Annotated in this window: 67 protein-coding genes and 2 pseudogenes; 50 read left to right on the forward strand and 19 right to left on the reverse strand. The window is 69.5% G+C overall.

Annotated features, from left to right (window positions below; all coding sequences use genetic code 11):
• Positions 1-236: 236 nt before the first annotated feature.
• On the reverse strand, positions 237-422 hold the full coding sequence (locus tag ABEB00_RS30060) for a hypothetical protein (RefSeq protein ID WP_345623718.1): 186 nt from the start codon (positions 420-422) through the stop codon (positions 237-239).
• A 258-nt stretch (positions 423-680) separates the two neighbouring features.
• Here ABEB00_RS30060 and ABEB00_RS30065 point away from each other — a divergent pair, with 258 nt between their 5' ends.
• Positions 681-1,727 carry a hypothetical protein gene (locus tag ABEB00_RS30065; protein WP_345623720.1) on the forward strand — a complete coding sequence of 349 codons (1,047 nt, stop codon included), beginning with the start codon at positions 681-683 and terminating at the stop codon, positions 1,725-1,727.
• A gap of 35 nt (positions 1,728-1,762) precedes the next feature.
• Here the strand turns inward: ABEB00_RS30065 and ABEB00_RS30070 are convergent, their stop codons facing one another.
• The 5 genes and pseudogenes from ABEB00_RS30070 to ABEB00_RS30090 all read right to left on the reverse strand — a co-directional run.
• Positions 1,763-2,086 (reverse strand): hypothetical protein, encoded by a 324-nt coding sequence (locus ABEB00_RS30070; RefSeq protein WP_425586593.1) that lies wholly within the window; start codon positions 2,084-2,086, stop codon positions 1,763-1,765.
• Between the two features lie 116 nt (positions 2,087-2,202).
• On the reverse strand, positions 2,203-2,493 hold the full coding sequence (locus tag ABEB00_RS30075) for a hypothetical protein (protein ID WP_345623722.1): 291 nt from the start codon (positions 2,491-2,493) through the stop codon (positions 2,203-2,205).
• Between the two features lie 94 nt (positions 2,494-2,587).
• Positions 2,588-3,193 carry a phage tail tube protein gene (locus ABEB00_RS30080; RefSeq protein WP_345623723.1) on the reverse strand — a complete coding sequence of 202 codons (606 nt, stop codon included), beginning with the start codon at positions 3,191-3,193 and terminating at the stop codon, positions 2,588-2,590.
• A gap of 190 nt (positions 3,194-3,383) precedes the next feature.
• Positions 3,384-3,800 carry a hypothetical protein gene (locus ABEB00_RS30085; protein ID WP_345623724.1) on the reverse strand — a complete coding sequence of 139 codons (417 nt, stop codon included), beginning with the start codon at positions 3,798-3,800 and terminating at the stop codon, positions 3,384-3,386.
• A 687-nt stretch (positions 3,801-4,487) separates the two neighbouring features.
• Positions 4,488-4,895: pseudogene (locus ABEB00_RS30090) on the reverse strand (helix-turn-helix domain-containing protein); the annotation flags it as partial.
• A gap of 338 nt (positions 4,896-5,233) precedes the next feature.
• Between ABEB00_RS30090 and ABEB00_RS30095 the strand changes: the two are divergent.
• The 6 genes from ABEB00_RS30095 (at position 5,234) to ABEB00_RS30120 (ending at position 12,584) form a co-directional block, all read left to right on the forward strand.
• The gene (locus tag ABEB00_RS30095) at positions 5,234-5,896 is read left to right on the forward strand and encodes a hypothetical protein (RefSeq protein ID WP_345623726.1); all 663 of its coding nucleotides are present in this window, start codon (positions 5,234-5,236) and stop codon (positions 5,894-5,896) included.
• A complete protein-coding gene (locus tag ABEB00_RS30100) occupies positions 5,893-6,120 on the forward strand; it encodes a MerR family transcriptional regulator (protein WP_345623727.1) in 228 nt (75 codons plus the stop codon). Before ABEB00_RS30095 ends, ABEB00_RS30100 begins: the two co-directional genes overlap by 4 nt.
• Before the next feature lie 250 nt (positions 6,121-6,370).
• Positions 6,371-7,561, forward strand: a complete 1,191-nt coding sequence (locus ABEB00_RS30105; protein WP_345623729.1) for a cellulase family glycosylhydrolase — start codon at positions 6,371-6,373, stop codon at positions 7,559-7,561.
• Positions 7,562-7,654: 93 nt separating this feature from the next.
• Complete coding sequence (locus ABEB00_RS30110; RefSeq protein ID WP_345623730.1) at positions 7,655-9,040, forward strand: lipopolysaccharide biosynthesis protein; 1,386 nt, start codon at positions 7,655-7,657, stop codon at positions 9,038-9,040.
• Positions 9,037-10,197, forward strand: a complete 1,161-nt coding sequence (locus tag ABEB00_RS30115) for a glycosyltransferase family 4 protein (protein ID WP_345623732.1) — start codon at positions 9,037-9,039, stop codon at positions 10,195-10,197. The genes ABEB00_RS30110 and ABEB00_RS30115 overlap by 4 nt, the downstream gene beginning before the upstream one ends.
• Positions 10,194-12,584: a glycosyltransferase gene (locus ABEB00_RS30120; RefSeq protein ID WP_345623734.1), complete on the forward strand. Its 2,391-nt coding sequence runs from the start codon at positions 10,194-10,196 to the stop codon at positions 12,582-12,584. The genes ABEB00_RS30115 and ABEB00_RS30120 overlap by 4 nt, the downstream gene beginning before the upstream one ends.
• Before the next feature lie 49 nt (positions 12,585-12,633).
• Here the strand turns inward: ABEB00_RS30120 and ABEB00_RS30125 are convergent, their stop codons facing one another.
• Genes ABEB00_RS30125 through ABEB00_RS30145 form a run of 5 tightly spaced genes read right to left on the reverse strand, consistent with a single transcriptional unit; the run spans position 12,634 to position 18,728 of the window.
• Positions 12,634-13,779: a glycosyltransferase family 4 protein gene (locus tag ABEB00_RS30125; protein ID WP_345623736.1), complete on the reverse strand. Its 1,146-nt coding sequence runs from the start codon at positions 13,777-13,779 to the stop codon at positions 12,634-12,636.
• Positions 13,776-16,208, reverse strand: coding sequence for a DUF2206 domain-containing protein (locus tag ABEB00_RS30130; protein ID WP_345623737.1), 2,433 nt, complete (start codon positions 16,206-16,208; stop codon positions 13,776-13,778). The genes ABEB00_RS30125 and ABEB00_RS30130 overlap by 4 nt, the downstream gene beginning before the upstream one ends.
• Positions 16,205-17,302 (reverse strand): glycosyltransferase family 4 protein, encoded by a 1,098-nt coding sequence (locus tag ABEB00_RS30135; RefSeq protein ID WP_345623739.1) that lies wholly within the window; start codon positions 17,300-17,302, stop codon positions 16,205-16,207. Before ABEB00_RS30135 ends, ABEB00_RS30130 begins: the two co-directional genes overlap by 4 nt.
• A 41-nt stretch (positions 17,303-17,343) precedes the next feature.
• Entirely contained in the window at positions 17,344-17,868 is a 525-nt protein-coding gene (locus ABEB00_RS30140) for a hypothetical protein (protein ID WP_345623740.1), read from the reverse strand.
• Between the two features lie 26 nt (positions 17,869-17,894).
• Complete coding sequence (locus ABEB00_RS30145; protein ID WP_345623742.1) at positions 17,895-18,728, reverse strand: glycosyltransferase family 2 protein; 834 nt, start codon at positions 18,726-18,728, stop codon at positions 17,895-17,897.
• Between the two features lie 296 nt (positions 18,729-19,024).
• Between ABEB00_RS30145 and ABEB00_RS30150 the strand changes: the two genes are divergently transcribed.
• From ABEB00_RS30150 to tuf, 5 genes are all read left to right on the forward strand, one after another.
• Positions 19,025-19,663 (forward strand): DUF1707 and DUF4190 domain-containing protein, encoded by a 639-nt coding sequence (locus ABEB00_RS30150; protein WP_425586594.1) that lies wholly within the window; start codon positions 19,025-19,027, stop codon positions 19,661-19,663.
• 318 nt (positions 19,664-19,981) lie between these two features.
• The gene (rpsL, locus tag ABEB00_RS30155) at positions 19,982-20,353 is read left to right on the forward strand and encodes a 30S ribosomal protein S12 (protein ID WP_003948652.1); all 372 of its coding nucleotides are present in this window, start codon (positions 19,982-19,984) and stop codon (positions 20,351-20,353) included.
• Between the two features lie 2 nt (positions 20,354-20,355).
• Positions 20,356-20,826, forward strand: a complete 471-nt coding sequence (rpsG, locus tag ABEB00_RS30160; RefSeq protein ID WP_031045724.1) for a 30S ribosomal protein S7 — start codon at positions 20,356-20,358, stop codon at positions 20,824-20,826.
• A gap of 39 nt (positions 20,827-20,865) precedes the next feature.
• Positions 20,866-22,992 (forward strand): elongation factor G, encoded by a 2,127-nt coding sequence (fusA, locus tag ABEB00_RS30165; RefSeq protein ID WP_345623743.1) that lies wholly within the window; start codon positions 20,866-20,868, stop codon positions 22,990-22,992.
• Between the two features lie 157 nt (positions 22,993-23,149).
• A complete protein-coding gene (gene tuf / locus ABEB00_RS30170; protein WP_345623744.1) occupies positions 23,150-24,343 on the forward strand; it encodes an elongation factor Tu in 1,194 nt (397 codons plus the stop codon).
• A 175-nt stretch (positions 24,344-24,518) separates the two neighbouring features.
• Here tuf and ABEB00_RS30175 read toward each other — a convergent pair whose 3' ends face one another.
• On the reverse strand, positions 24,519-24,722 hold the full coding sequence (locus ABEB00_RS30175; RefSeq protein ID WP_345623745.1) for a hypothetical protein: 204 nt from the start codon (positions 24,720-24,722) through the stop codon (positions 24,519-24,521).
• Positions 24,723-24,787: 65 nt separating this feature from the next.
• Entirely contained in the window at positions 24,788-25,351 is a 564-nt protein-coding gene (locus ABEB00_RS30180; RefSeq protein WP_345623747.1) for a CGNR zinc finger domain-containing protein, read from the reverse strand.
• Positions 25,352-25,432: 81 nt separating this feature from the next.
• Here ABEB00_RS30180 and ABEB00_RS30185 point away from each other — a divergent pair, with 81 nt between their 5' ends.
• Positions 25,433-26,632 (forward strand): epoxide hydrolase family protein, encoded by a 1,200-nt coding sequence (locus tag ABEB00_RS30185; protein ID WP_345623749.1) that lies wholly within the window; start codon positions 25,433-25,435, stop codon positions 26,630-26,632.
• A gap of 40 nt (positions 26,633-26,672) precedes the next feature.
• Positions 26,673-27,113 (forward strand): GNAT family N-acetyltransferase, encoded by a 441-nt coding sequence (locus ABEB00_RS30190; RefSeq protein WP_345623752.1) that lies wholly within the window; start codon positions 26,673-26,675, stop codon positions 27,111-27,113.
• A 34-nt stretch (positions 27,114-27,147) separates the two neighbouring features.
• On the opposite strand, the pseudogene ABEB00_RS30195 reads toward ABEB00_RS30190, so the two are convergent.
• The 4 genes and pseudogenes from ABEB00_RS30195 to ABEB00_RS30210 all read right to left on the reverse strand — a co-directional run bounded on the left by ABEB00_RS30195 (position 27,148) and on the right by ABEB00_RS30210 (position 30,110).
• Positions 27,148-28,026, reverse strand: a pseudogene (locus tag ABEB00_RS30195) (IS5 family transposase).
• A 44-nt stretch (positions 28,027-28,070) separates the two neighbouring features.
• Positions 28,071-28,454 (reverse strand): hypothetical protein, encoded by a 384-nt coding sequence (locus ABEB00_RS30200; RefSeq protein ID WP_345623753.1) that lies wholly within the window; start codon positions 28,452-28,454, stop codon positions 28,071-28,073.
• A gap of 102 nt (positions 28,455-28,556) precedes the next feature.
• Complete coding sequence (locus ABEB00_RS30205) at positions 28,557-29,426, reverse strand: helix-turn-helix domain-containing protein (protein ID WP_345623754.1); 870 nt, start codon at positions 29,424-29,426, stop codon at positions 28,557-28,559.
• Between the two features lie 213 nt (positions 29,427-29,639).
• A complete protein-coding gene (locus tag ABEB00_RS30210; protein WP_345623756.1) occupies positions 29,640-30,110 on the reverse strand; it encodes an ATP-binding protein in 471 nt (156 codons plus the stop codon).
• A gap of 134 nt (positions 30,111-30,244) precedes the next feature.
• Between ABEB00_RS30210 and ABEB00_RS30215 the strand changes: the two genes are divergently transcribed.
• From ABEB00_RS30215 to ABEB00_RS30225, 3 genes are read left to right on the forward strand one after another with little or no spacing between them, the layout of a single operon-like run.
• Positions 30,245-31,084, forward strand: coding sequence for a helix-turn-helix domain-containing protein (locus ABEB00_RS30215; RefSeq protein ID WP_345623757.1), 840 nt, complete (start codon positions 30,245-30,247; stop codon positions 31,082-31,084).
• A complete protein-coding gene (locus tag ABEB00_RS30220) occupies positions 31,081-31,263 on the forward strand; it encodes a DUF397 domain-containing protein (protein ID WP_345623758.1) in 183 nt (60 codons plus the stop codon). The genes ABEB00_RS30215 and ABEB00_RS30220 overlap by 4 nt, the downstream gene beginning before the upstream one ends.
• A gap of 13 nt (positions 31,264-31,276) precedes the next feature.
• Entirely contained in the window at positions 31,277-31,459 is a 183-nt protein-coding gene (locus ABEB00_RS30225; RefSeq protein WP_345623760.1) for a DUF397 domain-containing protein, read from the forward strand.
• On the opposite strand, the gene ABEB00_RS30230 is transcribed toward ABEB00_RS30225, so the two are convergent.
• Positions 31,456-31,905 carry a hypothetical protein gene (locus ABEB00_RS30230; protein ID WP_425586595.1) on the reverse strand — a complete coding sequence of 150 codons (450 nt, stop codon included), beginning with the start codon at positions 31,903-31,905 and terminating at the stop codon, positions 31,456-31,458. The genes ABEB00_RS30225 and ABEB00_RS30230 overlap by 4 nt on opposite strands.
• 146 nt (positions 31,906-32,051) lie before the next feature.
• Here ABEB00_RS30230 and ABEB00_RS30235 point away from each other — a divergent pair, with 146 nt between their 5' ends.
• The 32 genes from ABEB00_RS30235 (at position 32,052) to truA (ending at position 51,163) form a co-directional block, all read left to right on the forward strand.
• Positions 32,052-33,227, forward strand: a complete 1,176-nt coding sequence (locus ABEB00_RS30235) for an acyltransferase family protein (protein WP_345623764.1) — start codon at positions 32,052-32,054, stop codon at positions 33,225-33,227.
• 434 nt (positions 33,228-33,661) lie between these two features.
• A complete protein-coding gene (gene rpsJ, locus ABEB00_RS30240; protein WP_003948644.1) occupies positions 33,662-33,970 on the forward strand; it encodes a 30S ribosomal protein S10 in 309 nt (102 codons plus the stop codon).
• Between the two features lie 17 nt (positions 33,971-33,987).
• Positions 33,988-34,632: a 50S ribosomal protein L3 gene (gene rplC / locus ABEB00_RS30245; protein ID WP_345623765.1), complete on the forward strand. Its 645-nt coding sequence runs from the start codon at positions 33,988-33,990 to the stop codon at positions 34,630-34,632.
• 9 nt (positions 34,633-34,641) lie between these two features.
• Positions 34,642-35,307: a 50S ribosomal protein L4 gene (gene rplD, locus ABEB00_RS30250; protein WP_345623766.1), complete on the forward strand. Its 666-nt coding sequence runs from the start codon at positions 34,642-34,644 to the stop codon at positions 35,305-35,307.
• The gene (gene rplW / locus ABEB00_RS30255) at positions 35,307-35,726 is read left to right on the forward strand and encodes a 50S ribosomal protein L23 (RefSeq protein ID WP_345623768.1); all 420 of its coding nucleotides are present in this window, start codon (positions 35,307-35,309) and stop codon (positions 35,724-35,726) included. The genes rplD and rplW overlap by 1 nt, the downstream gene beginning before the upstream one ends.
• A 40-nt stretch (positions 35,727-35,766) precedes the next feature.
• Positions 35,767-36,603, forward strand: a complete 837-nt coding sequence (rplB, locus tag ABEB00_RS30260) for a 50S ribosomal protein L2 (protein WP_345623769.1) — start codon at positions 35,767-35,769, stop codon at positions 36,601-36,603.
• A 12-nt stretch (positions 36,604-36,615) separates the two neighbouring features.
• On the forward strand, positions 36,616-36,897 hold the full coding sequence (gene rpsS / locus ABEB00_RS30265) for a 30S ribosomal protein S19 (RefSeq protein WP_003974263.1): 282 nt from the start codon (positions 36,616-36,618) through the stop codon (positions 36,895-36,897).
• 42 nt (positions 36,898-36,939) lie between these two features.
• Positions 36,940-37,287, forward strand: coding sequence for a 50S ribosomal protein L22 (rplV, locus tag ABEB00_RS30270; protein WP_026290933.1), 348 nt, complete (start codon positions 36,940-36,942; stop codon positions 37,285-37,287).
• Entirely contained in the window at positions 37,287-38,135 is an 849-nt protein-coding gene (gene rpsC / locus ABEB00_RS30275) for a 30S ribosomal protein S3 (protein WP_345623770.1), read from the forward strand. The genes rplV and rpsC overlap by 1 nt, the downstream gene beginning before the upstream one ends.
• Before the next feature lie 5 nt (positions 38,136-38,140).
• On the forward strand, positions 38,141-38,560 hold the full coding sequence (rplP, locus tag ABEB00_RS30280) for a 50S ribosomal protein L16 (RefSeq protein WP_345623771.1): 420 nt from the start codon (positions 38,141-38,143) through the stop codon (positions 38,558-38,560).
• Entirely contained in the window at positions 38,560-38,784 is a 225-nt protein-coding gene (rpmC, locus tag ABEB00_RS30285) for a 50S ribosomal protein L29 (protein WP_010036720.1), read from the forward strand. Before rplP ends, rpmC begins: the two co-directional genes overlap by 1 nt.
• Positions 38,784-39,098, forward strand: a complete 315-nt coding sequence (gene rpsQ, locus ABEB00_RS30290; RefSeq protein WP_345623772.1) for a 30S ribosomal protein S17 — start codon at positions 38,784-38,786, stop codon at positions 39,096-39,098. The genes rpmC and rpsQ overlap by 1 nt, the downstream gene beginning before the upstream one ends.
• 125 nt (positions 39,099-39,223) lie before the next feature.
• Positions 39,224-39,592 (forward strand): 50S ribosomal protein L14, encoded by a 369-nt coding sequence (rplN, locus tag ABEB00_RS30295; RefSeq protein ID WP_003974257.1) that lies wholly within the window; start codon positions 39,224-39,226, stop codon positions 39,590-39,592.
• A gap of 2 nt (positions 39,593-39,594) precedes the next feature.
• Positions 39,595-39,918, forward strand: a complete 324-nt coding sequence (rplX, locus tag ABEB00_RS30300) for a 50S ribosomal protein L24 (RefSeq protein ID WP_127832083.1) — start codon at positions 39,595-39,597, stop codon at positions 39,916-39,918.
• Positions 39,918-40,475, forward strand: coding sequence for a 50S ribosomal protein L5 (gene rplE / locus ABEB00_RS30305; protein WP_007384074.1), 558 nt, complete (start codon positions 39,918-39,920; stop codon positions 40,473-40,475). Before rplX ends, rplE begins: the two co-directional genes overlap by 1 nt.
• 5 nt (positions 40,476-40,480) lie before the next feature.
• Positions 40,481-40,666, forward strand: coding sequence for a type Z 30S ribosomal protein S14 (locus tag ABEB00_RS30310; protein WP_003948630.1), 186 nt, complete (start codon positions 40,481-40,483; stop codon positions 40,664-40,666).
• Positions 40,667-40,900: 234 nt separating this feature from the next.
• Positions 40,901-41,299: a 30S ribosomal protein S8 gene (gene rpsH, locus ABEB00_RS30315; RefSeq protein ID WP_320777749.1), complete on the forward strand. Its 399-nt coding sequence runs from the start codon at positions 40,901-40,903 to the stop codon at positions 41,297-41,299.
• A 24-nt stretch (positions 41,300-41,323) separates the two neighbouring features.
• Complete coding sequence (gene rplF / locus ABEB00_RS30320) at positions 41,324-41,863, forward strand: 50S ribosomal protein L6 (protein WP_345623776.1); 540 nt, start codon at positions 41,324-41,326, stop codon at positions 41,861-41,863.
• 3 nt (positions 41,864-41,866) lie between these two features.
• Positions 41,867-42,250 carry a 50S ribosomal protein L18 gene (gene rplR / locus ABEB00_RS30325; protein WP_345623779.1) on the forward strand — a complete coding sequence of 128 codons (384 nt, stop codon included), beginning with the start codon at positions 41,867-41,869 and terminating at the stop codon, positions 42,248-42,250.
• A 69-nt stretch (positions 42,251-42,319) separates the two neighbouring features.
• Positions 42,320-42,925 carry a 30S ribosomal protein S5 gene (gene rpsE / locus ABEB00_RS30330; RefSeq protein WP_007494753.1) on the forward strand — a complete coding sequence of 202 codons (606 nt, stop codon included), beginning with the start codon at positions 42,320-42,322 and terminating at the stop codon, positions 42,923-42,925.
• 2 nt (positions 42,926-42,927) lie between these two features.
• Positions 42,928-43,110: a 50S ribosomal protein L30 gene (gene rpmD, locus ABEB00_RS30335; RefSeq protein WP_006140898.1), complete on the forward strand. Its 183-nt coding sequence runs from the start codon at positions 42,928-42,930 to the stop codon at positions 43,108-43,110.
• Positions 43,111-43,112: 2 nt separating this feature from the next.
• The gene (gene rplO, locus ABEB00_RS30340; RefSeq protein WP_345623780.1) at positions 43,113-43,568 is read left to right on the forward strand and encodes a 50S ribosomal protein L15; all 456 of its coding nucleotides are present in this window, start codon (positions 43,113-43,115) and stop codon (positions 43,566-43,568) included.
• Between the two features lie 242 nt (positions 43,569-43,810).
• Positions 43,811-45,124 carry a preprotein translocase subunit SecY gene (gene secY / locus ABEB00_RS30345; RefSeq protein WP_345623781.1) on the forward strand — a complete coding sequence of 438 codons (1,314 nt, stop codon included), beginning with the start codon at positions 43,811-43,813 and terminating at the stop codon, positions 45,122-45,124.
• Positions 45,124-45,795, forward strand: a complete 672-nt coding sequence (locus ABEB00_RS30350) for an adenylate kinase (RefSeq protein WP_345623782.1) — start codon at positions 45,124-45,126, stop codon at positions 45,793-45,795. Before secY ends, ABEB00_RS30350 begins: the two co-directional genes overlap by 1 nt.
• 126 nt (positions 45,796-45,921) lie before the next feature.
• Positions 45,922-46,758 carry a type I methionyl aminopeptidase gene (gene map, locus ABEB00_RS30355; RefSeq protein WP_345623783.1) on the forward strand — a complete coding sequence of 279 codons (837 nt, stop codon included), beginning with the start codon at positions 45,922-45,924 and terminating at the stop codon, positions 46,756-46,758.
• Between the two features lie 148 nt (positions 46,759-46,906).
• Positions 46,907-47,128: a translation initiation factor IF-1 gene (gene infA / locus ABEB00_RS30360; protein WP_003948620.1), complete on the forward strand. Its 222-nt coding sequence runs from the start codon at positions 46,907-46,909 to the stop codon at positions 47,126-47,128.
• 68 nt (positions 47,129-47,196) lie between these two features.
• Positions 47,197-47,310 (forward strand): 50S ribosomal protein L36, encoded by a 114-nt coding sequence (rpmJ, locus tag ABEB00_RS30365; protein ID WP_003974245.1) that lies wholly within the window; start codon positions 47,197-47,199, stop codon positions 47,308-47,310.
• Between the two features lie 195 nt (positions 47,311-47,505).
• Complete coding sequence (gene rpsM / locus ABEB00_RS30370; protein WP_345623784.1) at positions 47,506-47,886, forward strand: 30S ribosomal protein S13; 381 nt, start codon at positions 47,506-47,508, stop codon at positions 47,884-47,886.
• A 66-nt stretch (positions 47,887-47,952) separates the two neighbouring features.
• Positions 47,953-48,357, forward strand: coding sequence for a 30S ribosomal protein S11 (rpsK, locus tag ABEB00_RS30375; RefSeq protein ID WP_003948617.1), 405 nt, complete (start codon positions 47,953-47,955; stop codon positions 48,355-48,357).
• 114 nt (positions 48,358-48,471) lie between these two features.
• Positions 48,472-49,494, forward strand: coding sequence for a DNA-directed RNA polymerase subunit alpha (locus ABEB00_RS30380; RefSeq protein ID WP_345623785.1), 1,023 nt, complete (start codon positions 48,472-48,474; stop codon positions 49,492-49,494).
• 155 nt (positions 49,495-49,649) lie between these two features.
• Positions 49,650-50,180: a 50S ribosomal protein L17 gene (gene rplQ, locus ABEB00_RS30385; protein WP_345623786.1), complete on the forward strand. Its 531-nt coding sequence runs from the start codon at positions 49,650-49,652 to the stop codon at positions 50,178-50,180.
• 89 nt (positions 50,181-50,269) lie between these two features.
• Complete coding sequence (gene truA / locus ABEB00_RS30390; RefSeq protein ID WP_345623787.1) at positions 50,270-51,163, forward strand: tRNA pseudouridine(38-40) synthase TruA; 894 nt, start codon at positions 50,270-50,272, stop codon at positions 51,161-51,163.
• 93 nt (positions 51,164-51,256) lie between these two features.
• Here truA and ABEB00_RS30395 read toward each other — a convergent pair whose 3' ends face one another.
• Positions 51,257-52,153, reverse strand: a complete 897-nt coding sequence (locus tag ABEB00_RS30395) for a hypothetical protein (RefSeq protein ID WP_345623788.1) — start codon at positions 52,151-52,153, stop codon at positions 51,257-51,259.
• Between the two features lie 74 nt (positions 52,154-52,227).
• On the opposite strand from ABEB00_RS30395, the gene ABEB00_RS30400 reads away from it, so the two are divergent.
• Positions 52,228-53,442 carry a glycosyltransferase family 87 protein gene (locus ABEB00_RS30400; RefSeq protein WP_345623789.1) on the forward strand — a complete coding sequence of 405 codons (1,215 nt, stop codon included), beginning with the start codon at positions 52,228-52,230 and terminating at the stop codon, positions 53,440-53,442.
• The last annotated feature ends 54 nt before the right edge of the window (positions 53,443-53,496 follow it).

The raw sequence follows: 53,496 nt of genomic DNA on the forward strand, positions 1-53,496 counted from the left end.
TGTTCTGCCACGTCTATGGCCGGGCGAAGACGGCGTCGCAGTTCATCCCGGGCTGGCCCTACTCCTTAGACCGTCAAACGCCCCGAAAGCCTCAAGGCCATCGGCAAGCCCGGAAGATCTTGGTAGATAAAGAACAAGCTGAGTCCATGTACGGAAGCGGGTGATCAGAGGCTGCACTCCGATCACCCGCGTGTTCTCGAAGCGCTCTGGCCTTCAGGGGTGTCGTGGACGGGGGTTCACCGCGCCTCCGCCAGCGCGTCCGACCACCCCGCCGCGTAGGCGCGTGACTCCCGGGCGAGCAGTTCCTCGTACACCCGGTCGAGCAGGGTTTCGCTGTCGGGGGCCGGGGTGCGCAGGAGATGGGCGAGACGGGCGTAGGTGTCGATCGACTGCTTGGGGGAGTTGCTCGTGCCAGTCGCCATGTCGGCCTGCTTTCCGGTCTGTCCGCTGGGCTGTGGTGCTGCTGACGCTCCTGAGACGTTCGAGGCGCCTGTTCGAACTAGTGTACGAGTAATCTCTCGGTGTCGTTCTGTGTTTGTCGAGAACGCTGCGTGGTTTCGCTGGCCGGACCTGCGGTGATGTGGGCTGCGCCGCAGAGCTTCGACAGGTTGGTGGAGTAAGATCCGGCCGTTCTCCCGTCGGGTAAGGGAACACATGAACCACCGCATCCGTTAACGGTCGTGAGGGCTCGTCAGACGACGGTGAGCGGCGACGGGTGGCCGTACACGCGCTGGGGACGCGGAGAGACATGGGGCGAGGGCAAGGCCAACGGGGTGGACGGCGTCGCGAGCAACGCGCGGAATGATCAAGCGGTCGACTGGCTGGAACAGTCCCCCGATCTTCCCCATCTCATCGCCCGCGTCTCCGAACTCGTCCTCCGCCTCGGCCACGACCCCGAGGAACTGGTGACGCTGCCGCGCGCCGAACTCGACCGCCGTGAGACCTCCGCCTACAGCGCCGGCTGGGCCGACGTCGTGGCCGAGCAGCTCCCGGCGATCCGCCGGGCCTACGAGGAACGGATCACCGCCGCCTACCTCCGGGGTCAGGAGGACGCCCGCGCCGGCCGCCGGCCCCGCCGCGCCCGATGGGCGGAGGGCGAGCCCGGCGGAGAGGTCATCCAGCTTCCGTACGTTCCTCTGCTGCACGCTCCGGCCGAGATGACGCGCGTGGAGGAGCGGGGGGAGCGGGAGCGATCGGTCGCGGACGGGACGGCGGGGACCGGAGGTGGGAATGGGGCCGGGAACGGGGCCGGGTCTCGGAACGGTGATTTTCAGCCGATGGCGGACCGGCCCGGCAGCGATGGTGAATGCGACGGCGACGGGCGTGGCCGGCACGATCACGGCGCCCGGGAGGAACACGACGGACGTGACCGGTACAGGCGTCCGTCCGGCGAGCCCCCGGGTGGCTTCCTTCTCTCCGCCCGCGAGGTGCGGGAGAGACGTCCGGCGGCCCCGGAGCAGCGGCCGGTGATCCGCCGCAACGGCCGCCCCAGCGTGCCCCCGCTGGAGCGGCCCGGCGACACGGGAGCCGTCGGGCGGGACAGAGGACGCCGTACGGAGACCGCGGAACGCGGAGTGCCGGGACCGTCGGCCGACATGTCCGGGGCCGGGGACGACGCGGCCCACCGGTTGTCGGACCGCGCGCGGGCCCTCGCCGAGGAGTTCGAGGGACGGGCGACGAGCGGCCGGCGCCATGAGGGACAGCCGGAGGCGCCGGACCCCCGATGAGGGCGAGCGGCCGGCGCTCCGGCTGCGGCTGCGGATCAGGCGAAGAAGCGGGCCAGTTGGACCGGAGACGGCGCCTGGGCCTCTGTCCGCGCTTCGGCCTCGACTTCGGCTTGGGCGTCGGCTTCACCCGGGTCCGGGTTCGGGTCCGTGTCCTGCGACCCGTCCCCCGGACGCGGCACCGGGACCGGGGGTTCCGGCTGGTCGCCCTCCTCCGAGTTGACCGACGCGAACATCCAGTTGGCTGCCGCGAGATGGTCCACCACGGCCGCCAGCAGATGGTCCGTCACCGACCAGTCGGCGGCCTCACCGTGCAGGTCGCGGTTGAGGGCGCTGTCCCGCGGCAGGTGCTTGATGAGCACCGCGAGCCGCCGCGCGGAGAGGCGCTCGCGGTGCCAGTCGAGCAGATCGGTGCCGTAATAGCGGAGCAGGTCCGCTTCGAGGGCCTCGGCGTGTTCGTCGACGAACCCGACGAGGCTCAGCCTTCCCCCAGGCCGAGCCCGGTCTCCTTGCCGTACGCCTCCAGGATGGCGGCGATGTCCTGCATGGTGACCTCGTACTGCTCGAAGCGGACGAACTGCTGCTCGCCCATGAGCAGGCGGAGCAGCCCGTCCACGTCGTTGTCGTCGAGCTTGCGCAGCGCCTTCGCGGTCGCGCGGGACAGTTCCGTGGGCAGGGTGAAACTCTCGCCGTCGAGCTCGAACGACCAGGTACGGCCGAGGGCTTCGAGGCGCTGGGCACGGGCGGCGTTGACGTCGAAACGGGACACAGAGGCTCCTTTGCTTATGGGTGAGGTGCTTATGGGGGAGGAGAGGGAAGGACGGGCGGGCGGGGCGGGGTCGGCCGTCCCGCCCGCCGGTGGATCAGACGGTGGCGTACGCGCTGTCCTTCATCACGAAGCTGGCCAGGGGCGAGCCGTCCGGCGCGGCCATGGCGGTGAACGTGATGCCGAGCTGCGCCGGCGCCTTGCGGGCCAGCTTGATGTCGTCGGCCGCGGTGACCTGGCCGCGCGGGATACCGAACCGGTACGTCACCGTGGTGCTGCCCGACCGGTCGGTGAACTCCAGGCCCAGCGCGTGGGGGTCGGCGTACGGACGGTCCGCGATGTCGTACTTGTAGACGCCGGTGGAGTTGGTGCCGCTCGCGTCGGCGACGGTGCCGCCGCCCATGAAGAACGGCAGCGTCTCGTCGTTGAACTGGAGCAGCGAGAACTTCAGCGTCAGGTCCCGGTCGGAGTAGACGAAGTGCACCGGGCTGACGACCTGCCAGACGTCGACCGGCTCCAGCTTGTCCTTCTTGCTGAAGGTGACGCCGTCGCCGGAGGTGTAGCCGAGGTCCTTCCAGGCGGTGCCCCAGTCGCCGTCGGCGTCGGTGTCGGTGAACGTCTCCGGAATGGCCGTCCCGGCGGCGGCGATGTAGAGGCGTCCGGCGCCGGCGATACGGATTTCGGAAGTGTTGGTGCCTGCCATGCTCGGTTCTCCTTGTCGAGAAATTCTCAGATGGGGGGAATGAGTGGTGCGGGGGTGTGTCCGGAAGCCGCCGTGCGACGGCGTCCGGACACGACGAAGGCCCCGCCAGGTGACGGGGCCTTCGGGCTAGTGGGGCGCCCCTTTTGGATCGGGGCGCGGGGAGTGGTGCGGGAGGGGTCGGCGGGGGCGGTCAGTAGACGTCGACCGCGACCTTGAGCACGCACACGTAGCGGTTGGCCGCCGCATACAGGTAGTCGGGCATCCAGCGCGGGCCGTCCTGTTCGACGACGTCGGTGATGACGTTCGTGCCGAAGGCGCGGCCGGCCGCGGCGAGCAGCGCGCGTCGGCCCGCGTTGGCCAGGGTGTGCGCGGTGGCCTTGTCCGGGCCGTACACCTCCAGCTCGATCAGCGGCTCGTCGACGTGGAGTTCGCCGACCCAGGCGCCGCCGCGCCGGTTGACCAGTACGGCGGCGGCCGTGCCGTCGAAGTCGGCGGGCGGTTCGACCGCGACGAGCGCGGTGGCCAGGCCCGGGTCGTCCTCCAGGATCTCGACGACCAGTCGCTCTACTTCGATGAAGGCGTTCGGGGGCGGGACGGGTGTGGTCATTTCCGGTTCACCTCGGGGCGGCGGGGCGCACGGGGCGCCGGGCGGGATGCGGATGCGCGATGCGGTGTGCGGTACGGGGCCGCGGGGGCGCCGGGCGGGCGCCGCGCGGAGGGGGAGGAGGCGCGGCGCCGCGGCCCGGCGGGAGCGGCGGGATCGCTTGCCGACCCTGCGGACACAGCTCCGCCGCTGCACCAACTGTGACACGTATCGTGCGCGCGCGCAACTAGTGAGGTGCGGGAAGGGGAGTGGGAGGTATCCGCAGGCCGTCAGAAGCACGAAAAGGCGCCCCACGATCCCGTGGACGCCTGTGCGGTGTGTGGTCGTGCGGTCGCGCGGTGGTGCGCCAAGAAGGGGTGAGGGTCGGTCGGGGGAGAAGGGTGTGGTGGGGGAGAGGGATGTTCAGCCGGAGGCGAGGGCCGTCTCGTCGGTCGCCCCATCAGGCGCAGTCGACCCATGGGCCACAACCGTCTCGTCGGCCAATCGGTCGGTCAACCCATCGGTCGGCCCGCTCGCGCCGTACCTCCCCGTCCCCGTCCCCGACCCCGCGCCCGCCCCCGATCGGCGTCGGCGCGGTTCACCGCCGCCGGCTCCGGGCCTCGCCGTCCCGGACCCCGCCCCGGCCGCCGCCCCCGCCGCGCGTCGCCCGGTGTCCGCCCCCCGGCCCCGGCCCCGGTCCCCCTCACCCTCCGCGGGCAGGAACTGTTCCACCACCCGCACGAACATCTCCCGCCGGTCCGCCGGCACCCCCAGCAGGTCGGCGACCTCCTCCAGCGTCGGCCGGGGCGCGGCGTCCGAGGTGGCGGGGCCGGAGGCCAGGTGGGTGCGCGGATCGGCCAGTTCCTCCGCCGTCAGCCGGCCGGAGCGGATCAGCATGTCCCGGACCGGCACGCCCAGGACCCGCGCCAGCCGCCGGGTCGTCTCCAGGTCCGGCATGCTCTGCCGCTGGAGCAGCCGGGTGACGGCGGCCCGGTGCACCCCGGCCTCGTCGGCGACGCGGGACTTGCCGCCGCCGCGCGGGCTGTCGATGTCGTAGCCGCGGTCGCGCATCAGGTCCTCGACCCACGCGGCGAAGGCGTCCAGTTCGGGGGTGTTCATCTCGGTCTCGCTCTCGATCGGGGGTGGCCGAAGTTTAGCGTGCTTGCGCACGCGGAATTACGTGCTTTCGGGCAAGCAATGAGGAGATTCCGTGTCTCTCGTGCCCGTCGGGGACTGAACTATTCGTTGCGGGCGCGCACGCAATCTGTCAGGGTGTGGAGCCGGTCGCCGGTGAAGCCGGTGCGCGAGCGGTCCGCCGCCACGCACCCACCCCCGGCGCCGCCGCCGTCGTACCTCGCAGTACGAGGTGCGTCGCAGTACCTCGCAGTACCTCGCAGTACGAGGTGCGTCGCAGTACCTCGCAGTACCTCGTCCTACCTACTGACACGGAGGTTCCGTTGCCTGAACGGCCGACCGAGCAAGCGGCGTTGTGGATCGGGACGCTGGTACAGCAGTTCCCGGAACTGGCGGAGGAACTGGTCCCCGGCCGCGGTGCCGCACCGGACCGCCGTCCGGACCGGCAGCCGCCGCCCGGCCTCGATGCCCGCCGGCGCGAGGAGCGTGAGGAGGCGCTGCTCCTGGAGCAGCGCCACGGGCTCAGCGTTCCCGGACACGGCGCCGCCCCGCTGCGCCTGCACGTCTCCGACGCGATACGCGACATCACCGACGGGGTGGTCGAACTGGAGGAGGCCGTCCGGGACCGCCTCGGTCTGCCCCGGGCGCGGCGCGTCTCCGTGCCCGAACGGCTCCGGCGGGTCGCGGCGCTCCTGGACGACATCGCCGCCGACGCCGTACTCGCCGCGCACGTACGCGACGAGACCCGCCGCATGGCACGCCGGTGCGCCCGTGCGCTCGGCGACAGTGAGAGCGTCGTCCGAGTCTCCGGCCGCTGTCCGTGGTGCGACTCGGTGTCGCTGCGGGCCTTCCCCGACCGGCGGGCCGTGCTGTGCGTCAACCCGGCCTGCCGGTGCACGGACCCCGACTGCGGGTGCCGGGACGACCCGGCGTACCGCCACACCTGGGACGAAGGGGAGTGGGAGCGGACGGGGACGGGCAGTTGAGCGCGCGTCCCGGGCCGGTGTCGGCCGGCCCGACCCTCATCCCCGGACCCCTCGCCGCCCGGGAGGTCGGCGTCGCCCCCGCCACCATCCGCAAATGGGTCCAGCTCGGCCACCTCACGGCGGCGGGCCGGGCGGGCCGCGCCCAGCTCTTCCGGCTGGAGGACGTCTTCGCGGCGGAGCGGGCGGTGCGGGGGCGGGACCGGGACCGGGCGCGGGACCGGTAGCGGTAAGGGAGTGAGAAAGCGGGGTCGCGCGGCGGGTGAGGGTGCCTGTCGCCCCGCGTCCTCCTGGCGCCGCGCCGGACCGGGCGGTGGCCGAAACCCGCACGGGTCGCCATGGCCGCCATGGCCGTCACGGGACTGATCATTCCGAACAGCGGCCCCGGCGGTTTCCGTTAAGGTGCACCGCATGTCCACAAGATTCGAACAAGGTGAGGATTCCGAGAGATCCGGACAACTCACCTCTCGGCGTGGGGTGTTACGGGCGCTGGCCGCCGTCCCCGCCGTCGTCGCGATGGCCGGATGCGCCACGGGTACGGACCCCGCGCCGGGCGGCGCCACCGGTACGGTCGCGGCGCCCTACGAACTGCCCTCGGCGGCCGGCCGGACCGAGGGCAAGCGGACGAAACCACTCGATTTCGGCCTCGCCTACAGTGACACCCTGCCGTGGATGAGCGACGCGGACCTCGCTCGGGCGCTCGACGACGCCGTCGAGCTGGGTACCACCTGGATCCGCGCCGACCTGGCCTGGACGAACATCCAGCCCGACAGTCCGACGCAGTACCTGTGGGAGCGGTTCGACCGCGTCGCCGCGGCCGCTCGGGAGCGGGACCTGAGCGTGCTCGCGACCCTCGGCTACACCCCCCAGTGGTCGCGCGACCACGCGTGCATGACCCGGCACTCGACCTGCCCGCCCGCGGACAACGCCCGCTTCGCCCAGTTCGCCACGGAGGCGGTCACCCGGTACGCGGCGATGGGTGTGCACGCCTGGCAGATCTGGAACGAGCCCAACATCAGCGGCTTCTGGCCCGGCGGCCCCGACCCCGAGCGCTACACCGACATGCTCGCGCAAGTCTCGGGGGCCGTCCGGGCAGCCGACTCCGAAGCCTTCGTCCTGCTGGGCGGGCTCGCCAACGCCGACACCGAGGGCGGCGGCAAGCGACAGTCCGCGGCCGACTTCCTCGACCGGTCCCTGAAGCTGGGGGCCGGTGAGCACATCGACGGCATCAGCTTCCACCCGTTCTGGCGCACCCTGCTGCCCAGCACCAAGACCGGGGACAGCCCCTACGAGCGGGTGGACGGGGCGCGCAAGAGCCTGACCGCGGTACTGAAGGCGTACGAGCAGACCGGCCTGGAGATCTGGCTCACCGAGGCCGGCTCGCCCACCCACGGCCGGGGCGTCGCCGCCGACAGCGAGCAGCCCGGCCAGGACCTCACCCATGCCACCGACGACTTCCAGGCACGGATCACCGCCGACGCGGTGCGGGCGGCGGACGCGCTCGGCGCGGTCACCAAAGTGTTCTGGTACAGCCATCGCGACACCAAGCCGCCGGAGGCCAACGCCGCCGGCAGTCACTACTTCGGACTCATCGAGTACACCGGCGAGCACAAGCCGTCGTTCGACGCCTATCGTGACGCCATCGCGGACCACCGCGCCCAGAACTGACGGCCGCTGAGCCGGGCGGGGGGGAAATCCGCCCCGGCCAGTCGCCGATACCGTCATCACCACCTGGGGGGAAAGTGAACCACGCACTTCGGCGTGGACGGGGCAGCCGTGCCGATACCTAGACGCCACGGCAAGGCACACTCCGTCTACCGCAACTCGTTCTTCGTACTGGTCACCACGGCCACCACCGCCGCGCTCGGCTTCCTGTTCTGGGTGGTCGTCGCGCGCTTCTACACCCCGGTCCAGGTCGGCATCGCCACCTCGCTCATCTCCGCGATGAGCCTGATCTCGTACCTGAGCCAGTTCGGCCTCAACAGCACCCTCGTCCGCTTCCCCGCCGCCACGCCCGCCCGCAACGCCCAGCTCACCCTGGCGCTGTGCGCGGTCGCCGGGGCCGGCGGACTGCTGGCGCTCGGCTATCTGGCGGGCCTGCCCCTCTACGGCGAGAAACTGCTGTTCGTGCGGGACAACCCGCTCGCGGTCACCGGGTTCGTCCTGCTGTGCGCCTGCGCCGCACTCAACCAACTGGCCAAGTCGGTCTTCACCGGGGCGCGCGCTCCCGAGCTGAACGTCCTGTCGGACGGACTGGCACAAGGCGTGGTCAAGCTCGCCCTGCCGGCCTTCCTCACCGGCCTCGGCATGTACGGGATCGTCGGGTCCACCGGTGCCGGCTTCGCCGCCGCCGTGGTGTGCGCGATGTTCCTCATGCGGCGCCGCCTCGGCTTCCGCTTCGCACCCCGGGTGGGCGGCACCCGGCTGCGCGAGCAGTTCGGCTACTCCCTGGCCAGCTACGCCTCCGGGCTGCTGAACCTGGTACCGCAGCTCGTCCTGCCGCTGATCGTGCTGCACCACCTCGGCGCGGCGGCGACCGGCTACTTCTACGTGGCCTTCCAGATCGCCGCCCTGCTCAACGCGATCGCCTTCTCCGTCGGCGAGGCGCTGTTCGCCGAGGGCTCCCACGACCCCGGCCAACTGCCCGTACTGCTGCGCCGCACCGCTGTGATCATCGCCGCCGCCCAGACCCCGGCCGCCGCCGCGATCGCCGCGGGCAGCGGGCTCGTCCTGTGGGTGTTCGGACCGGGATACGCCGACGCCGCCGGGCCCCTGCTGGTCGCCTTCGCCCTCGGCTCGCTCGCGGTCGCGCTCTCCTCCTGGGCGAACTTCGCCCTGAAGGTCACCCGGCAACTGCGCCAGCTCATCGTCAACAACGCCGTGTTCGCCCTGGTGACGCTCACCCTGGCACTGCTGTGGGCGGACCGCGGACTGGTCTGGATCGGCTGGGCCTGGGGCCTGGGCAACCTCGCCTCCGGCCTGGTCGCCGTGACCGCACTGCTGCGCGGGCGCCGCGGCCGGCCGTCGCCACCCGGCGAGGCCGCCCCGGCCGGCACCTCCGTGCCCGACGGGCCGAGAGCGCCCGTCGCGACGGTCCCCACCCCCGTCGAACGGCCCCACCACCCCGACCCCCGGACGCGCTCGTGAAACTCCTGCACGTCATCAACATCGGTCACGAGGCGGGCGGCGCCGAGCGCAGCGTGCGTCTCATCCAGCAGGGCATGACCGCCCGCGGCCACCAGGTGCGTACCGTCGCCACCACCCTCGACTCCGAGGGCCGTGAACTCTTCGCCGACGACCTCGTCCCCGCGATCACGGGCGGCGCGGCCCAGCGGCTGCTCGGATACTTCTGGCACCGGGACGCCCACCGCGGACTGGCCCGGATCATGGACGAGTTCCGGCCCGACCTCGTCCACCTGCACACCATCGGCGAGTTCAGCCCGGCCGCCCTGGCCGCCACGGACCGCGCGCCACAGATCCTCACCCTGCACGGGCCCGAGGACTGGACGCTGGAGCTGCTGCGCTGGAACCTGCGCTCCGCCACCGGCGGCGCGCGTCTCTCCCTGCCGGACCAGGCCCGCTACCTCTACCTGCGTTTCCTCCAGCGACCCGCCTACCTGCCCCGGCTGCGCAAGCTCGACCGGGTCCTCGCCCCCAGCGCCTACTTCGCCGAACTGGTCCGGCGGGACGTCGGCCGGGTCCCCGTGCACGTCCTGCCCAACGGAGTGCCCCGCACGGTCGCGCCGCTGCCGGTGCGGGAGCCCGGCCGGCTGCTGTACGTGGGGCGGCTGGAACGGGTCAAGGGAGTGCACGTCCTGCTGGACGCCTTCCGCGCCCTGGGTCCGGACCATCCCGGCGTCACGCTCGACATCGTCGGTGACGGCGCCGACCGCAGCGCGCTGGAGGCCGCCGCCGTCGATCTCACCGGCACCGGACGGGTGCGTTTTCGGGGCTGGCTCTCCCCGGACGCCGTCGGCGAGGCGCTCGCCGGCTCGTCGGTCGTGGTCATACCGTCCGTCTGGCCCGAGAACTTCCCCACCGTGGCGCTGGAGGCACTCCAGATCGGCCGCCCGCTGGTGGCTTCCCGAGTGGGCGGACTGCCCGAACTCGTCGGCGAGGACAACGGCGTGCTCGTCCGGGCCGGTGACGCCACCGCGCTGGCCGACGCCCTGCGCCCCCTCGTCGGTGACCTGGAGCGACTGCGCCGACTCGGCGCGGGTTCGGCCGCCCGCGCCGACCGTTACGACGTCGAGCGGTTCCTCGGCGCGCTGGAGAACCACTACCGAGAGGCCGCCCGCCGGTGAACGTCGTCATCGTCAACGCCTTCGAACGCGGCAACCGCGGCGACGCGGCACTGCTCAGCGTCGCCATCGACCAGGTACGGGCCGCCTATCCGGGCGCCCGGGTGCGGATCGCCGGATTCGAGCGGCCCGAGGAGTACCCGGAGTTCGACGGCGCCGAGAACCTCGGCTCCGTCCGCCGCCACATCGGCCGGGAGGACACCGCCCGCATCGCCCGTGTCACCGGCAAACTGCTCGCCGTCCTGCTCGCGCTGGTCGCCGCGCTGCCCGGCGGCGGCCCGCTCGTCACAGTGCTCGCCCGGGTGCTGCCCGCGGAGATCCGCCGGGAGGTGCACGCCCTCGCCACGGCCGACCTGGTGCTGTCGCTGGGCGGCGGCTATCTGCGCGGCACCAAGGACTTCCCCTCCGACCTGAGCGTGGCGTTCCTGCTGCTCCCGCTGTGGCTGGCGGCCCGGTTCGGCACCCCGGTCGTGCTGGGCCCCCAGTCCTACGGCCCCTTCCCCACCCGGGTGCAGCGGACGCTGATGCGCCGGGTGCTGCGGCACGCGCGGCTGGTCTCGGTCCGGGAGGACATCAGCGTGCGGCGGCTGGAGGAGATCGGGGTGCGCGGCCGGCACCTGGAGCGCGGTATCGACAGCGCCTTCGCCTTCCGCGGCCGGTCCACCCGCCCCTGGCGCACCGAACTCGGCGTGGCCCCCGAAGCGAGGCTGGTCCTGGTCACCGCGCGGCAGCACCTGCCCGCCGCGCAGCAGTCGGCGTACGAGTCCGCGATGGCCGCCACCCTCGGCCACCTCCTCGCCGGCCCCGACTGTCACGTGGTGCTCGTCCCCCAGGTGACCTGTGCCTTCCAGGCCGACGACGACCGGATCGTCAACCGCCGGATCGCCGCCCAGGTGGACAGCGACCGGCTGCACCTCGTCGACGACGCCTCCCTCGACCATCACGACGTCTTCGCCCTGTACGGCCAGGCCGACCTGATACTCGGCACCCGATTCCACTCGGTGATCTTCGGCCTGCTGTCCGGGGTGCCGTGCGCCGCCATCGAGTACGACCACAAGACCCGCGGCATCATGCAGGACCTGGGCCTCGGCGACTGGGTGCTGAGGATGGACGAGGTGCGTCCCGGCAACCTGATCCCGCTGGTGGACCGGCTCATCGAGGAGTCGGACGGCTACCGCGCCCATCTGCGCGCCGTCCTGCCGGCGTACCGGGCCCGCGCCGAGGAGTTCACCGGACGGCTCCGGTCGGTCGTGCCCCCGCCCCGGACCCGCACGGTGGCGGTGGTCTCCTCGTACTACCCCCCGAAGATCGGCGGCGTGGAGAACTACGCGGCGCGCATCGCCGAGGGCGTCGCCGCCGCGCCCGGTATGCGGGCCGTCGTCCTGACCACCAACCCGGACGGGCGGCGCACCCGGGTCGCCGTGGAGAACGGGGTGAAGGTGGTACGGCTCGGCACCTGGCTGAAGCTGTCCAACAGCCCGCTCAGCCCGCTGTGGCCGCTCCAGGTGCGCCGCTGGCTCCGCCGGGAGGGGGTCGACGTCGTCAACGCGCACGCCCCGGTTCCCGGCCTCGCGGACCTCGCGGTGTTCGCCGCGAAGCGCCGGCCCACCGTGCTGACGTACCACGCCGGCACCATGCACAAGCAGGACGCCGGGAACGGCCTGGCCAACCGGATCATCACCGTCTACGAGCGGTCCGTGCTGCCCCGGCTGATGAGGCGCACCACCGTGCCCGTCGCCGTCGCGCCCGGCTCGATGGCGTACGGCCGGCCGCGGGCCCAGGAGATCCCGCCCGGCGTCGACATCCACCGCTGGACGCCGGGGCCGCGTCCGTCCGAGCGGCCCGCCACCGTGGTCTACGTCGGCCGGATGGACTCCACCTCCCGCTGGAAGGGCGTCGACCAGCTCGTTCGCGCCTTCGCGCTGCTGACCGACCTGCCCGGGGCCCGGCTGAAGCTGATCGGTGGCGGTGACGACGTCGAGAACATGCTCAAGCTCGCCGCCGAACTGGGCATCGCCGACCGGGTGATCGCGGCGGGCGAACTGCGCGGCGACGACCTCGTGGACGCCGTGCGCCAGGCCCGGGCCGGGGTGCTCTCCTCGGTCAGTGACGCCGAGTGCTTCGGCACCGCGCTCGCCGAGGCGCAGGCCTGCGGCACTCCGGCGGTGGGGACGGCCGTCGGGGGGCTGCCCTTCACGGTGGCCGACGGCGAGACCGGTCTGATCGTGCCTCCGCGCGACCCCGAGGCGCTCGCGGCGGCCCTGCGCACCCTGCTCACCGACGACGAGCTGGCCGACCGCATGGGGCGGGCGGCCCGCGCCCGCGTGGTCGAGAAGTACGACTGGCAGCGGTTGACCGAGCGGTACCTGGAGCTGTTCCGCTCGCTGTGACGGCGGCGCGGGGCGGGGGACCTCTCCGGCCGGGAGGTCCCCCGCCCCGTCAGCCGCGGGCTTCCCCGTACGCCGCGACCAGCGTCCGCGCGTGGGAGTCCCAGGAGAACGCGGTCCGCGCGTACCGCGCCGAGTACGCGGCCATCTCGGTGCGCAGCACGGCGTCCGCCGCCAGCCGCGACAGCTCCCCGGCGATCGACCCGGCATCCCGCTCGGCGAACACGAAGCGGTCCGGGTCCAGCTCGTACGGCGCGTACCCCGGGTCGGGTGTGGTCACCACCGGCAGACCGGACGCCATGGCCTCCTGCACCGACAGGGGGAAGCCCTCCGCGACCGACGGCAGCACGAACATGTCGCAGGCGCGATAGAGACGGGCCAGCCGCTCGGCCGGCAGGGCGCCGACGTAGTGCGTGCCCGGCCGGTCGGTGACCGCCGAGGCGTCACCGCCGCCCGCGAGGACCAGGTCGAAGCCGCTGCCCCGCTCGCACGCGGCGAGGGCGACGTCGTACCCCTTCTTCGGGACCAGCCGCCCGGCGAACAGCGCCAGCGGACGGTGCTCGGGGAGCCCGAACTCGGCCCGGATCTCGCGTCGTTCGACAGCGTCCCGGCACGGCCGGTAGAGCCCGGTGTCCACTCCGTTGGGCAGGTGCCGCAGTCGCCCTGCCACGACGCCGTGGTCGCGGACGAAGCCGGCGACTCGTGCGTTGAGGGTGAGAACGGTGCGCGCGCCCCGCCAGATCCGCCGCCCCGCCAGCCGGTAGACGGCCCGCTGCACCGTCGTGACCAGTGCCGAAGGGTGATGGACCAGCTCCACGTGCTGGGTGACCAGCCAGGGCCGGCCGGCCCGCCGAGCGGCGCGGGCCGCGGCCCAGGAGGTCAGATAGAAGGTGTCGTGGACGTGGACGACGTCCGCCCATGCCGCCCAGTGCCGCATCCGCCGCGGCAGCTCCGGCCCGAACAGCGGGAACGGCACCCCGAACCGGGCCTCCAGACCGTTCCAGGCCCGTACCCGCACGATCCGCACGCCGTCGTCCTCGACGGTCTGGGACGTCCGCTCGCCCGAGGTCACCACGGTGACCTCCAGGCCGAGCCGGACCAGCCGGCGCGCCTCGGTCTGCACGACGCGCTCGATGCCGCCCAGGTGCGGCGGATAGAAGTGGCTGACGAGGAGCACCCGCCGTACCGCAGGGGTCATCTGAGCACCACCGAACCGCCGTTGTTGTACACCAGGTCCTTCTTCCGTTCCACCAGCTCGCGCGGGAACTCGTAGGTGATCCGGTCGCCGCGGTAGAAGATCGACACCCGTCCGGTCCCGGTGGGCGTCGAGCCGAGCAGCAGGTACGCGTCCTCGTCCAGCCACACCGGGGTCCCCACGCCACTGGCGTCGGACGCCATGTAGGGCTTCAGCCGGGTGTACGAGAAACTGTCCATCTGGACCGGCGCCCGGTCCTTCCGCGCCCGCTTCCAGGCGTCCAGCCACAGCGCGGCCCGCACCTCTCCCGCCCGCGTGTAGTAGATGTCGTAGTAGTCACCGCCGTTGGACAACTGGATCTGCGCCGGGTAGCCGCCCAGCAGCTTCGGCATGACGCCCACCAGGTTCAGCAGCAGGCAGAACGTCAGCACCGCGCCGATCACCTCCTTGCGGCGGCCCGCCCAGCGCAGCACCCACAGGGTCCCGGCGGCCAGGAACGGGGCGAAGAAGAACAGCCCCTGCTGGAAGGCGCGCAGCACGCCGTAGTCCACCGACAGTTGCGGTACGACGGTGAACAGCGCGACCGCGCTGAGCGCGGCCCAGGCCAGCGTCGTCTGGTCCCGTACGGCACGGAACGCCGAGCGGCGGGCCCGGAGCACCACCCAGATGCCGAGCACGGTCATCAACTGGAAGAAGTAGGCCGCCGCACCGCGCACGGCTGCGTTCAGCGCCGGGACGGGAACGCCGGCCAGGTCCAGGACGCGGCCCAGCGGGGTGAGCGGCATGTTCGCGCTGGACACGGCCTGCCAGTCGATGCCGTCGAGTTCCGCCGGGGTCAGCAGCAGGTCGGCGCGGTCCGGCCCGGACTCGGTCGTCGCCTGCCGGACGTACTCCTCCAGGCGCTGCTGCGGCGACAACTGCTCGCCGCCGAACAGGCTGTAGCCGGTGTCGGAGGAACCGGCCTGGTCCTCGGGGGACACCAGGTCGGAGACGGTCTGGGCCACCGTGGTGTGCAACTGGCCACCGGTGTGGGTGACCGGACCCGCCCAGACCAGCGCCGCGACGGCCGGGATCAGCACCATCCACCACTGCGTGAACGACAGCATCGCGTTCTCACGCCGCTGGCGCCGGGACCGCTCCCGGCCCCGGCGGGACAGCAGCCGCCACGTCTTGTCGTAGACGAGCGCGAGCGCGAGCGTCCCGATCACCACGTAACCGGTGGAGTAGTGCGCGAGGACCACCCCGACCAGCAGCACCACGAACAGCATCCGCCGGGCCGCGCGCGGCCCCCGGCTGTCGGTGAGCACCACCATCGCGCTGCCCAGCAGCAGGAAGGCGATCGCCTGCCGGCCCAGGAAGACCATGTCGGTCAGGAAGGTCGGGAAGGCGACGAAGAAGACGGCGGCCAGCAGCGCCACCGAGCGGGGGGCCGCGTTGCGCACCGAGCGGAACAGCATGACCGGGGTGAGGGCGAACAGCGCCGGGATGATCGCCTTGAAGATGTAGATGTCGTAGACGCCGGTGAGCTGCCGGATGCTCACCGGCAGCAGGGTGATGCTCAGACAGGCGTTGTAGGCGTGACGGTAGGTGGAGACGTCCCAGTACTCGCCGCCCAGCGCCATCCGGTAGAAGAGGTACTCGGTCTGGACGTCGTGCCCGGTGATGAACCAGCCACGCAGCGACGCGAGGAACAGCAGGGCCAGCGCCGCCAGGTACAGCCCCGTCTCCAGCGCGCTCACGTGGTACCGGCGTCGTCTGACGGCCAGCAGCAACAGCAGCAGACCGCCGAGCACGCTCGCGACGACACTCACCGTGCCGCCGTAGCCGTTGTTCAGCCGGACCGCGCCGGCGATCCCGCACAGTACCGTCCCGAGCCCCGCGCCCGTCACCACGCCGAGCCCCGGGGTGGCGCGGGCCAGGTGCCACAGGCGGATCGGCCCGGTGCGGGCGGCGCCGCCGCCGGGAGCTGCGTGACGGCGGCAGAACCACCACAGGACGCCGATGCCCAGGACCGTCACCGCGGTCAGGTTCGCCGTGGTCAGCGGCCGGTCGACACCGGCCAGGGGCAGCACCGTGTTCACCAGGAGCGCCAGCAGCATGTCGCCGAGCACGACCAGGCCGGCCGAGACCAGGGTGGGGCCGCTGCCGGTCGGTACGATCCGCGCGGCGAGCGGACGCCAGAGCTGGAGCGGGGCGCCGAAGAGCAGGTACAGCCCGGCCACGAGCCGCGGCAGCGCCGGCGCGCCGGGCAGCAGCACCGTCACGGCGCACACCGCCGAGGCGATCAGCACCGCGCCGCCCCGCACCCCGACCCGTCGGCGGCCGCGGCGGCGGGAACCGCGCGGGCCGGTGTCCGGGCCGGTCTCCGCGCCGCGCCGGTGGCGCTTGGCGACGGTGGTCAGCGCGAGCGTGTCCTCGATCTCGACCGTCACGACAGCACTTCGGCGTAGACGTGTTCGACGCGCTCGGCGACCTGGCCCCACGACACTCCCTCGGCCTTGCGGGCGCTGCGCGCGGACAGGTCCCGCCACAGCTCCGCGTCGGCGGCCAGCCGGTCGATCCGCTCGGCCAGCGCGGCCGGCTCGGGAGCCGCCAGCAGTCCGGTACCGCCCACCAGTTCCCGGCTGCCGGGCACGTCGGTGGCGATCACGGGCAGGCGCGCGGCCATGGCCTCCAGCACCACCAGCGGCATGCCCTCCTTGTCGGAGGGCAGCACGAAGGCATCGCTGTCCGCGTACGCCTTCACCAGGTCGTCCCCGTGCAACGCGCCGGCGAACTCGACGTTGCCGAGTCCCAGCCGGGCCGCCCGCTCGGCCAGCGGTCCGCGCAGTTCGCCGTCGCCGACGACGCGCAGCCGCACGTCCTGCCGGACCAGCGTCATCGCGTCCAGCAGCCGGGCCACGTTCTTCTGGATCTGCAACCGCCCCACGAACAGCAGCCGCAGCGGCCCGGCGGCCGGAGCGGCCCGAGCGGTGTGGAAGTACGCGTCCGCCACCCCGTTCGGCACGATGTGCAGCCGTCGCCGCGGCACGCCGTACCGGCCGGCCAGGAAGTCGGCCATCTCCTCGGTGAGCGCGACCACCGCCGCGGCCCGGCGGAGCACCCGGCCCAGCAGGTGCTTCTTGTAGTGGGGGAGCAGCCGCCCCAGCGGACCGCTGGCGTCCACGTCCAGATGGAAGTGGGCGACGTACGGCACCCCGCGCAGCGCGGCGACCGCGGCGACCAGTTCGGGCACCAGGGCGTGGGCGATGTGCAGGTGCACGACGTCACCGGGCCGGGCCTTGGCCAGATGCAGGGGCAGCAGCGCGGAGACGGCGGTGTTGGCGACTTCGACGGCGGGCAGCCGGTGCACGTGCACGCCGTCCTCGACCGTGTGCCGGGGCAGGCCCGAGGTCCGCAGACCGGTGGTCACGACGTGCACCTCGTGCCGGTGCGCCAGCTCCCGGGACAGGTGGGACACCACCCGCTCCAGCCCGCCGAGAGCGGGCGGGTAGTACGGAGTGACCTGGATGACTCTGCGGCCCATCGGAGCCGTCCCCTCTCCCGGGCGTCCCGCGTCTTCCGCGTTCACTCGGCGTTCTCCAGATGCCCGACGACGTACTCGGACCTGCCCGCCACGGAGACGCGCAGCGCGTCGGCGTCCTCCACGCCGGGTACGGAGATGTCGACGACCTTCGCCTGTCCGTCGGCGTTGCGTACGGTGGCCCACCCGGTGGCCAGCGGCTCACCGTTCCGGTCGGCCTCGGCCTTGAGGACGAAGGTGCCGGACGTCTGCCGGGGCGCTCCCGCGGCCCGCTCCTCGGCGGACGGCCCGGCGGAGGCCGGCCTGCCGTGCGGGGTGAGAGCGACCCGGGCCTGGAGTTTCGATCCGGCGGGGAACGGCAGCTCGATGAAGTACAGCTCCACGTAGGGCCGGTCCTGGCGGGTGAACGACCGGGCCAGTTCCTCGCGGACCACCGGGGTCGAGCACGCGGCGACCACCGCGGCGGCCAGCCCGGCGGCCACCAGGGCACGCCGTACCGGCGAGCCGCGCCCGGCCGCCGCTCTCCCGGCCCCGCGGCGCCGCGCGCCCCGCGCTGTGTCAGTCCCCATCGTGCCCTTTCAGAGCCTGTGCTCGATCATGCGAGCTGGTGTCCGGTTCCCGCCAGCCCCTGGCTCGCGCGGTCCGCGGTGGCCGCGGGCTCCTTCGGCAGCGCCCGCAGCAGCGGCTGCGGGGCGGGCCGGGTGGAACGGTCGTACCACTGGGCCCGGGTCGCGGTGCGCAGCGCGTTGTCCCTGAGCCGGTGGCGGAAGAGCTGCGTCACGTTGGCCATGCCGTCGGAGAAGGCGTTGAGCTTCACCTCACCACCGCGGGGCCGGTACTCGATGGGCACCTCGATGCAGCGGAAGCCCTCCCGGACGGCGGCGTTCTTGATCTCCTGGGAGAAGCCCATGCCGTCGGAGGTGACCTTGAGGGTGTCCCATATGTAGCGGCGGAACACCCACATCCCGCTCTGCGAGTCCCGCATCTCGCTCTTGAAAAGCTTGCGGCTGACCAGGCTCAGGGCGTGGTTGGCGAGGGTGTGCGACGGCTTCATCGCGTCCCGGTTCTCGCGGCCGAGCCGGTTGGTGTTGAGGAATTCCACCTGCTGGTCGTCGAGGATGCGCAGCAGCCGGAGCAGGTCGTCGAAGGGGTAGGTGCAGTCCGCGTCGCCGGTGGCGATGACCTCGCCGCGGGCTGCGGCTATTCCCGCCTTGTAGGCGTTGCCGTACCCGCGTAACGGCTGGTGCACCACGCGCGCGCCGAAGGAGGCCGCGATCTCTCCGGTGCCGTCCGTCGAGCCGTTGTCCGCGATGACCACCTCGACGCCCCAGCCCGCCTCGGTGAGCGCGTCGAGCGGAATGGTGGCGAAGACGTGCGGCAGGTTCTCGGCCTCGTTCAAGGCGGGTATGACAATGGACAGAGTTGACACAGTGGGCCCCCCCAACTGGTGATCACACAGTCGCGCGGGGGTCAAGCCTCAGTCACTGTATTTTCACAGTCCCCATGCTTCCCCCCGATAGCAGCCCTCACCCTAGACTCGCCGCATTGACGAACATCCTTTCGCGGCCGAATCGTTACCGGAACTGTCTGGTCTCTACCGGCCGGTACCATTTCCGGTTCCCGCGAAGCGGCGTCTTTCGGACGATGTGGCCCGTACCCGCCCTGGAAAACCTCGTCCCGTACCGCATCATGGAGAAGGAACCTCGGGGGGTCGGGAGGTAGCCCGTGTCGCAGTCGTCGTGGCAGTCCTGGCAGGGCGAGGACGAGCCGCCGGTCAACGGCGGGCCGTGGCCGGTCCCGGGACGGCACGGGGACACGCCGCGCCCCCTGGACCCGCGCGTGCGGCAGGGCCCGCAGGCCCACCTCCCCCGCCCCTGGCCGGCCCACGGCGCCGCGCCGATGCTCGCCTCGCACGCCGACCGGGAGCGGGCCGTCGACGTCCTGCGGGCCGGGTACGCGGAGGGCCGGCTGGAGAAGGCGGAGTTCGACCAGCGGGTGGCGCGGGCCTACGCCGCCCGGGCGGTGGGCGAGCTGGCGGTGCTCGTCGGCGACCTGCCGCAGGGGCCCGTTCCGCAGTCGGCGCCGATGGCCGCCGTACCGCACACCTTCCGGCCCGTGCCGCCGCCGCGCACCAACGGCAAGGCGGTCGGCGCCGCCGTGTGCGGGCTGCTGTGCGTGCCGACCCTGGGTCTCACGGGCATTCCGGCGGTGATCCTCGGACACACCGCGCGCGCGGAACTCCAGCGCACCGGGGAAGTGGGCGACGGTCTCGCGATGACCGGACTCGTTCTGGGCTGGCTGTCCACCGGGGCGTGGGCGATCATGATCACGCTGATGATCCTGCTGGGCCTCACGACCGGCTGACGGCCGCGGGCCGGCCGGTCCGGCCCGGTCCGGTGATCCACACGCGGTGCGGGGGCTTGACACGGGCCGCACCGCGATACGGGCGTGGCCCGTTCCTTTTGACCACAGCGAATGCGGTAGGTACGCTCAGACCTTGTGCCTGGGGTGTGCCCTGGCCCTCGTGCGTGCCTTCCACCGCACAGGGGCGAGCGCGGCCACCGCAATCTGCGCCCTTCTCGCCTCACGGCGGGGGGCCGCGGTATTCGACACACCCGACCGCGTGGGTCGGAGATGTTCCGGGTTAGCTTCACCATTCGGCACACAGAAACCGGAGAAGTAGTGCCTACGATCCAGCAGCTGGTCCGGAAGGGCCGGCAGGACAAGGTCGAGAAGAACAAGACGCCCGCGCTCGAGGGTTCGCCCCAGCGTCGTGGCGTCTGCACGCGTGTGTTCACGACCACCCCGAAGAAGCCGAACTCGGCCCTGCGTAAGGTCGCGCGTGTGCGTCTGACCAGCGGTATCGAGGTCACTGCTTACATTCCGGGTGAGGGACACAACCTGCAGGAGCACTCCATCGTGCTCGTGCGCGGCGGCCGTGTGAAGGACCTGCCCGGTGTTCGTTACAAGATCATCCGCGGCTCGCTCGACACCCAGGGTGTCAAGAACCGCAAGCAGGCCCGCAGCCGCTACGGCGCCAAGAAGGAGAAGTAAGAATGCCTCGTAAGGGCCCCGCCCCGAAGCGCCCGGTCATCATCGACCCGGTCTACGGTTCTCCTCTGGTGACCTCCCTCATCAACAAGGTGCTGATGAACGGCAAGCGCTCCACCGCCGAGCGCATCGTGTACGGCGCCATGGAGGGCCTGCGCGAGAAGACCAGCAACGACCCGGTCATCACGCTGAAGCGCGCGCTGGAGAACATCAAGCCGACCCTTGAGGTCAAGTCCCGCCGTGTCGGTGGCGCCACCTACCAGGTGCCGATCGAGGTCAAGCCCGGTCGCGCCAACACGCTCGCGCTGCGCTGGCTCGTGGGTTACTCCCGCGCCCGCCGCGAGAAGACCATGACCGAGCGCCTCCTCAACGAGCTTCTCGACGCCTCCAACGGCCTCGGTGCCGCTGTGAAGAAGCGCGAGGACACGCACAAGATGGCCGAGTCCAACAAGGCCTTCGCGCACTACCGCTGGTAGTCGCAGTCCACATCGAGACCGAGAGAAGACGAAAGCCTTATGGCTACCACTTCGCTTGACCTGGCCAAGGTGCGCAACATCGGCATCATGGCCCACATCGACGCGGGCAAGACGACCACCACCGAGCGGATCCTGTTCTACACCGGCGTCTCGTACAAGATCGGTGAGGTCCACGACGGCGCTGCCACCATGGACTGGATGGAGCAGGAGCAGGAGCGTGGCATCACGATCACGTCTGCTGCGACCACCTGTCACTGGCCGCTCGAGGACAACGACTACACGATCAACATCATCGACACCCCGGGTCACGTCGACTTCACCGTCGAGGTGGAGCGTTCCCTCCGGGTGCTCGACGGTGCCGTGACCGTGTTCGACGGTGTCGCCGGTGTCGAGCCGCAGTCCGAGACGGTGTGGCGTCAGGCCGACCGTTACGGCGTGCCCCGCATCTGCTTCGTGAACAAGCTGGACCGTACCGGCGCCGAGTTCCACCGCTGCGTGGACATGATCTCGGACCGCCTGGGCGCCCAGCCGCTGGTCATGCAGCTCCCGATCGGTGCCGAGGCCGACTTCAAGGGCGTCGTGGACCTGGTCCGCATGAAGGCGCTCGTGTGGTCCGCCGAGGCCGCCAAGGGCGAGATGTACGACACCGTCGACATCCCGGCCACGCACACCGAGGCTGCCGAGGAGTACCGCGGCAAGCTGATCGAGGGCGTCGCCGAGAACGACGAAGAGATCATGGAGCTGTACCTGGAGGGCCAGGAGCCCACCGAGGAGCAGCTCTACGCCGCGATCCGTCGTATCACCATCGCCTCCGGCAAGTCCGACGACGTCACGGTCACCCCGGTGTTCTGTGGCACCGCGTTCAAGAACAAGGGCGTCCAGCCCCTGCTCGACGCGGTCGTGCGCTACCTGCCGACCCCCCTGGACGTCGAGGCCATCGAGGGCCACGACGTCAAGGACCACGAGGTCGTCGTGAAGCGCAAGCCGTCCGAGGACGAGCCCCTCGCCGCGCTGGCGTTCAAGATCATGAGCGACCCGCACCTCGGCAAGCTCACCTTCGTCCGGGTCTACTCGGGCCGCCTGGAGTCCGGCACCGCCGTGCTGAACTCCGTCAAGGGCAAGAAGGAGCGCATCGGCAAGATCTACCGCATGCACGCGAACAAGCGTGAGGAGATCGAGTCGGTGGGCGCCGGCGACATCGTCGCCGTCATGGGCCTGAAGCAGACCACCACCGGTGAGACGCTGTCGGACGACAAGAACCCGGTCATCCTGGAGTCCATGGACTTCCCGGCGCCGGTCATCGAGGTCGCCATCGAGCCCAAGTCCAAGGGTGACCAGGAGAAGCTCGGCGTCGCGATCCAGCGGCTGGCCGAGGAGGACCCGTCCTTCCAGGTCCACTCCGACGAGGAGACCGGCCAGACCATCATCGGCGGTATGGGCGAGCTGCACCTTGAGGTGCTGGTCGACCGTATGCGCCGTGAGTTCCGGGTCGAGGCCAACGTCGGTAAGCCGCAGGTCGCATACCGTGAGACGATCCGTAAGGCCGTCGAGCGCGTGGACTACACCCACAAGAAGCAGACCGGTGGTACCGGTCAGTTCGCCAAGGTGCAGATCGCGATCGAGCCGATCGAGGGCGGCGACGCCTCGTACGAGTTCGTCAACAAGGTGACCGGTGGTCGTATCCCGAAGGAGTACATCCCTTCGGTCGACGCCGGTGCGCAGGAGGCCATGCAGTTCGGCATCCTGGCCGGCTACGAGATGACGGGCGTCCGCGTCACGCTTCTCGACGGTGGTTACCACGAGGTCGACTCCTCCGAGCTGGCCTTCAAGATCGCCGGATCGCAGGCCTTCAAGGAGGCCGCGCGCAAGGCTTCACCGGTTCTCATGGAGCCGATGATGTCCGTCGAGGTCACCACGCCCGAGGACTACATGGGCGAGGTCATCGGCGACATCAACTCCCGCCGTGGCCAGATCCAGGCCATGGAGGAGCGGGCGGGTGCCCGTGTCGTCAAGGGTCTCGTTCCCCTGTCGGAGATGTTCGGCTACGTCGGCGACCTCCGCAGCAAGACGTCGGGTCGCGCAAGCTACTCGATGCAGTTCGACTCCTACGCCGAGGTTCCGCGGAACGTCGCCGAGGAGATCATCGCGAAGGCCAAGGGCGAGTAACGGTCTCCGTTCACACGCTTTAGGCTTGACTCCGGAGCCACCAGCGGGGCATTCCATCGCCAACCCGATGAAATGCCCCCAGGCCCGGGCTATCCAGCAAAGATCACCTGGCGCCGATGAAGCAAGGCGTTCAGAACCACTCCACAGGAGGACCCCAGTGGCGAAGGCGAAGTTCGAGCGGACTAAGCCGCACGTCAACATCGGCACCATCGGTCACATCGACCACGGTAAGACGACCCTCACGGCCGCCATTACCAAGGTGCTGCACGACGCGTACCCGGACCTGAACGAGGCCTCGGCCTTCGACCAGATCGACAAGGCTCCCGAGGAGCGCCAGCGCGGTATCACGATCTCGATCGCGCACGTCGAGTACCAGACGGAGACCCGTCACTACGCCCACGTCGACTGCCCCGGTCACGCGGACTACATCAAGAACATGATCACGGGTGCGGCGCAGATGGACGGCGCCATCCTCGTGGTCGCCGCCACCGACGGCCCGATGCCGCAGACCAAGGAGCACGTGCTCCTGGCCCGCCAGGTCGGCGTCCCCTACATCGTCGTCGCCCTGAACAAGGCCGACATGGTGGACGACGAGGAGATCCTGGAGCTCGTCGAGCTCGAGGTCCGCGAGCTGCTCTCCGAGTACGAGTTCCCGGGCGACGACCTGCCGGTCGTCAAGGTCTCCGCGCTGAAGGCCCTTGAGGGCGACGCGGAGTGGGGCAAGTCCGTCCTCGAGCTGATGAAGGCCGTGGACGAGGCCATCCCCGAGCCCGAGCGTGACGTCGACAAGCCGTTCCTGATGCCGATCGAGGACGTCTTCACGATCACCGGTCGTGGCACGGTCGTCACCGGTCGTATCGAGCGTGGTGTCCTCAAGGTCAACGAGACCGTCGACATCATCGGCATCAAGACCGAGAAGACCACCACCACGGTCACCGGCATCGAGATGTTCCGCAAGCTGCTCGACGAGGGCCAGGCCGGTGAGAACGTCGGTCTGCTGCTCCGCGGCATCAAGCGCGAGGACGTCGAGCGCGGCCAGGTCATCATCAAGCCGGGCTCGGTCACCCCGCACACCGAGTTCGAGGCGCAGGCGTACATCCTGTCCAAGGACGAGGGCGGCCGCCACACGCCGTTCTTCAACAACTACCGCCCGCAGTTCTACTTCCGTACGACGGACGTGACCGGCGTCGTTACCCTCCCCGAGGGCACCGAGATGGTCATGCCGGGTGACAACACCGAGATGAAGGTGGACCTCATCCAGCCCGTCGCCATGGAGGAGGGCCTGAAGTTCGCCATCCGTGAGGGTGGCCGTACCGTGGGCGCCGGCCAGGTCACCAAGATCAACAAGTAAGTCCCGCTCGCGGTTCTTGCTTGAGGGTCGCTGACCTTCAGTGGCACTGAGGGGCCCGCACGACTTCGGTCGTGCGGGCCCTTTCGCGTGCGCGGGGGCGGCAGCGTCATCGATCAAGGTCCCGCGTCGAGGTAGCCGTGTCCCGCCTCACCCACACGCCGGCGTGGCGGCTGGCCTATCCGGTGCTGAGAGTGATGATCCCGGTGCCCGGCACCACCGGGTGGTCGGAGTCGGCCGGCCCGAGGGTGGTCCAGCCACCGCTGTCCAGCGTGGAGTTCCAGTAGACGCGCTCGTCCTCGGGCAGCGTCAGACGTACTGATTGAGGACGTTGATCGAAGGCGCCGGACTGCTCCCCCTCGTGTCCTTGGGCTGCGTCCAACGCTGCACATGCGTAGTGGATGTGGGACCCGCTCGGGTACACCGAGGCAACGATCACTCCGCTGATCAGGGTTTTTTGCGGTGGTTGGCAGTGAAGCGCGCCTTCTTCTGACGATTGCCGCACGTGTTCATGTCGCACCATTTGCGGGTGCGGCTTCGGCTTGTGTCGAAGAAGGCGGCTTGGCAGGTCGGTGAGGCGCACAGGGCCAGTTTTCCGTCTCGTTCGCCCGAGATAATGCTGATCGCGTCGGCGGCGATCACGCTGAGGGCGTCTTCCACGCAGGAAGTCGAGCTGAGCTGCCACTGCCGCTTGCCGTCGGGCGTCAGGATCGCCGCAGCCCGACCCTGAGCACTGCGGTTATTGATGACGTGGACGGCAGGGGCGGGGAGAGCTTCCTGGACCGCGGCTGCTGTCGCGGCGGCGTGAATCGACTCCCTCAGTTCCCGAGCGAGGTCGAGCTGAGTGGTGGTACAGGAGTCCACGACGAGGCCATACACGGCCAGCCAGTCGACGAATCGCTGCGGCGTGGGTATGCGCTCCACGGCGTCGCCATGACGCTCCGACAGAGTCCCCGTGAAACTGGTCGCCAGCACCGAACCGAGGCGGAAGTCAGGGAAGCTAGCGCGCATGGAACCACCTTAGCTGGTTGCGGCATGGCTCGGAGAGCTGTTAGAACCATCTACGCCGGTTCCGTGAAGCCAGGAGGTCTCATGCCCCGTCCGATCAGCGACGTGCAAGCATTTGAAGCCCATGCGACTGACGCCGACCTCGACGATCTGCGCGTGCGACTGGCCACGGCGCGACTGCCGGAGGCTGAGACGGTTCATGGCGCCGTGCCCGGCTCTCGCCGGTGGGCGCAGGGCGTTCCTCTCGCCGATCTCGTCGATGTCGTGCACTACTGGCGCACCGGGTATGACTGGCGGTCTTTCGAAGAGCGCCTCGACCGGATCGGCCAGTTCCACACGATCATCGAGGGGCTGGGAATCCACTTCCTGCACCGCCGATCCGCGCGAGCGGATGCCACTCCTCTGATCTTGACGCACGGCTGGCCGGGCAGCATTGCCGAGTTCACCGATGTGGTGGAGGAGTTGGCGGACCCGAAGGATGCGGACGCGCCGGCGTTCCACGTCGTGGTCCCGTCGCTGCCGGGCTTCGGATACAGCGAGAAGCCGGCCACCATCGGGTGGGGAACTGAAAAGATCGCGGGCGCGTGGGTCGCACTGATGGGAAAGCTCGGCTACGGCAAGTTCGTCGCCCACGGCGGCGACTGGGGAGGCAATATCACCACCGTTCTCGGAGGCAGGTTCCCGGCGCATGTTCTCGGTATCCACACAACGTTCGCGGAGGCGCCGCCCGGGTTGACGATGGACGGGCTGACGTCGGTCGAGCGCCAGTGGGCCGAGGAAACCCGCGAATTCTGGCACCACCGCGCGGCGTACGCGAAGCAGCAGGCGACCCGGCCGCAGACCATCGGTTACTCACTCGTCGACTCTCCGGTTGGGCTTCTTGCCTGGCTCCTCGACAAGTTCGCCGAGTGGTCGGACACCGAAGACAGCCCGTTCGAGACGATTTCCAGGGACCGCATTCTTGACGACGTCACCCTGTATTGGCTGACGCGGAGCGGCGCATCGTCGGCCCGGATTTATTACGAAAGCCACAACTCACTCGACCCCGAACTCCGGGTCGATATCCCGTCAGCGATCACTATGTACCCCCGCGACATAGAGAAGAGTCCGCGCCCCTGGGCACAGGAGCGGTATCGCCAGATCGTCCGCTGGAGGTCACCCGAAACCGGGGGACACTTCCCGTCGCTGGAGGTCCCCGAATATTTCGTCAAAGACCTGCAAGAGGGCCTCGCGGCAGTGCTGGCCGCTAGGGTCTGTTACGAAAGTGGGTCAAGGTCGCGGTAATCGAGTGCGAGGGCTCAGCCGGACTGGCATACTCCGCGCGGTGACAACCCACCACACCCCCGGCCCGGCCCTGATCACCGGCGAACGCGACGCCGAACTCAACGAACGTCTGACTGCCGAACTCGTCGCCTTCAACACGGCCGCGACAGGTGCGGCCGATCGTGACATGTTTTCAGTCAAGGTCACCGATGAAGCAGGTGAGCTGATCGGCGGACTGGCTGCCTGGACCTGGGGCAGTTTGTGCGGCATCGAACTGCTGTGGGTGCGCGAGGACGACCGCAAGGATGGATGGGGCGGCAGGATCCTGCATGCGGCCGAGGCCGAGGCCCGGCGACGCGGCTGTGACCGCGTGGCGGTCTCTTCCTTCACCTTCCAGGCCCCAGGCTTCTACCAGCGGCACGGCTATGTCGAGACCGGCCGGACCCTGGGCATTCCCGGCGGACATGCGGACGTGCACATGTTCAAGTCGTTGGCGTCGTGAGCTCACGCCGTCGAGCGAGGCGTGAATGCTCGCCTCACAGCCACTCATTGATCGCGGCGATCAGCACGGTGGCCTCGTAACGGACAGCGAGCTTGTCGTACCGTGTCGCCACGCGGCCCGGTGCCGCTTGAGGCGGTTGATTCCGCACTCGACCGCGTGACGCTCGCGGTAGTCGTCAGGGTCGAAATGCGGCGGCCGGCCGCCGCGGGAGCCGAGCTTCTGGCGGTTGCGCGCCTGGTCGGCCTTGTCGGGGATGGTGCAGCGGATTCCGCGGCGGCGCAGGTAGGCGCGGTTTCCGCGGGAGGCGTACGCCTTGTCCGCGCGAACCCGATCGGGGCGGACGCGTGGGCGGCCTGGTCCGATGCGGGGCACGTGGACTTTGGCCAGCACGGGTTCGAATTGTGGCGAGTCCCCGCGCTGCCCTGCTGTGATCACGATCGACATGGGCTTCCGGCCCTGCTCTACGGCCAGGTGCAGCTTGGTGGTGAACCCGCCGCGCGAGCGTCCCAGTCCGTGATCGCCGGGCTCTGTGAAGACACCGCCCGGTGGTTCCTTCTGTAGGTCACCCCGTTTGCGGGCCCCGGCCGCGTGCTGATGGGCGCGGCACACGGTGGAGTCGACGCTCAGATCCCACGTGATCGCCACCCTTCGCGTCGGCCAGGGACTGGAGCCGGGTAAGGATCCGTTGCCAGGTGCCGTCCCGCTGCCATCGGCGAAACAGGTCGTAGATCCGAGCCCACGGCCCGTACTCGGCGGGCACGTCCCGCCACGGCACACCGGTCCGGACCCGGAACCGTATGCCGTCGATCAGTAGCCGCCGGGACCAGACAGACGGCCGCCCCGCCTTCGCCCCCTTCGGCAACAACGGCTCCAACATCGCCCACTGCTCATCCGTGAGATCTCCCCGACCCATGAACCGTGATCATTCAAGCCCAAGATCAACTTTCCATACACGGCCTAGTCGCTGAACGCGGCTGGGTGCGGGTACTGGAGCCGGTCTCTTACTGCCGTCATGGCCTCGTCCAGTACGGCGGTCAGCTCTCTGAGCGCTTCCTCGGCGACGGCCGCGTCCTCGTGCTCCAGGTTGCCCTTGGCACGGCTGTGCCGGGTGGCGAGGTCGGGGCGGCGGGCGATCTCGATGTCCCTCGCCCAGGACAGGACCCAGCTCCGCACCGGACTGAGGGACTGCCACTCCACGGCCCTGGCGAACGCCTCGTCCTTGGTCCGCTGCATCTCCGGCAGACGTCCGGGGGCGACGGCGGCGAGCGCGGCGCGCAGGGCGTCGGCAGTCTGCTCGGGGCGGGGGATCAGCTCGTGTCCGTGGTTGGCCTGCGTGCTCATGGAGTCCTCTCGGGAGGGGCCTGGCCGGTTTCGCCATCCCGCGCCACTGAGGTGTCGGGGAGCAAGGTGGTGTGCCTCTGCTGATCAGGAGGTGTACGGCGGTCAGGTATCGCGGCAGTCGCGGCATCTGGTGTCCGGGCCCGGGGCTCTGAAGGCGCGGTCGCAGCCGTCGCAGTTCCGTAGCTCGTGGCGGGGTGGTGGCGGGGGTGGGGCCGGGGCCCGGAAGGCGGGTGGGGGTGGGAGCTGGGCCGTCAGGCGGTAGGCCAGGAGGGCGGCCGGGCGGTGCAGGTCCTCCGGTGGCAGGTCGGTGGTCAGGGCGTGGCGTACGGCGCCGGGTGGGACGTCGCGTTCCAGCCAGGCAGCGACGCCGGGGGCCAGATGGGCCGTGTCGCAGGCGGAGAGGAGCAGGCGGGGGTCGACGCGGCGCAGGCCGGCGAGGAGGTCCGTCGCCTGCTGGACGAGGGCGGGGGAGGGGTAGGACGGCCGGGGTACCGGAGGCAGCGCGCGCTTCTTCCTGGGGGGCGGCGGTGGCGGCGGCGCCGGGTCGGCGGGCTGCTGGTGCTCCCTGGTGGCGCCCGACTGGTGCTCCCTGGTGGCGCCCGGCTGGTTGCAGGAGATCGTGCGGGTGATGATCCGGCCGTTGGGGAGGCGTTTCACCTCGCGGCGGAGATAACCGTGCGCTTCCAGCTCGCGCAGCGCCGACGCGATGCGCCTCGTGCCCTCCGGGAAGCGGGCCGAGAGTGCCTTGATGTCGGCGGGGGCGCCGGTCGGCAGCGACTGGATGTGCACCGCCAGGCCGATGGCGAGGCCGGAGAGCGCGCCGTTCTGGGCGAGGTGGTTGCCGATCACCGTGAAACGGGAGGCGTGGCGGGTGTTGTCGTGGACGACCCCCGAGCGGACGTCCGAGTGGGGGTTTCCGCCGGCAACGCCGGACCGTGCGCGGCGACGCGCGCTAAGGTTCTGGGTATCCATCGGGAAGCTGCTTTCTTCCTGTGTGGTCAGGCCCTCGCACTGGGATTGCCGTCCCGGCGGGGGCCGATGTGTTTTCGCGGGGCTTGCGGTGGTGTGCGGCTGAGCGTAGGGCAGTCAGGGGCCGAATGTGCCAGCCCAGCCGGTGATGTTCACCCTCGCGAGTGAGAGCGGGCCACGGGCGGAAAGGTGGGGTTCGGTGGGGTCCTTTCCCTCTCACGTTCCTTTGGGGAAGGCGCCCGAACCACCGAGGTGCGAGGACGCGGGTTCCGGTGCCGCGAGCGACAGTTCCGCCCACACCGTCTTGCGCGGAGCACGTTCTTCCGCTACGCCCCAGCGGTCGGCCAACGCCTCCACCAGCAGCAGGCCGCGGCCCGTCTCGCCGGCCGCCGAGACCGCCTGGCGCCGGGGCAGTCGCTCACCGCGCGTGTCGGTCACCTCGATACGGAGGGTGCCGCCGACGACGTGGAGCGTGAGCCGGAAGTCGCGGCCCGGGACGCGGCCGTGGGTCGCCGCGTTGTTCGCCAGTTCGGCGACGATCTGGTCGGCGGGGCTGGTGGGCAGCGCCCAGGAGCGGAGCTGCTCGGTCGCCAGCAGCCGGGCGAGGCGCGCCCCGCGCGGGGTCGGCGAGAGCTGTACGTGGAAGTGCCGGACGGTGGTGTCGAGTTCGGCGGATTTCTGGATCACGTCACCCAGCGTGGCTTCTCGCGCTTACCGTGAACAGTGATGCACCCGCTACGTAGGGTCACTGTCGGGTGTGGTGCGGCGCCGTCTGCGCTGTCGGGACGGACCGTGGACCGGTACGGAGGAGGGGTGGCGACATGGCGGACGACTCGGGGTGGGAAGTCGACCCGGACGACGAGTGGGGAGTCGCGGTCATCGAGACGGTGGGGCGGCAGTTGAGGCTGTGGAGAGAGGCGGCGGAGATGCGGGCCGCGGATTTCGCGGTGGCCATGGGGTACGGGGAGGACCTCGTCTACAAGGTGGAGGGCGGGAAGCGGATTCCCCGCAAGGACTACTTGGACAAGGCCGACGAGGTCCTGGACGCGGGCGGCCACATCTCGGCGACCTGGGAGGACGTCAAGAAGGTCCGGTACCCGAAGAAGGTGCGGGCGTTGGGGAACTTGGAGGCGAAGGCGGTAGAGATCGGCGTCTACGAGAACAACAGCATCCACGGGTTGTTGCAGACACCCGAGCACGCCCGTGCCCTGTTCGAGGCGGCGCAGCCGCTGTATTCGTCCGACGACGTGGAGCGCATGGTGGCCGCACGTATGGCGCGGCAGACCGTCTTCACGCGCGATCCGGCGCCCTCCGTCCACTACGTCCTGGAGGAGGCGCCGCTGCGGCGGCCCATCGGAGGCAGAATGGTGTGGCGACCGCAGCTCGAACGGCTGTTGGAGGTGGGACGAATGCGTAACGTCCATCTCCAGGTGATGCCGTTGCACTGTGAGACGCACTCGGGACTGGACGGCCGGATCGAACTGCTGAAGTTCGCGGACGGCACGGCCGTTGGTCGATCGGACGGGGCGTTCAACGGCCGCCCCACCACTGATCCGAAGCAACTGCGCATCCTTGAGCTGCGGTATGGCACGATCCGGGCGCAGGCTCTCCCGCCCCGGGAGTCACTGGCCCTCATCGAGAAACTGCTGGGAGAAACGTGAACGAGCTGGCCTGGTTCAAGAGCAGCTACAGCAGCGGCAACGACGGCAACTCCTGCGTCGAGATCGCGATAACCCCCCACACCATCCACATCCGCGACTCCAAGAACCCCGCCTCCACCGGCCCCCGCCTCGCGCTCACCCCGGAGTCCTGGGTGGCGTTCGTCCCATACGCGCGTTAGGTCTGGAGGAAACGTGGACGAGCTGGTCTGGTTCAAGAGCAGCTACAGCGGCGGCAACGACGGCAACTCCTGCGTCGAGGTCGCGATAACCCCCCACGCCATCCACATCCGTGATTCCAAGAACCCCGCCTCCACCGGCCCCCGCCTCGCGCTCACCCCGGAGTCCTGGGTGGCGTTCGTCCCGCACGTCTGTTAGGCCGGGCGGAGCCTGTTGGTGTATCTCGCCGCCACCCCCAGCAGCACGGACGCAGTCGCGCAGGCGACGACGAGGCCGTTGAGCCACAGGTAGACCCCGGAGCTGGCGAACGTCGTGCCGTCGTCCAGGACGCAGTCGAAGGCCGGTGGCAGGTACGAGGCGTGGTGGGTGGCGAGGTGCGCCACGAGGTGGGGGGCGGCCTCGCGGCAGGCGGGTGCGGGGGAGGAGCCGGCGCCCGAACCGGCCTGGTTGACGGAGAGTTCGACGGCGCCGAGCGCCATGAGCAGGAGCATGACCGCGGCCGCCGCCAGCATGACCGCGGCCCAGCGCAGCAGCCGTACGCCCCAGTCCGGGCGCCGGCCCGGCAGCGCGACGGACAGCGCCTTCACGACCACGGCGATGACCCACAACGGGGTGGCGAGCAGCGCCCCTGCGCCGAGCAGCATCAGCACGTTGCCCTTCCCTTCCGCGGACGGACTTCGCCGCGAGTTTCCGAACTCCGGGTTAACCGCCCGCCAACAGTGCGGGAGAGGTTCGCGTGAGTTTCCCCAAAGGCTTGTGACCGCCGGGGTCGGCGTTCTTGGCTGGACGGATGCGACAGCCACTCCCCCCACTCACCTCGACCGTGCGCGCCGTGCCCGTCCAGCGGCGGTCGCTGCCGCGGCCGCGGACCGGTCGGCACGCCGCCACCGGCGGGGAGCGCGCGGGACGCAGGCTGTACGTCATCGACGGTATCCGGCTGGTCGCCGCCCTCATGGTGGCCGTCCACCACTACGCCGGCACCCACCGGGTGAACCAGCCGGGCAACGTTGTCTGGGGGCGCCCGGTCTCCGAGATCATGCCGAACGTGTTCCACGTCGCCAGCTACGGCTGGATCGGCGTCGAGATCTTCTTCGTGATCAGCGGCTTCGTGATCTGCATGTCCTGCTGGGGGCGCGGGCCGCGGCAGTTCTTCGTCTCCCGGGTGATCCGGCTCTATCCGGCGTACTGGTTCGCCATCGTCTTCACCACGGCCGTCCTGGTGGCCGTACCCGGCGTGTGGGAGCGTCTGCGGCTGCGCGAGATCCTGCTCAACCTCACCATGCTCCAGTCCGGCTCGGCCGTGCCCAACGTCGACGGCGTCTACTGGACCCTCTGGTCCGAGCTGCGCTTCTACCTGCTCTTCATGGTCGTCGTCGCGATGGGGCTGACGTACCGCAGGGTCGTGGTCTTCTGCTGTGTGTGGGGCGCGGCGGCGATGCTCGCGCCCGTCTCCGACCTGCGGCTGATGGAGCTGGTCGCCAACCCGGAGGGCGCCTGGTACTTCATCGCGGGGCTCGCGCTCTACCTCATGCACCGCTTCGGGCAGGACCTGCTGCTGTGGGGCATCCTCGGCATGGCCTGGCTGATGGGGCAGATGGAGCTGGGGGAGCGGATCGACACGGTCGAACATGTGTCCGGGTGGCGGGGGGCCACCCTGATCTTCACCGTCTTCCTGCTCTTCATGGTCGCCGTCGCGCTCGGGTACACCGACCGGGTGCGGGGGAAGTGGCTGGTCACGGCGGGGGCGCTGACGTATCCGCTGTATCTGGTGCACTACACGGCCGGTACCGCCGCGATCAGCCGGCTGCGGGACCAGATGGACGCCCGGCTGCTGGTCGCGGTGGTGATCGCCGGGTTCCTGATACTGAGCTGGCTGATCCATCGCTTCGTGGAACGGCCCGTCTCGCTGAAGCTGAAGAACGGCCTCGACACCTCGTTCGCCCGGCTGCGCAACGCCGCGAACTAGGGTCTGTGGCCAGGGGAAAGCCGCGTCCGCTGGTTTGATCCGCCGGGGGCCCGGGGTAAGGTCTTGCGCCCGATTGGCGTCCCCGGTGCCCCGTATGGCAGACTAGCGGGGTTGCTCGGTCGAGTGCCGATGCTGCGCGCCTCCCGCCGGGGGGACCGGAAGCGAGTCCCACAGTACTCGTCGCCCCACGCTTTACATCGAGAGATGTAGGAGCGGACGTACGGGAATCTTCCGGGAAGCGTATGCGGGGTTCCGACCAGGCGCCCGGTGGGTCTTCACCCCCGGTCCGCGGTTCCGGTAGGGCCCGCACTCCCCATCGCAGGGATGCTCGAACAAGGGGTATCTGTGTCAGCGGGAGCGCGACACGCCCGACCGCGTGGGTCGGAGGACGCCGGATGCCAGAGTGTGAAGAGAAACAGGACTACGGAGTAGCCATGGCGGGACAGAAGATCCGCATCCGGCTCAAGGCCTACGACCACGAGGTCATCGACTCCTCGGCGAAGAAGATCGTCGAGACGGTGACGCGCACTGGTGCGTCGGTCGCGGGCCCGGTGCCGCTGCCCACTGAGAAGAACGTGTACTGCGTCATCAAGTCGCCGCACAAGTACAAGGACTCGCGCGAGCACTTCGAGATGCGCACGCACAAGCGCCTGATCGACATCCTCGACCCGACCCCCAAGACCGTTGACTCTCTGATGCGACTCGACCTCCCGGCCGGTGTCGACATCGAGATCAAGCTCTGAAGGCCGGTGATCTGAAGATGGCTAAGCAGATCAAGGGCATCCTGGGCGAGAAGCTCGGCATGACGCAGGTGTGGGACGAGAACAACCGTGTTGTTCCGGTCACCGTCGTCAAGGCCGGCCCCAACGTCGTGACCCAGGTCCGTACCAACGACGTCGACGGCTACGAGTCGGTCCAGATCGCCTTCGGCGAGATCGACCCGCGCAAGGTGAACAAGCCCCTCAAGGGCCACTTCGCCAAGGCCGACGTCACCCCCCGCCGTCACCTCGTCGAGATCCGCACCACGGACGCCTCCGAGTACACGCTGGGCCAGGAAGTCACCGCCGAGGTGTTCGAGTCCGGCGTGAAGGTCGACGTCACCGGCAAGAGCAAGGGCAAGGGCTTCGCCGGTGTCATGAAGCGTCACAACTTCAAGGGCCTCGGCGCCGGTCACGGCACCCAGCGCAAGCACCGCTCCCCGGGCTCCATCGGCGGCTGCGCCACCCCGGGCCGCGTGTTCAAGGGCCTCCGCATGGCGGGTCGCATGGGCAACGAGCGGGTCACCACCCAGAACCTGACCGTCCACGCCGTTGACGCGGAGAAGGGCCTGCTGCTCATCAAGGGCGCGGTTCCCGGTCCGAACGGCGGCCTCGTCCTGGTCCGCACCGCGGCCAAGGGGGCCTGAGGTAAGCCGATGAGTACTTCGACAAGCATTGACATCCTTTCGCCTGCGGGCGAGAAGACCGGTAGCGTCGAACTCCCCGCGGAGATCTTCGGCGTCGAGAAGATCAGCATCCCGCTGATCCACCAGGTCGTCGTCGCGCAGAACGCCGCTGCCCGCCAGGGCACGCACAAGACCAAGCGTCGCGGTGAAGTCCGTGGTGGTGGCCGCAAGCCGTACCGCCAGAAGGGCACCGGCCGCGCCCGCCAGGGTTCGACCCGTGCGCCGCAGTTCGCCGGCGGTGGCGTCGTCCACGGCCCGCAGCCGCGCGACTACTCGCAGCGGACCCCGAAGAAGATGAAGGCCGCGGCCCTGCGCCACGCCCTCACCGACCGGGCCCGCCACGACCGCATCCACGTCGTCACCGGCGTGATCGAGGGCGAGACCCCCTCCACGAAGGCCGCCCGGTCGCTGTTCGGCAAGATCTCGGAGCGCAAGAACCTGCTCCTGGTCGTCGACCGCGCCGACGAGGCCGCGTGGCTGTCCGCCCGCAACCTGCCCCAGATCCACATCCTGGAGCCGGGCCAGCTCAACACGTACGACGTTCTCGTCTCGGACGACGTGGTCTTCACCCAGGCCGCTTTCGAGTCCTTCGTGTCTGGGCCCAAGGCCGCTGACACCGAAGGGAGCGAAGCCTGATGGCCACGCGTCACCCGAGCATCGCCTCGAAGGCGGCCAAGGCCGCCAAGGCCGCGCGCGTCGCCAAGGCACGCCGCCACGAGGCCGAGGGCAAGAACACCGTCGAGACGCCGGTCAGCAAGTCGTTCACGGACCCCCGTGACGTGCTGCTGAAGCCGGTCGTGTCGGAGAAGAGCTACGCGCTGCTCGACGAGGGCAAGTACACCTTCGTCGTCGCGCCCGGCGCCAACAAGACCCAGATCAAGCAGGCCGTCCAGGCGGTCTTCTCGGTCAAGGTCACCGGCGTCAACACGATCAACCGCCAGGGCAAGCGCAAGCGGACCCGCACGGGCTTCGGCAAGCGTGCCGACAGCAAGCGCGCGATCGTGACCCTTGCCGAGGGCGACCGTATCGACATCTTCGGCGGTCCGACCTCCTGACGGAGGTCTGGATCGTCCGGAATCGGACGAGGACTGAGAAATGGGAATCCGCAAGTACAAGCCGACGACGCCGGGCCGCCGTGGCTCCTCCGTCGCCGACTTCGTCGAGGTCACGCGGTCCACGCCGGAGAAGTCGCTGGTCCGCCCGCTGCACAGCAAGGGCGGCCGTAACAACGCCGGTCGTGTGACCGTTCGCCACCAGGGTGGCGGACACAAGCGCGCCTACCGTGTCATCGACTTCCGTCGCCACGACAAGGACGGCGTGCCGGCGAAGGTCGCGCACATCGAGTACGACCCCAACCGCACCGCGCGCATCGCGCTGCTGCACTACGCGGACGGCGAGAAGCGCTACATCCTCGCCCCCCGCAACCTGTCGCAGGGCGACCGCGTCGAGAACGGTCCCGGGGCCGACATCAAGCCGGGCAACAACCTGGCGCTCCGCAACATCCCGGTCGGTACCACGATCCACGCGATCGAGCTCCGTCCCGGTGGCGGCGCCAAGTTCGCCCGCTCCGCCGGTGCCTCCGTGCAGTTGCTCGCGAAGGAGGGCTCGATGGCCCACCTCCGCATGCCCTCCGGAGAGATCCGCCTGGTCGACGTGCGCTGCCGCGCCACCGTCGGCGAGGTCGGCAACGCCGAGCAGTCCAACATCAACTGGGGCAAGGCGGGCCGCAAGCGGTGGCTGGGCGTTCGCCCGACCGTCCGTGGTGTGGTCATGAACCCGGTGGACCACCCGCACGGTGGTGGTGAGGGCCGGACCTCCGGTGGACGTCACCCCGTGTCCCCGTGGGGCAAGAAGGAAGGCCGTACTCGTTCGCCCAAGAAGGCGTCGAACAAGTACATCGTCCGCCGCCGCAAGACGAACAAGAAGCGCTAAGGACGGGTTGAGATGCCGCGTAGCTTGAAGAAGGGGCCCTTCGTCGACGACCACCTGATCAAGAAGGTGGACACGCAGAACGAAGCAGGCACCAAGAACGTCATCAAGACCTGGTCCCGTCGCTCGATGATCGTCCCGGCCATGCTCGGCCACACGATCGCGGTGCACAACGGCAAGACCCACATCCCGGTGTTTGTCACCGAGTCCATGGTCGGCCACAAGCTCGGCGAGTTCTCGCCGACGCGCACCTTCCGGGGTCACGTCAAGGACGACCGGAAGTCGAAGCGCCGCTAGTCAGCGGGGTGAAAGACCATGACAAACACTGAAGGGACAACCATGGAAGCCAGGGCCCAGGCGCGGTACATCCGCGTCACGCCCATGAAGGCCCGCCGCGTGGTGGACCTCATCCGTGGCATGGATGCCACGGAGGCTCAGGCGGTCCTGCGTTTCGCCCCGCAGGCCGCGAGCGTGCCGGTCGGCAAGGTGCTGGACAGCGCCATCGCCAACGCCGCGCACAACTACGACCACCCTGACGCCTCTTCGCTGGTCATCAGCGAGGCGTACGTGGACGAGGGCCCGACCCTGAAGCGGTTCCGACCGCGTGCTCAGGGCCGTGCCTACCGGATCCGTAAGCGGACCAGCCACATCACCGTGGTCGTCAGCAGCAAGGAAGGAACCCGGTAATGGGCCAGAAGGTAAACCCGCACGGGTTCCGGCTCGGTATCACGACCGACTTCAAGTCGCGTTGGTATGCCGACAAGCTGTACAAGGACTACGTCAAGGAAGACGTCGCCATCCGTCGGATGATGACGTCCGGCATGGAGCGCGCCGGCATCTCGAAGGTGGAGATCGAGCGCACCCGTGACCGCGTGCGGGTGGACATCCACACCGCCCGTCCGGGCATCGTCATCGGCCGCCGCGGCGCGGAGGCCGACCGTATCCGCGGTGACCTGGAGAAGCTGACCGGCAAGCAGGTCCAGCTCAACATCCTCGAGGTCAAGAGCCCGGAGACGGACGCGCAGCTCGTGGCCCAGGCGGTCGCCGAGCAGCTCTCCTCCCGCGTCTCCTTCCGTCGTGCCATGCGCAAGAGCATGCAGGGCACGATGAAGGCCGGCGCCAAGGGCATCAAGATCCAGTGCGGTGGCCGCCTCGGCGGCGCCGAGATGTCCCGCTCGGAGTTCTACCGCGAGGGCCGGGTGCCCCTGCACACGCTCCGCGCCAACGTGGACTACGGCTTCTTCGAGGCCAAGACGACCTTCGGCCGCATCGGCGTGAAGGTCTGGATCTACAAGGGCGACGTCAAGAACATCGCCGAGGTCCGCGCCGAGAACGCCGCCGCCCGCGCCGGCAACCGCCCGGCCCGTGGTGGCGGCAACGACCGCCCGGCCCGCGGTGGCGGTCGCGGTGGCGAGCGTGGCGGTCGCGGCCGCAAGCCGCAGCAGTCCGCGCCGGCTGCCGAGGCCCCCAAGGCCGAGGCTCCCGCCGCTGCCGCTGAGGCGCCGTCCTCTTCTACTGGCGGAACGGAGGCCTGACCGACATGCTGATCCCCCGTAGGGTCAAGCACCGCAAGCAGCACCACCCGAAGCGCCGTGGCATGGCCAAGGGCGGTACGCAGGTCTCGTTCGGCGAGTACGGCATCCAGGCCATGACGCCGGCATACGTGACCAACCGCCAGATCGAGGCGGCCCGTATCGCGATGACCCGCCACATCAAGCGTGGCGGCAAGGTCTGGATCAACATCTACCCGGACCGTCCGCTGACGAAGAAGCCCGCCGAGACCCGCATGGGTTCCGGTAAGGGTTCCCCCGAGTGGTGGGTGGCCAACGTGCACCCGGGCCGGGTCATGTTCGAGCTGTCCTACCCGAACGAGAAGATCGCGCGTGAAGCCCTGACTCGTGCGGCCCACAAGCTGCCGATGAAGTGCAAGATCGTCAAGCGCGAGGCAGGTGAAGCGTGATGTCGGCCGGTACCAAGGCGTCCGAGCTGCGCGAGCTGGGCAACGAGGAGCTGCTCAACAAGCTTCGCGAAGCCAAGGAAGAGCTGTTCAACCTCCGCTTCCAGGCGGCGACGGGCCAGCTCGAGAACCACGGCCGGCTGAAGGCCGTCCGTAAGGACATCGCGCGGATCTACACCCTGATGCGTGAGCGCGAGCTGGGCATCGAGACGGTGGAGAGCGCCTGATGAGCGAGAGCAACGTGACAGAGCAGACTGCAACGACCAGCGGCACCGCCGCGGGTACCGAGGCGCGCGGCTTCCGTAAGACCCGTGAGGGCTACGTCGTCAGCGACAAGATGGACAAGACCGTCGTCGTCGCTGTCGAGGACCGCGTGAAGCACGCGCTGTACGGCAAGGTCATCCGCCGTACGAACAAGCTCAAGGCGCACGACGAGCAGAACGCCGCCGGTGTCGGCGACCGTGTCCTCCTGATGGAGACCCGGCCGCTGTCCTCGACCAAGCGCTGGCGCGTCGTCGAGATCCTCGAGAAGGCCAAGTAGTCCCCGCGAGGGGATTCCTTCAGCAAGATATTCCTGCGGGGTCTCCCGCAGGTGAGTTCCGCCAGGCTCTGGGGGCCGGTCGCTGACCGGCCCCCGGGGAACCGGCAGACAATCAGGAGATAGACGTGATCCAGCAGGAGTCGCGACTTCGGGTCGCCGACAACACGGGTGCGAAGGAAATTCTCACCATCCGTGTGCTCGGTGGCTCCGGTCGCCGCTACGCGGGTATCGGTGACGTCATCGTCGCCACCGTCAAGGACGCGATCCCCGGCGGCAACGTGAAGAAGGGTGACGTCGTCAAGGCGGTCATCGTTCGCACCGTCAAGGAGCGCCGCCGTCCCGACGGCTCGTACATCCGTTTCGACGAGAACGCCGCCGTCATTCTGAAGAACGACGGCGACCCTCGCGGCACCCGTATCTTCGGCCCGGTCGGCCGTGAGCTGCGCGAGAAGAAGTTCATGAAGATCATCTCCCTCGCGCCGGAGGTGCTGTGAGCATGAAGATCAAGAAGGGCGACCTGGTTCAGGTCATCACCGGCAAGGACAAGGGCAAGCAGGGCAAGGTCATCGCGGCCTTCCCCCGTGAGGACCGCGTCCTGGTCGAGGGTGTCAACCGGGTCAAGAAGCACACCAAGGCCGGACCCACCGCAAGTGGCTCGCAGGCCGGCGGCATCGTGACGACCGAGGCCCCCGTCCACGTCTCCAACGTCCAGTTGGTCGTGGAGAAGGACGGCAACAAGGTCGTGACCCGCGTCGGTTACCGCTTCGACGACGAGGGCAACAAGATCCGCGTTGCCAAGCGGACGGGTGAGGACATCTGATGGCTACCACCACCACTCCGCGTCTCAAGACGAAGTACCGCGAGGAGATCGCGGGCAAGCTGCGTGACGAGTTCAAGTACGAGAACGTCATGCAGATCCCCGGCCTCGTCAAGATCGTGGTCAACATGGGTGTGGGCGACGCCGCCCGCGACTCCAAGCTGATCGACGGCGCGATTCGCGACCTCACCACGATCACCGGTCAGAAGCCGGCCGTCACCAAGGCCCGTAAGTCCATCGCGCAGTTCAAGCTGCGCGAGGGCCAGCCGATCGGTGCCCACGTCACGCTCCGTGGCGACCGCATGTGGGAGTTCCTGGACCGCACCCTGTCGCTCGCGCTGCCGCGCATCCGCGACTTCCGCGGTCTGTCCCCCAAGCAGTTCGACGGCCGTGGCAACTACACCTTCGGTCTCACGGAGCAGGTCATGTTCCACGAGATCGACCAGGACAAGATCGACCGCACCCGGGGTATGGACATCACCGTGGTGACCACGGCGACCAACGACGCTGAGGGCCGCGCGCTCCTTCGTCACCTCGGCTTCCCCTTCAAGGAGGCGTGAGCGAGATGGCGAAGAAGGCTCTGATTGCCAAGGCTGCTCGCAAGCCCAAGTTCGGAGTACGCGGCTACACGCGCTGCCAGCGCTGCGGCCGTCCGCACTCCGTCTACCGCAAGTTCGGCCTGTGCCGCGTCTGCCTTCGTGAGATGGCTCACCGCGGCGAGCTGCCGGGCGTGACCAAGAGCTCCTGGTAATCCCCTTCTGGGGATTCCGGAAGCTCTCGGTAAGCAACTGGGTCGGCAGAGGCCCGCTCCCGCATGCCGTAGGCTAGCGGGGTTGGGCGTCTGCCGCCCTTACGCCAGCAGGCACTGCCTGCACATGATTGCTTACTACGCCGTAGGTCCACCGCGCCGCACCCGTCCCGTCTCGGATCGGGGAGAGGGATGGCGCACCAGGAAACCCCGGCGAGAGAGGCCGAAGGCCAATTCATGACCATGACTGATCCGATCGCAGACATGCTTACGCGTCTGCGGAACGCGAACTCGGCGTACCACGACTCCGTGGTGATGCCCGCTTCCAAGATCAAGTCTCACATCGCGGAGATCCTCCAGCAGGAGGGCTTCATCACGGGCTGGAAGGTCGAGGACGCCGAGGTCGGCAAGAACCTCACCCTTGAGCTGAAGTTCGGCCCGAACCGTGAGCGCTCCATCGCGGGCATCAAGCGGATCTCCAAGCCCGGTCTCCGGGTGTACGCGAAGTCCACCTCCCTGCCGAAGGTGCTGGGCGGCCTCGGCGTGGCGATCATCTCCACGTCGCACGGGCTCCTCACCGACAAGCAGGCCGGCAAGAAGGGCGTGGGTGGGGAAGTCCTCGCCTACGTCTGGTAGCGGAAGGGAACGGAGGAAACAGCTATGTCGCGCATCGGCAAGCTCCCCATCGCGGTTCCCGCCGGCGTGGATGTCACCATCGACGGCCAGACGGTCGCGGTCAAGGGCCCCAAGGGCTCGCTGACCCACACCGTCGTGGCGCCGATCGAGATCGCCAAGGGTGAGGACGGCGTGCTCAACGTCACCCGCCCCAACGACGAGCGTCAGAACAAGGCCCTGCACGGCCTGTCCCGCACGCTGGTGGCGAACATGATCACCGGCGTGACCCAGGGTTACGTGAAGAAGCTCGAGATCAGCGGTGTCGGTTACCGCGTCGCGGCCAAGGGCTCGACCCTTGAGTTCGCGCTCGGCTACAGCCACTCGATCACCGTCGAGGCGCCCGAGGGCATCACCTTCAAGGTGGAGAACCCGACGCACTTCTCGGTCGAGGGCATCGACAAGCAGAAGGTCGGCGAGGTTGCGGCCAACATCCGCAAGCTGCGCAAGCCCGACCCGTACAAGGCCAAGGGCGTCAAGTACGAGGGCGAAGTCATCCGCCGCAAGGTCGGAAAGGCGGGTAAGTAAGCCATGGCATACGGACAGAAGATCCTCAAGGGCGACGCCTACAAGCGCGCCGCGATCAAGCGCCGGCACATCCGGATCCGCAAGCGGGTCGGTGGTACGTCGGAGCGTCCCCGTCTGGTCGTTACTCGCTCCAACCGCCACATCGTGGCCCAGGTGATCGACGACCTCAAGGGTCACACCCTTGCGTCGGCGTCCACCCTGGACACCTCGATCCGTGGCGGCGAGTCCGACAAGTCGTCGCAGGCCAAGCAGGTCGGGGCCCTGGTCGCCGAGCGCGCCAAGGCCGCCGGTGTCGAGGCCGTCGTGTTCGACCGAGGTGGTAACCAGTACGCCGGGCGCATCGCCGCCCTGGCGGACGCCGCCCGCGAAGCCGGTCTGAAGTTCTAGGACCGCCCGTCGCGTCAGCGACAAACATCGTTGGCGCGTAGCTAGCGGAAACAGAGAGAGGTAATTCCAATGGCTGGACCCCAGCGCCGCGGTGGCGGTGCCGGTGGCGGCGAGCGGCGGGACCGGAAGGGCCGTGACGGTGGCGCTGCCGCCGCCGAGAAGACCGCATACGTTGAGCGCGTCGTCGCGATCAACCGTGTCGCCAAGGTTGTGAAGGGTGGTCGTCGCTTCAGCTTCACCGCGCTGGTCGTGGTGGGCGATGGTGACGGCACCGTCGGTGTCGGATACGGCAAGGCCAAGGAGGTGCCGGCCGCCATCGCCAAGGGTGTCGAGGAGGCCAAGAAGCACTTCTTCAAGGTCCCCCGCATCCAGGGCACCATCCCTCACCCCATCCAGGGTGAGAAGGCTGCCGGCGTCGTGCTGCTCAAGCCCGCGTCCCCCGGTACCGGCGTCATCGCCGGTGGCCCGGTGCGCGCCGTGCTCGAGTGCGCCGGTATCCACGACATCCTGTCGAAGTCGCTCGGCTCCGACAACGCCATCAACATCGTGCACGCGACCGTGGCGGCCCTCAAGGGCCTGCAGCGTCCCGAGGAGGTCGCGGCCCGCCGCGGTCTGCCGCTCGAGGACGTCGCACCCGCGGCTCTTCTCCGCGCACGTGCCGGGGCGGGTGCGTAATCATGGCGCAGCTCAAGATTACGCAGGTCAAGTCCTACATCGGCAGCAAGCAGAACCACCGTGACACCCTGCGTTCCCTTGGTCTCAAGGGCATCAACACGCAGGTCGTCAAGGAGGACCGCCCCGAGTTCCGCGGAATGGTTCACACCGTCCGTCACCTCGTGTCGGTCGAGGAGGTCGACTGATCATGGCGGAAAACAACCCGCTCAAGATCCACAACCTCCGTCCCGCCCCGGGCGCCAAGACCGCGAAGACCCGTGTGGGTCGTGGTGAGGCGTCGAAGGGTAAGACGGCCGGTCGTGGTACCAAGGGCACGAAGGCCCGTTACCAGGTTCCGGAGCGCTTCGAGGGTGGCCAGATGCCCCTCCACATGCGTCTCCCGAAGCTCAAGGGCTTCCGGAACCCGTTCAAGACCGAGTTCCAGGTCGTGAACCTCGACAAGCTGGCCTCGCTCTACCCGCAGGGTGGCGAGGTCACGGTCGAGGACCTGGTGGCGAAGGGCGCCGTTCGCAAGAACAGCCTCGTCAAGGTCCTCGGCGAGGGCGAACTGTCCGTGGCGCTGACGGTGCGGGTCGACAAGGCCTCCGCCTCCGCCAAGGAGAAGATCGCCGCCGCCGGCGGCAGCGTCACCGAGCTCGTCTGAACACCACAGGCGTCTCGATGACTTGAGCGATCCCGACCGGGGATACCCCACAAATGGGGTATCCCCGGTCGGTCGTTCCTAGGGCGGCACTCCCGCCGGTAAGGTGACCGGAACTGCCCACTTTCACGGGTGTCACACATGGGGCACCCTGGGCGGTAGTTGACCGTTAGCTATTCAGTCGTCAGTCGAATCCTCAAGACCGTCACCCTTGACGCACGCGCGCGGGGGTCGCAGGAGGCACCGTGCTCACCGCGTTCGCCCGGGCGTTCAAGACGCCCGACCTGCGCAAGAAGCTGCTCTTCACGCTCGCGATCATCGTGGTGTACCGGGTCGGTACGCACATCCCGATCCCCGGCGTGGACTACAAGAGTGTTCAGGAGTGTGTGGACCAGGCGTCCGGCAACCAGGGCCTCTTCGGACTGGTCAACATGTTCAGCGGTGGCGCGCTGCTGCAGATCACGGTCTTCGCGCTCGGCATCATGCCGTACATCACGGCCAGCATCATTCTGCAGTTGCTGACCGTCGTGATCCCGCGCCTGGAAGCCCTGAAGAAGGAGGGCCAGGCCGGCACGGCGAAGATCACGCAGTACACCCGCTATCTGACCATGGCACTCGCCATCCTCCAGGGCACCGGTCTCGTCGCCACCGCCCGCAGCGGCGCGCTGTTCTCCGGCTGCACCGTCGCGAGCAGCATCGTCCCGGACCGGGCCATCTTCACCACCATCGTCATGGTGGTCACCATGACCGCCGGCACCGCCGTCGTGATGTGGCTCGGTGAGCTGATCACCGACCGCGGCATCGGCAACGGCATGTCGATCCTCATGTTCATCTCGATCGCGGCGACCTTCCCGTCCGCCCTGTGGGCCATCAAGACGCAGGGCGACCTGGCCGGGGGCTGGATCGAGTTCGGCACGGTCATCGTGGTCGGCCTGGTCATGGTCGGCCTGGTGGTCTTCGTCGAACAGGCGCAGCGCCGCATTCCGGTGCAGTACGCGAAGCGGATGATCGGCCGCCGTTCCTACGGCGGTACGTCGACCTACATCCCGCTGAAGGTGAACCAGGCGGGTGTGATCCCCGTCATCTTCGCCTCGTCGCTGCTCTACATCCCGGCCCTGATCGCCCAGTTCTCCAGCGGCACGTCCGGGTGGAAGACCTGGATCGAGGCCAACCTCGTCAAGGGCGACCACCCCATTTACATCAGCATGTACTTCTTGCTGATCGTTTTCTTCGCGTTCTTCTATGTGGCGATCTCCTTCAACCCCGAAGAAGTAGCCGACAACATGAAGAAGTATGGTGGCTTCATCCCGGGCATCCGGGCTGGCCGACCGACCGCTGAGTATCTGAGCTACGTACTCAACCGGATCACCTGGCCGGGTTCGCTGTATCTGGGTCTTATCGCTCTCGTACCGACGATGGCGTTGGTTGGTTTCGGGGCAAACCAGAACTTCCCGTTCGGTGGGACGAGCATCCTGATCATCGTGGGTGTCGGTCTCGAGACGGTGAAGCAGATCGAGAGCCAGCTCCAGCAGCGCAATTACGAAGGGTTCCTCCGCTGATGCGAATCGTCCTCGTCGGGCCGCCGGGTGCCGGTAAGGGAACGCAGGCCACCCGCCTTGCCGAGACGCTGCACATCCCGCACATCTCCACGGGTGACCTGTTCCGCGCCAACATCAGCCGGCAGACGGAGCTGGGCAAGCTCGCCAAGTCCTACATGGACGCCGGGAACCTCGTCCCCGACGAGGTCACCATCGCCATGGCGAAGGACCGGATGGAGCAGCCCGACGCCGAGGGCGGTTTCCTGCTGGACGGCTTCCCGCGCAACGTCTCCCAGGCCCAGGCGCTGGACGTGCTGCTGGACACCGAGGACATGAGGCTCGACGCGGTGCTGGACCTGGAGGCGCCGGAGGAAGAGGTCGTCAAGCGCATCGCGGGCCGCCGCGTGTGCCGCAACGACTCGGCGCACGTCTTCCACGAGACGTACAAGCAGCCGGCCCGGGAGGGCGTCTGCGACGTCTGCGGCGGCGAGCTGTACCAGCGGGACGACGACTCCGAGGAGACGGTCCGCAAGCGGCTGGAGGTCTACCACACGCAGACCGAGCCGATCATCGACTACTACAAGGCCCAGGGCCTGGTGGTCACGATCTCGGCGATGGGCGCGGTGGACGAGGTCACCGGGCGCGCGCTGGAAGCGCTGAAGCGCGACAGCGACAGCGACACCGACAAGTAGTCCCCCCGCCCGTCGCAGCCGCGGTCCCGTTCCCGGGGCCGCGGCTGTGCTGTGGGGGGTGGGTGATGCCCCACGTATCGTGGGACGGGTCCGTCTCTCTCCCGGTCCAGAAAGGCCGCAGGTTTCATGGTGCAGATCAAGAGCCCCGAGCAGATCGCCAAGATGCGCGAGGCGGGGCTGGTCGTCGCCGCCATCCACGCGGCCACCCGCGAGGCGGCCGTGCCGGGTGCCACCACCAGGGACCTGGACCAGGTCGCCCGCAAGGTGCTGGCCGAGCACGGCGCCAAGCCGAACTTCCTCGGCTACGGGGGCTTCCCCGCGACCATCTGCACCTCGGCCAACGAGGTCGTCGTCCACGGCATCCCCGACGACAGGACCGTCCTGAAGGACGGCGACATCATCTCCGTCGACTGCGGCGCGATCATCGACGGCTGGCACGGTGACGCCGCCTACACCGCCTTCGTGGGGTCCGGTCACTCCCCGGAGCTGATCGAGCTGTCCCGGGTGACCGAGGAGTCGATGTGGGCCGGTATCGCGGCGATGAAGCAGGGCAACCGGCTCGTCGACGTCTCCCGGGCCGTCGAGACCTACATCCGCCGCCAGCCCAAGCCCGGCGGCGGCCGCTACGGGATCATCGAGGACTACGGCGGCCACGGCATCGGCACCGAGATGCACATGGACCCGCACCTGCTGAACTACGTGGACCGCCGGCGCGGCAAGGGCCCCAAGCTGGTGCCGGGCTTCTGCCTGGCCATCGAGCCGATGGTGTCGCTCGGCACCCCGAAGACGGCCGTCCTGGAGGACGAGTGGACCGTCGTCACCACCGACGGCACCTGGTCCTCCCACTGGGAGCACTCCGTCGCCCTGACCGAACAGGGCCCCCTGGTGCTCACCGCGCCGGACGGCGGCCGGGCCAAGCTGGCCGAGCTGGGGATCACCGCGGCGCCCGACCCGCTCGCATAGTGATCTCCGGGACTGGGCAGACTTTCTGGTTTCGCCTTTCCGGGGATGCTGTCGTAGACTGACTCGTCGGCTCTTGTGCACTCGCATGTCTGTATGCGTCATCACCTCGCGCGAGAGTCGATCAAGGTAGTCGATTCGAAGGGGAAGCGTGGCCAAGAAGCAGGGTGCCATCGAGATCGAGGGCACTGTCGTCGAGTCTCTGCCGAACGCCATGTTCAAGGTCGAGCTCCAGAACGGCCACCAGGTCCTGGCACACATCAGCGGCAAGATGCGTATGCACTACATCCGTATCCTCCCTGACGACCGGGTCGTGGTGGAGTTGTCTCCGTACGACCTGACCCGTGGCCGGATCGTCTACCGGTACAAGTAGATCTTGCCCACGTCCCGCGCGGCTCTCGCGTGGGTCCGCCGGCAACTGACCCGGAGAACCTCACACCCATGAAGGTCAAGCCGAGCGTCAAGAAGATCTGCGACAAGTGCAGGGTGATCCGCCGTCACGGCCGGGTCATGGTCATCTGCGACAACCCGCGCCACAAGCAGCGCCAGGGCTGACGCACCACAGACCGTACCCTCTGCATCGTCTTCGCAGAGATTCGCGCGACGCGAGCTGAGTATGTTCATACGCAGGACCCGGGCGTACGCGCCCGACACCCCCGGTTCGGAGGCCGGGGACCTTGTCCGTACCTAGTACGGCGGACCGGGATCAGGTCTTGCGGAAGACCTCCGAAGATCACCAGGAGCCATTGAATGGCACGCGTTTCCGGTGTCGACATCCCGCGCGAAAAGCGCGTGGAGATCGCCCTGACCTACGTGTTCGGTATCGGGCGGACGCTCTCGCAGCAGACGCTGGCCGAGACCGGCATCGACCCGAACACCCGGGTTCGCGACCTCTCCGAGGAGCAGCTCGTCGCGATCCGCGAGTACGTGGACGCCAACATCAAGACCGAGGGTGACCTCCGTCGCGAGGTGCAGGCCGACATCCGCCGCAAGGTCGAGATCGGCACGTACCAGGGTCTGCGTCACCGTCGTGGCCTGCCCGTCCGCGGTCAGCGCACCAGCACCAACGCCCGCACCCGCAAGGGCCCGCGTCGCGCCATCGCCGGCAAGAAGAAGCCGGGCAAGAAGTAGTCCGCAGCGGACATGCCGTCCAGCGGTCTTCGCTGTAGGACCGACCACCTCCCGTAGGAGTTATAGATGCCCCCCAAGGGTCGTCAGGGCGCTGCCAAGAAGGTGCGCCGCAAGGAAAAGAAGAACGTCGCTCACGGCCACGCGCACATCAAGAGCACGTTCAACAACACGATCGTGTCGATCACCGACCCGACCGGCAACGTGATCTCGTGGGCCTCCGCCGGCCACGTCGGCTTCAAGGGCTCCCGCAAGTCCACGCCGTTCGCCGCGCAGATGGCCGCCGAGTCGGCTGCCCGCCGCGCCCAGGAGCACGGCATGCGCAAGGTCGACGTGTTCGTCAAGGGCCCGGGTTCCGGTCGTGAGACCGCCATCCGTTCGCTCCAGGCGACCGGTCTCGAGGTGGGCTCCATCCAGGACGTCACCCCGACCCCGCACAACGGCTGCCGTCCGCCGAAGCGTCGTCGCGTCTGATCTCGCTTCACCAAGGACTTCCGGGCGGTACGGCTCTTTCGGTCGTGCCGCCCGTACCCTTGCAGTACTGCTCGGGCGTCAAATAGCGGGCGCCCCTGACTGAAGGAACACCACATGCTGATCGCTCAGCGTCCCTCGTTGACCGAAGAGGTCGTCGACGAGTTCCGCTCCCGGTTCGTCATCGAGCCGCTGGAGCCGGGCTTCGGCTACACCCTCGGCAACTCCCTGCGGCGTACGCTCCTGTCGTCGATCCCCGGTGCGGCTGTCACCAGCATCCGGATCGACGGTGTCCTGCACGAGTTCACCACCGTGCCGGGCGTCAAGGAGGACGTCACCGACCTGATCCTCAACATCAAGCAGCTCGTCGTCTCCTCGGAGCACGACGAGCCGGTCGTGATGTACCTGCGCAAGCAGGGCCCGGGTCTGGTCACCGCCGCCGACATCGCGCCCCCGGCCGGTGTCGAGGTGCACAACCCCGACCTCGTCCTCGCCACGCTCAACGGCAAGGGCAAGCTGGAGATGGAGCTGACCGTCGAGCGCGGCCGCGGCTACGTCTCCGCCGTGCAGAACAAGCAGCTCGGCCAGGAGATCGGGCGCATCCCGGTCGACTCGATCTACTCGCCGGTGCTCAAGGTCACGTACAAGGTCGAGGCCACGCGTGTCGAGCAGCGCACCGACTTCGACAAGCTGATCGTCGACGTCGAGACCAAGCAGGCGATGCGTCCGCGTGACGCCATGGCCTCCGCCGGTAAGACGCTGGTCGAGCTGTTCGGTCTCGCGCGCGAGCTGAACATCGACGCCGAGGGCATCGACATGGGCCCGTCCCCCACGGACGCCGCCCTCGCCGCCGATCTCGCGCTGCCGATCGAGGAGCTGGAGCTGACGGTCCGCTCCTACAACTGCCTCAAGCGTGAGGGCATCCACTCCGTGGGTGAGCTGGTCGCCCGCTCCGAGGCGGACCTGCTGGACATCCGCAACTTCGGTGCGAAGTCCATCGACGAGGTCAAGGCGAAGCTGGCCGGGATGAGCCTCGCGCTCAAGGACTCGCCTCCCGGGTTCGACCCGACCGCCGCGGCGGACGCGTTCGGCGCGGACGACGACGTGGACGCGGGCTTCGTGGAGACCGAGCAGTACTGACCGGTCCCCGGACGCGGGGGTGCCGTCGTACGCCGGCACCGCCCCGCGCCCCCTCCAGGCACCTCCGGGAGCCTGGATCTCCGACGGGCGATCGCCCGCTCGGACACTGACTCCGGTACCTGATACGGCCGGGGCAGACACCAAGGAGAAACATCATGCCGAGGCCCACCAAGGGTGCCCGTCTGGGCGGCAGCGCCGCGCACGAGAAGCTGCTCCTCGCGAACCTCGCGAAGTCGCTCTTCGAGCACGGCAAGATCACGACCACCGAGGCGAAGGCGCGCAAGCTGCGTCCGTACGCCGAGCGTCTGGTCACCAAGGCGAAGCGGGGCGACCTGCACAACCGCCGTCAGGTGCTCCAGGTGATCACGGACAAGAGCATCGTGCACACGCTCTTCACCGAGATCGGCCCGCGCTACGAGAACCGTCCCGGTGGCTACACGCGCATCACCAAGATCGGCAACCGCCGTGGTGACAACGCGCCGATGGCCGTCATCGAGCTGGTCGAGGCGCTGACCGTGGCGCAGCAGGCGACCGGTGAGGCCGAGGCCGCGACCAAGCGTTCCGCCAAGGACGCCGAGGCCGCTCCGGCTGCCGAGGAGACCAAGGCCGAGGACACCAAGGCTGAGGACACCAAGGCCGAGGACACCAAGGCCGAGGACGCCGCCGAGGAGTCGAAGGACGCGTAAGCGTTCTGCCGAGGGCTGTCGCGTGGGCGGGCCCGCCCCCCTTTTTTCCGGGGGGCGGGCCCGCTTCCGTGTGCTGAGAGGATCTCTGGGTGAGTGACGAAGTTGAGGCCGGGTTCGTACGGGTGCGGTTGGACCTCTCGTACGACGGGAGTGAGTTCTCCGGGTGGGCCAAGCAGGCCGGCGGGCGGCGGACCGTGCAGGGCGAGATCGAGAACGCGCTGCGCACGGTGACGCGGTCGGGGGAGACGACGTACGAGCTGACCGTGGCCGGGCGGACGGACGCCGGGGTGCACGCCCGCGGCCAGGTGGCCCATGTCGACCTGCCCGTGGAGCTGTGGGGCGAGCACCGGGAGAAGCTGCTGAAGCGGCTCGCGGGGCGGCTCGGCAGGGACGTGCGGGTGTGGTCGCTGACCGAGGCGCCCGCGGGGTTCAACGCGCGGTTCTCGGCCGTCTGGCGGCGGTACGCCTACCGTGTCGGCGACGAGCCGGGCGGTGTCGACCCGCTGCTGCGGGGACATGTGCTGTGGCACGACTGGCCGCTCGACGTGGCCGCCATGAACGAGGCCGCCCGCGCGCTGCTGGGCGAGCACGACTTCGCCGCCTACTGCAAGAAGCGGGAGGGCGCGACGACCATCCGCACCCTCCAGGAGCTGAGCCTGGTGCGCGGGGACGACGGGATCGTCACCGCCACCGTCCGGGCCGACGCCTTCTGCCACAACATGGTGCGCTCGCTCATCGGGGCGCTGCTCTTCGTCGGGGACGGGCACCGGGGGCCCGACTGGCCGGGCAAGGTGCTCGCCGCCGGCGTACGGGACTCGGCGGTGCATGTCGTGCGGCCGCACGGGCTGACGCTGGAGGAGGTCGGCTACCCGGCCGACGAGCTGCTCGCCGCGCGCAGCAAGGAGGCGCGCAACAGGCGGTCGCTGCCCGGGGCGGCCGACGCCGTGACCGGCGCTGTGACCGAGGCGGGCTGCTGCGACTGACCGGCCGGGGCGATATCGGCCCCTCCCGCTCGTCTCCCGGCGGCGCTCGTACTGCTCGTACTGCTCGTACTGCTCGTACTGCTCGTACTGTTCCTACTGCTCCGCCGCGGCCGACGCCTGGGCCTCGCCGCGGCGGCGGATCTGCCGGAAGGCGAACTCTCCGAGGTCGTCGCCGGTCCGGAAGACCGCCGTGTCCTGCTCCGTCACGTTCTTGGCGCTGGTGAACCCGGCGACCGTGAAGTAGGCGTAGCGGCCGTAGGCGTTGGTCGTGGTCCGGCAGACCGCGCCCGCGCAGAAGGCGCCGACGCCGCCGCCGGAGAGCGACTTCACACTGCTCTTGGTGTCGGCCTGCGACTTGGCCGCGGTGGCCTGCGCCTCGGTGTCGAAGACGGCCACGCCGACCGTGACCGCGATGTCGTCCTTGGTGTAGGTGACGCGGATCAGCCGGGTGCAGCCGTTGTCGGTGAGCACCTTGGGCAGGGTCCGCCGGGCGGCGGAGGAGCAGGTCAGGGTGTCGGCCGTCGGGCCCTTCCTGTACACCGTCTCGCCCATGGTGAGCTGGGTGCCGGGGAAGAGGGTGTCCGGGCCGAGCGGCGCCTTGTCCTTCTTCGCGCTGGCGACGAAGTCCTTGGGGTCCAGCGGCGGCGGCGCGCTGGTCGGGGCGAACGACGGGGCCCCGCTGGTGGCGCTCGGGATGTCGGCCGTCGAGGGCAGCCGCGCGGACGGCGAGTCCGACGCGCTGTTCGACCCGTTGGTCGAGACCACGGCCACGGCGACGGCGGCCGCCACCGCCACGGTCGCCAGCGCGCCCCCGCCGATGAACAGCAGCCGGCGGCGTTTGGCGCGCGCCTCGGACGCCTCGGCCAGCGCGGCCCAGTCCGGGGTGCCGTCGTCGCCGCCGCCGCTCCACGGCTGCCGCTGTTGCTGCTGCTCGGATTGCGGAGTCCAGGGATCCCACTGGGAGTCGGGTCCCCCCTGCCCAAAGCTCATGGGGCGCATCTTAGACGGGAGAGGGGGCGCGCTGGTCCGCCTCCGGAGGGTTCGCAGCCCCTAGCGTTCCGTTCATGTGGATGGGCAAAAGCGACATCTCCGGGTGGTTGGTGCGACCGGCGGGGCGGCACGCGTGGGTGGTGCTCGCGGCGGTGCTGGGCACGCTCGCCGCGCAGAGCGCCCGGGTGACCCCGGACGGCGGGATGGACAACGCGATCGTCGTCCGGGCGGCCCGCACCTGGCTGGCCGGCGGCGATCCCTACGACGATCCGCACTTCCTCTACTTCCCGAGCGCGGTGCTGGCCGCCGTGCCGCAGGCCCTGCTGCCGCAGGCGGCGCTGCGGGTGGCCGTGCCCTTCGCGGTGGCGGGCCTGCTGGCGCTGGGCTGGGCCTGCGCCCTGCGGTTGCACCGCGTGCCCCGGACCAGCCGGCTGGCCGCCCTCGGCCTGCTCGGTCTGGCGGCGGGCTTCGCGCCCTTCGGGCACCTGGTGCGGCTGGGCAACTGGACGGCGACCGCGGCACTGGCGCTGCCGCTGTGCCTGCTGCTGGCCGACCGCGGCCGGTGGGTGGCGGCGGGCGTGGTGATCGGCGCCGCGGTGGCGCTGAAGCCGCTGCTCGCGCCGGTGGCCCTGCTCTTCGTGCTGGCCGGGCGGTGGCGGGCGCTGGCGGCGGCCGTCCTGGTGCCCGCCCTCGCCTCCGGGGTGGCGGCGCTGCTGATGCCGGACCCGGCCGGTTTCCTCACCCGCACCCTGCCGTTCCTGCTCCACGGCGAGGACGGCTTCGTACGGCTCTACGAGGCGTCCCCGGCGGCCGTGCTGCCCCGCCTCGGGGTGCCGCGCCCGCTCGCCGAGGCGCTGGCCCTGCTGGCGGCCGGGGCCGGGGTGCTCTGCGCGTGGGGACGCTGGCGCCGGGGCGACGCGGGGCCGCTGCGGCCGGCCGAGACGGCGGTCTGCCTGATGCTGGCCGCGTTCCTGGTCTCCCGGCCGTCCTACAACCACTACCTGCTGGTCGTGCTGCCGCTGCTGCTCGCCGGGCTGCCGTACCCGGGCTCGGCCGCCCGGCGGCCGTGGTTCTGGATCGCCCTGGTGCCGCAGCTCCCGGGGCTGACCTGGCCCGGTCTGGAGGCGGCCGGGCGCCGGGCCTTCAAGGACGCGTTCACCCTGGTGGTGCTGGCGGGCACGGTGGCCGCGCGCGCCGGGGCGGCCGGGGGCCGGGCGGCCGGGGACGGCCGGCTCGCCGGACCGGGTCCGCGGGCACGTACAGTGGAAGTGAACGGCGAAACCGTGTGATCCCTCGTTTTGACCCTTTCGGGGAGCCCCGGTAAGCTGCTTGTTCGTTGTGTA

The sequence above is a fragment of the Streptomyces ziwulingensis genome, from assembly GCF_039542605.1.
Lineage (GTDB): Bacteria > Actinomycetota > Actinomycetes > Streptomycetales > Streptomycetaceae > Streptomyces > Streptomyces ziwulingensis.

Excerpts from the sequence above, each read along its gene's own strand:
- ABEB00_RS30060 (WP_345623718.1), bottom strand. The coding sequence starts at position 422 with ATGGCGACTGGCACGAGCAACTCCCCCAAGCAGTCGATCGACACCTAC.
- ABEB00_RS30080 (WP_345623723.1), bottom strand. The coding sequence starts at position 3,193 with ATGGCAGGCACCAACACTTCCGAAATCCGTATCGCCGGCGCCGGACGC.
- ABEB00_RS30085 (WP_345623724.1), bottom strand. The coding sequence starts at position 3,800 with ATGACCACACCCGTCCCGCCCCCGAACGCCTTCATCGAAGTAGAGCGA.
- ABEB00_RS30125 (WP_345623736.1), bottom strand. The coding sequence starts at position 13,779 with ATGACCCCTGCGGTACGGCGGGTGCTCCTCGTCAGCCACTTCTATCCG.
- ABEB00_RS30135 (WP_345623739.1), bottom strand. The coding sequence starts at position 17,302 with ATGGGCCGCAGAGTCATCCAGGTCACTCCGTACTACCCGCCCGCTCTC.
- ABEB00_RS30140 (WP_345623740.1), bottom strand. The coding sequence starts at position 17,868 with ATGGGGACTGACACAGCGCGGGGCGCGCGGCGCCGCGGGGCCGGGAGA.
- rpsG (WP_031045724.1), top strand. The coding sequence starts at position 20,356 with ATGCCTCGTAAGGGCCCCGCCCCGAAGCGCCCGGTCATCATCGACCCG.
- fusA (WP_345623743.1), top strand. The coding sequence starts at position 20,866 with ATGGCTACCACTTCGCTTGACCTGGCCAAGGTGCGCAACATCGGCATC.
- ABEB00_RS30180 (WP_345623747.1), bottom strand. The coding sequence starts at position 25,351 with ATGCGCGCTAGCTTCCCTGACTTCCGCCTCGGTTCGGTGCTGGCGACC.
- ABEB00_RS30185 (WP_345623749.1), top strand. The coding sequence starts at position 25,433 with ATGCCCCGTCCGATCAGCGACGTGCAAGCATTTGAAGCCCATGCGACT.
- ABEB00_RS30200 (WP_345623753.1), bottom strand. The coding sequence starts at position 28,454 with ATGAGCACGCAGGCCAACCACGGACACGAGCTGATCCCCCGCCCCGAG.
- ABEB00_RS30205 (WP_345623754.1), bottom strand. The coding sequence starts at position 29,426 with ATGGATACCCAGAACCTTAGCGCGCGTCGCCGCGCACGGTCCGGCGTT.
- ABEB00_RS30215 (WP_345623757.1), top strand. The coding sequence starts at position 30,245 with ATGGCGGACGACTCGGGGTGGGAAGTCGACCCGGACGACGAGTGGGGA.
- ABEB00_RS30230 (WP_425586595.1), bottom strand. The coding sequence starts at position 31,905 with ATGCTGCTCGGCGCAGGGGCGCTGCTCGCCACCCCGTTGTGGGTCATC.
- ABEB00_RS30235 (WP_345623764.1), top strand. The coding sequence starts at position 32,052 with ATGCGACAGCCACTCCCCCCACTCACCTCGACCGTGCGCGCCGTGCCC.
- rpsJ (WP_003948644.1), top strand. The coding sequence starts at position 33,662 with ATGGCGGGACAGAAGATCCGCATCCGGCTCAAGGCCTACGACCACGAG.
- rplC (WP_345623765.1), top strand. The coding sequence starts at position 33,988 with ATGGCTAAGCAGATCAAGGGCATCCTGGGCGAGAAGCTCGGCATGACG.
- rplD (WP_345623766.1), top strand. The coding sequence starts at position 34,642 with ATGAGTACTTCGACAAGCATTGACATCCTTTCGCCTGCGGGCGAGAAG.
- rplW (WP_345623768.1), top strand. The coding sequence starts at position 35,307 with ATGGCCACGCGTCACCCGAGCATCGCCTCGAAGGCGGCCAAGGCCGCC.
- rplB (WP_345623769.1), top strand. The coding sequence starts at position 35,767 with ATGGGAATCCGCAAGTACAAGCCGACGACGCCGGGCCGCCGTGGCTCC.
- rpsS (WP_003974263.1), top strand. The coding sequence starts at position 36,616 with ATGCCGCGTAGCTTGAAGAAGGGGCCCTTCGTCGACGACCACCTGATC.
- rplV (WP_026290933.1), top strand. The coding sequence starts at position 36,940 with ATGGAAGCCAGGGCCCAGGCGCGGTACATCCGCGTCACGCCCATGAAG.
- rpsC (WP_345623770.1), top strand. The coding sequence starts at position 37,287 with ATGGGCCAGAAGGTAAACCCGCACGGGTTCCGGCTCGGTATCACGACC.
- rplP (WP_345623771.1), top strand. The coding sequence starts at position 38,141 with ATGCTGATCCCCCGTAGGGTCAAGCACCGCAAGCAGCACCACCCGAAG.
- rpmC (WP_010036720.1), top strand. The coding sequence starts at position 38,560 with ATGTCGGCCGGTACCAAGGCGTCCGAGCTGCGCGAGCTGGGCAACGAG.
- rpsQ (WP_345623772.1), top strand. The coding sequence starts at position 38,784 with ATGAGCGAGAGCAACGTGACAGAGCAGACTGCAACGACCAGCGGCACC.
- rplX (WP_127832083.1), top strand. The coding sequence starts at position 39,595 with ATGAAGATCAAGAAGGGCGACCTGGTTCAGGTCATCACCGGCAAGGAC.
- rplE (WP_007384074.1), top strand. The coding sequence starts at position 39,918 with ATGGCTACCACCACCACTCCGCGTCTCAAGACGAAGTACCGCGAGGAG.
- ABEB00_RS30310 (WP_003948630.1), top strand. The coding sequence starts at position 40,481 with ATGGCGAAGAAGGCTCTGATTGCCAAGGCTGCTCGCAAGCCCAAGTTC.
- rpsH (WP_320777749.1), top strand. The coding sequence starts at position 40,901 with ATGACCATGACTGATCCGATCGCAGACATGCTTACGCGTCTGCGGAAC.
- rplF (WP_345623776.1), top strand. The coding sequence starts at position 41,324 with ATGTCGCGCATCGGCAAGCTCCCCATCGCGGTTCCCGCCGGCGTGGAT.
- rplR (WP_345623779.1), top strand. The coding sequence starts at position 41,867 with ATGGCATACGGACAGAAGATCCTCAAGGGCGACGCCTACAAGCGCGCC.
- rpsE (WP_007494753.1), top strand. The coding sequence starts at position 42,320 with ATGGCTGGACCCCAGCGCCGCGGTGGCGGTGCCGGTGGCGGCGAGCGG.
- rpmD (WP_006140898.1), top strand. The coding sequence starts at position 42,928 with ATGGCGCAGCTCAAGATTACGCAGGTCAAGTCCTACATCGGCAGCAAG.
- rplO (WP_345623780.1), top strand. The coding sequence starts at position 43,113 with ATGGCGGAAAACAACCCGCTCAAGATCCACAACCTCCGTCCCGCCCCG.
- ABEB00_RS30350 (WP_345623782.1), top strand. The coding sequence starts at position 45,124 with ATGCGAATCGTCCTCGTCGGGCCGCCGGGTGCCGGTAAGGGAACGCAG.
- map (WP_345623783.1), top strand. The coding sequence starts at position 45,922 with ATGGTGCAGATCAAGAGCCCCGAGCAGATCGCCAAGATGCGCGAGGCG.
- rpmJ (WP_003974245.1), top strand. The coding sequence starts at position 47,197 with ATGAAGGTCAAGCCGAGCGTCAAGAAGATCTGCGACAAGTGCAGGGTG.
- rpsM (WP_345623784.1), top strand. The coding sequence starts at position 47,506 with ATGGCACGCGTTTCCGGTGTCGACATCCCGCGCGAAAAGCGCGTGGAG.
- rpsK (WP_003948617.1), top strand. The coding sequence starts at position 47,953 with ATGCCCCCCAAGGGTCGTCAGGGCGCTGCCAAGAAGGTGCGCCGCAAG.
- ABEB00_RS30380 (WP_345623785.1), top strand. The coding sequence starts at position 48,472 with ATGCTGATCGCTCAGCGTCCCTCGTTGACCGAAGAGGTCGTCGACGAG.
- rplQ (WP_345623786.1), top strand. The coding sequence starts at position 49,650 with ATGCCGAGGCCCACCAAGGGTGCCCGTCTGGGCGGCAGCGCCGCGCAC.
- ABEB00_RS30395 (WP_345623788.1), bottom strand. The coding sequence starts at position 52,153 with ATGAGCTTTGGGCAGGGGGGACCCGACTCCCAGTGGGATCCCTGGACT.
- ABEB00_RS30400 (WP_345623789.1), top strand. The coding sequence starts at position 52,228 with ATGTGGATGGGCAAAAGCGACATCTCCGGGTGGTTGGTGCGACCGGCG.